Annotated in this window: 53 protein-coding genes (1 of these 53 cut by a window edge); 24 read left to right on the top strand and 29 right to left on the bottom strand. The window is 68.5% G+C overall.

Annotation, left to right across the window (positions count from 1 at the left end):
* Positions 1-1,088, bottom strand: the 5' portion of a protein-coding gene (locus IAE24_RS19890) for a VanZ family protein (protein ID WP_013800244.1). The gene continues 46 nt to the left of window position 1, outside the view; the window shows 1,088 of its 1,134 coding nt (coding positions 1-1,088); its start codon is at positions 1,086-1,088; the stop codon falls past the left edge of the window.
* A gap of 31 nt (positions 1,089-1,119) precedes the next feature.
* Positions 1,120-1,548: a CopD family protein gene (locus tag IAE24_RS19885; protein ID WP_013800243.1), complete on the bottom strand. Its 429-nt coding sequence runs from the start codon at positions 1,546-1,548 to the stop codon at positions 1,120-1,122.
* A 123-nt stretch (positions 1,549-1,671) separates the two neighbouring features.
* Between IAE24_RS19885 and hemB the strand changes: the two genes are divergently transcribed.
* Positions 1,672-2,679, top strand: coding sequence for a porphobilinogen synthase (hemB, locus tag IAE24_RS19880; RefSeq protein ID WP_013800242.1), 1,008 nt, complete (start codon positions 1,672-1,674; stop codon positions 2,677-2,679).
* Between the two features lie 4 nt (positions 2,680-2,683).
* The gene (locus IAE24_RS19875) at positions 2,684-3,886 is read left to right on the top strand and encodes a magnesium transporter CorA family protein (protein WP_013800241.1); all 1,203 of its coding nucleotides are present in this window, start codon (positions 2,684-2,686) and stop codon (positions 3,884-3,886) included.
* Here IAE24_RS19875 and IAE24_RS19870 read toward each other — a convergent pair.
* Together IAE24_RS19870 and IAE24_RS19865 are read right to left on the bottom strand one after the other, a co-directional pair.
* Positions 3,883-5,811: a sensor histidine kinase gene (locus IAE24_RS19870; protein WP_233626301.1), complete on the bottom strand. Its 1,929-nt coding sequence runs from the start codon at positions 5,809-5,811 to the stop codon at positions 3,883-3,885. The genes IAE24_RS19875 and IAE24_RS19870 overlap by 4 nt on opposite strands.
* Before the next feature lie 40 nt (positions 5,812-5,851).
* Positions 5,852-6,589, bottom strand: a complete 738-nt coding sequence (locus IAE24_RS19865; RefSeq protein WP_199961537.1) for a response regulator transcription factor — start codon at positions 6,587-6,589, stop codon at positions 5,852-5,854.
* Between the two features lie 209 nt (positions 6,590-6,798).
* On the opposite strand from IAE24_RS19865, the gene IAE24_RS30610 reads away from it, so the two are divergent.
* From IAE24_RS30610 to IAE24_RS19850, 3 genes are all read left to right on the top strand, one after another.
* On the top strand, positions 6,799-9,420 hold the full coding sequence (locus tag IAE24_RS30610; RefSeq protein WP_199961538.1) for a choice-of-anchor Q domain-containing protein: 2,622 nt from the start codon (positions 6,799-6,801) through the stop codon (positions 9,418-9,420).
* Positions 9,417-10,061 carry a molybdopterin-dependent oxidoreductase gene (locus tag IAE24_RS19855; protein WP_016448527.1) on the top strand — a complete coding sequence of 215 codons (645 nt, stop codon included), beginning with the start codon at positions 9,417-9,419 and terminating at the stop codon, positions 10,059-10,061. The genes IAE24_RS30610 and IAE24_RS19855 overlap by 4 nt, the downstream gene beginning before the upstream one ends.
* A 362-nt stretch (positions 10,062-10,423) precedes the next feature.
* On the top strand, positions 10,424-10,741 hold the full coding sequence (locus tag IAE24_RS19850; protein WP_199961539.1) for a hypothetical protein: 318 nt from the start codon (positions 10,424-10,426) through the stop codon (positions 10,739-10,741).
* Positions 10,742-10,774: 33 nt separating this feature from the next.
* Here IAE24_RS19850 and IAE24_RS19845 read toward each other — a convergent pair whose 3' ends face one another.
* The 3 genes from IAE24_RS19845 to IAE24_RS19835 all read right to left on the bottom strand — a co-directional run bounded on the left by IAE24_RS19845 (position 10,775) and on the right by IAE24_RS19835 (position 12,245).
* A complete protein-coding gene (locus tag IAE24_RS19845) occupies positions 10,775-11,143 on the bottom strand; it encodes a HepT-like ribonuclease domain-containing protein (protein ID WP_199961540.1) in 369 nt (122 codons plus the stop codon).
* The gene (locus tag IAE24_RS19840; RefSeq protein ID WP_013800234.1) at positions 11,140-11,430 is read right to left on the bottom strand and encodes a nucleotidyltransferase family protein; all 291 of its coding nucleotides are present in this window, start codon (positions 11,428-11,430) and stop codon (positions 11,140-11,142) included. The genes IAE24_RS19845 and IAE24_RS19840 overlap by 4 nt, the downstream gene beginning before the upstream one ends.
* Before the next feature lie 122 nt (positions 11,431-11,552).
* The gene (locus IAE24_RS19835; RefSeq protein WP_199961541.1) at positions 11,553-12,245 is read right to left on the bottom strand and encodes a dienelactone hydrolase family protein; all 693 of its coding nucleotides are present in this window, start codon (positions 12,243-12,245) and stop codon (positions 11,553-11,555) included.
* A gap of 189 nt (positions 12,246-12,434) precedes the next feature.
* On the opposite strand from IAE24_RS19835, the gene IAE24_RS19830 reads away from it, so the two are divergent.
* Positions 12,435-13,082 carry a MarC family protein gene (locus tag IAE24_RS19830; protein ID WP_012202311.1) on the top strand — a complete coding sequence of 216 codons (648 nt, stop codon included), beginning with the start codon at positions 12,435-12,437 and terminating at the stop codon, positions 13,080-13,082.
* Positions 13,083-13,135: 53 nt separating this feature from the next.
* Here IAE24_RS19830 and IAE24_RS19825 read toward each other — a convergent pair whose 3' ends face one another.
* The 7 genes from IAE24_RS19825 to IAE24_RS19795 all read right to left on the bottom strand — a co-directional run bounded on the left by IAE24_RS19825 (position 13,136) and on the right by IAE24_RS19795 (position 18,927).
* Positions 13,136-13,636 (bottom strand): hemerythrin domain-containing protein, encoded by a 501-nt coding sequence (locus IAE24_RS19825; RefSeq protein WP_199961542.1) that lies wholly within the window; start codon positions 13,634-13,636, stop codon positions 13,136-13,138.
* Positions 13,637-13,895: 259 nt separating this feature from the next.
* Positions 13,896-14,483, bottom strand: a complete 588-nt coding sequence (locus IAE24_RS19820) for a hypothetical protein (protein WP_013800231.1) — start codon at positions 14,481-14,483, stop codon at positions 13,896-13,898.
* Positions 14,484-14,627: 144 nt separating this feature from the next.
* The gene (locus IAE24_RS19815) at positions 14,628-14,846 is read right to left on the bottom strand and encodes a CsbD family protein (RefSeq protein ID WP_012202308.1); all 219 of its coding nucleotides are present in this window, start codon (positions 14,844-14,846) and stop codon (positions 14,628-14,630) included.
* A 303-nt stretch (positions 14,847-15,149) separates the two neighbouring features.
* Complete coding sequence (locus IAE24_RS19810) at positions 15,150-15,818, bottom strand: ABC-type transport auxiliary lipoprotein family protein (protein ID WP_199961543.1); 669 nt, start codon at positions 15,816-15,818, stop codon at positions 15,150-15,152.
* A gap of 13 nt (positions 15,819-15,831) precedes the next feature.
* Positions 15,832-16,794, bottom strand: coding sequence for an MlaD family protein (locus IAE24_RS19805; RefSeq protein WP_013800229.1), 963 nt, complete (start codon positions 16,792-16,794; stop codon positions 15,832-15,834).
* Positions 16,795-16,993: 199 nt separating this feature from the next.
* A complete protein-coding gene (locus IAE24_RS19800) occupies positions 16,994-17,797 on the bottom strand; it encodes an ABC transporter ATP-binding protein (protein WP_016448536.1) in 804 nt (267 codons plus the stop codon).
* Entirely contained in the window at positions 17,797-18,927 is a 1,131-nt protein-coding gene (locus tag IAE24_RS19795; RefSeq protein ID WP_034397875.1) for an MlaE family ABC transporter permease, read from the bottom strand. The genes IAE24_RS19800 and IAE24_RS19795 overlap by 1 nt, the downstream gene beginning before the upstream one ends.
* Before the next feature lie 321 nt (positions 18,928-19,248).
* Between IAE24_RS19795 and IAE24_RS19790 the strand changes: the two genes are divergently transcribed.
* From IAE24_RS19790 to IAE24_RS19770, 5 genes are all read left to right on the top strand, one after another.
* Complete coding sequence (locus IAE24_RS19790; RefSeq protein ID WP_199961544.1) at positions 19,249-20,988, top strand: GMC family oxidoreductase; 1,740 nt, start codon at positions 19,249-19,251, stop codon at positions 20,986-20,988.
* Between the two features lie 371 nt (positions 20,989-21,359).
* Entirely contained in the window at positions 21,360-22,118 is a 759-nt protein-coding gene (locus IAE24_RS19785; protein ID WP_199961545.1) for a sulfite exporter TauE/SafE family protein, read from the top strand.
* Positions 22,119-22,369: 251 nt separating this feature from the next.
* Positions 22,370-23,140 carry an ABC transporter substrate-binding protein gene (locus tag IAE24_RS19780; RefSeq protein WP_013800225.1) on the top strand — a complete coding sequence of 257 codons (771 nt, stop codon included), beginning with the start codon at positions 22,370-22,372 and terminating at the stop codon, positions 23,138-23,140.
* Between the two features lie 65 nt (positions 23,141-23,205).
* Entirely contained in the window at positions 23,206-23,988 is a 783-nt protein-coding gene (locus tag IAE24_RS19775) for an amino acid ABC transporter permease (RefSeq protein ID WP_012202298.1), read from the top strand.
* The gene (locus IAE24_RS19770; protein WP_012202297.1) at positions 23,985-24,743 is read left to right on the top strand and encodes an amino acid ABC transporter ATP-binding protein; all 759 of its coding nucleotides are present in this window, start codon (positions 23,985-23,987) and stop codon (positions 24,741-24,743) included. Before IAE24_RS19775 ends, IAE24_RS19770 begins: the two co-directional genes overlap by 4 nt.
* A 68-nt stretch (positions 24,744-24,811) precedes the next feature.
* On the opposite strand, the gene mrdA is transcribed toward IAE24_RS19770, so the two are convergent.
* From mrdA to IAE24_RS19750, 4 genes are all read right to left on the bottom strand, one after another.
* Positions 24,812-26,857, bottom strand: coding sequence for a penicillin-binding protein 2 (gene mrdA, locus IAE24_RS19765; RefSeq protein WP_192368703.1), 2,046 nt, complete (start codon positions 26,855-26,857; stop codon positions 24,812-24,814).
* Between the two features lie 13 nt (positions 26,858-26,870).
* Positions 26,871-27,389: a rod shape-determining protein MreD gene (gene mreD, locus IAE24_RS19760; RefSeq protein WP_013800223.1), complete on the bottom strand. Its 519-nt coding sequence runs from the start codon at positions 27,387-27,389 to the stop codon at positions 26,871-26,873.
* On the bottom strand, positions 27,386-28,447 hold the full coding sequence (gene mreC / locus IAE24_RS19755) for a rod shape-determining protein MreC (protein ID WP_199961546.1): 1,062 nt from the start codon (positions 28,445-28,447) through the stop codon (positions 27,386-27,388). Before mreC ends, mreD begins: the two co-directional genes overlap by 4 nt.
* A 184-nt stretch (positions 28,448-28,631) precedes the next feature.
* Positions 28,632-29,675, bottom strand: coding sequence for a rod shape-determining protein (locus IAE24_RS19750; RefSeq protein ID WP_012202293.1), 1,044 nt, complete (start codon positions 29,673-29,675; stop codon positions 28,632-28,634).
* Between the two features lie 212 nt (positions 29,676-29,887).
* On the opposite strand from IAE24_RS19750, the gene gatC reads away from it, so the two are divergent.
* Genes gatC through gatB form a run of 3 tightly spaced genes read left to right on the top strand, consistent with a single transcriptional unit; the run spans position 29,888 to position 33,188 of the window.
* The gene (gatC, locus tag IAE24_RS19745) at positions 29,888-30,187 is read left to right on the top strand and encodes an Asp-tRNA(Asn)/Glu-tRNA(Gln) amidotransferase subunit GatC (RefSeq protein ID WP_012202292.1); all 300 of its coding nucleotides are present in this window, start codon (positions 29,888-29,890) and stop codon (positions 30,185-30,187) included.
* A 52-nt stretch (positions 30,188-30,239) separates the two neighbouring features.
* Entirely contained in the window at positions 30,240-31,736 is a 1,497-nt protein-coding gene (gene gatA / locus IAE24_RS19740) for an Asp-tRNA(Asn)/Glu-tRNA(Gln) amidotransferase subunit GatA (protein ID WP_043821862.1), read from the top strand.
* Between the two features lie 6 nt (positions 31,737-31,742).
* On the top strand, positions 31,743-33,188 hold the full coding sequence (gatB, locus tag IAE24_RS19735; RefSeq protein ID WP_199961547.1) for an Asp-tRNA(Asn)/Glu-tRNA(Gln) amidotransferase subunit GatB: 1,446 nt from the start codon (positions 31,743-31,745) through the stop codon (positions 33,186-33,188).
* Between the two features lie 44 nt (positions 33,189-33,232).
* Here gatB and IAE24_RS19730 read toward each other — a convergent pair whose 3' ends face one another.
* Positions 33,233-34,204: a tripartite tricarboxylate transporter substrate binding protein gene (locus tag IAE24_RS19730; protein ID WP_063327707.1), complete on the bottom strand. Its 972-nt coding sequence runs from the start codon at positions 34,202-34,204 to the stop codon at positions 33,233-33,235.
* A gap of 127 nt (positions 34,205-34,331) precedes the next feature.
* Here IAE24_RS19730 and IAE24_RS19725 point away from each other — a divergent pair, with 127 nt between their 5' ends.
* Both IAE24_RS19725 and IAE24_RS19720 read left to right on the top strand, forming a co-directional pair.
* Positions 34,332-35,555, top strand: coding sequence for a serine hydrolase domain-containing protein (locus IAE24_RS19725; protein ID WP_199961548.1), 1,224 nt, complete (start codon positions 34,332-34,334; stop codon positions 35,553-35,555).
* A 161-nt stretch (positions 35,556-35,716) separates the two neighbouring features.
* The gene (locus tag IAE24_RS19720) at positions 35,717-36,907 is read left to right on the top strand and encodes an HPP family protein (protein WP_325100559.1); all 1,191 of its coding nucleotides are present in this window, start codon (positions 35,717-35,719) and stop codon (positions 36,905-36,907) included.
* 10 nt (positions 36,908-36,917) lie between these two features.
* Here IAE24_RS19720 and serA read toward each other — a convergent pair whose 3' ends face one another.
* A complete protein-coding gene (serA, locus tag IAE24_RS19715; RefSeq protein WP_012202286.1) occupies positions 36,918-38,147 on the bottom strand; it encodes a phosphoglycerate dehydrogenase in 1,230 nt (409 codons plus the stop codon).
* A gap of 358 nt (positions 38,148-38,505) precedes the next feature.
* Here serA and IAE24_RS19710 point away from each other — a divergent pair, with 358 nt between their 5' ends.
* The 4 genes from IAE24_RS19710 (at position 38,506) to IAE24_RS19695 (ending at position 40,885) form a co-directional block, all read left to right on the top strand.
* Positions 38,506-39,483 carry a hypothetical protein gene (locus IAE24_RS19710; protein WP_199961550.1) on the top strand — a complete coding sequence of 326 codons (978 nt, stop codon included), beginning with the start codon at positions 38,506-38,508 and terminating at the stop codon, positions 39,481-39,483.
* Positions 39,484-39,532: 49 nt separating this feature from the next.
* Positions 39,533-40,096: a nitroreductase family protein gene (locus IAE24_RS19705; protein WP_034397858.1), complete on the top strand. Its 564-nt coding sequence runs from the start codon at positions 39,533-39,535 to the stop codon at positions 40,094-40,096.
* A gap of 122 nt (positions 40,097-40,218) precedes the next feature.
* Positions 40,219-40,455 carry a hypothetical protein gene (locus IAE24_RS19700; RefSeq protein WP_013800215.1) on the top strand — a complete coding sequence of 79 codons (237 nt, stop codon included), beginning with the start codon at positions 40,219-40,221 and terminating at the stop codon, positions 40,453-40,455.
* Positions 40,456-40,531: 76 nt separating this feature from the next.
* A complete protein-coding gene (locus IAE24_RS19695; RefSeq protein WP_199961551.1) occupies positions 40,532-40,885 on the top strand; it encodes a hypothetical protein in 354 nt (117 codons plus the stop codon).
* 15 nt (positions 40,886-40,900) lie between these two features.
* On the opposite strand, the gene IAE24_RS19690 is transcribed toward IAE24_RS19695, so the two are convergent.
* The 3 genes from IAE24_RS19690 to pyrE form a co-directional block, all read right to left on the bottom strand.
* Positions 40,901-43,507: a membrane-bound PQQ-dependent dehydrogenase, glucose/quinate/shikimate family gene (locus IAE24_RS19690; RefSeq protein WP_099751983.1), complete on the bottom strand. Its 2,607-nt coding sequence runs from the start codon at positions 43,505-43,507 to the stop codon at positions 40,901-40,903.
* Between the two features lie 211 nt (positions 43,508-43,718).
* Positions 43,719-44,387 carry a DUF4124 domain-containing protein gene (locus IAE24_RS19685; protein WP_199961552.1) on the bottom strand — a complete coding sequence of 223 codons (669 nt, stop codon included), beginning with the start codon at positions 44,385-44,387 and terminating at the stop codon, positions 43,719-43,721.
* A gap of 7 nt (positions 44,388-44,394) precedes the next feature.
* A complete protein-coding gene (gene pyrE, locus IAE24_RS19680) occupies positions 44,395-45,096 on the bottom strand; it encodes an orotate phosphoribosyltransferase (protein WP_013800211.1) in 702 nt (233 codons plus the stop codon).
* Positions 45,097-45,106: 10 nt separating this feature from the next.
* Between pyrE and IAE24_RS19675 the strand changes: the two genes are divergently transcribed.
* Positions 45,107-45,910 (top strand): exodeoxyribonuclease III, encoded by an 804-nt coding sequence (locus tag IAE24_RS19675; protein ID WP_013800210.1) that lies wholly within the window; start codon positions 45,107-45,109, stop codon positions 45,908-45,910.
* A 52-nt stretch (positions 45,911-45,962) separates the two neighbouring features.
* Here the strand turns inward: IAE24_RS19675 and IAE24_RS19670 are convergent, their stop codons facing one another.
* From IAE24_RS19670 to IAE24_RS19660, 3 genes are read right to left on the bottom strand one after another with little or no spacing between them, the layout of a single operon-like run.
* Positions 45,963-47,387 carry an NAD(P)(+) transhydrogenase (Re/Si-specific) subunit beta gene (locus IAE24_RS19670; protein ID WP_012202277.1) on the bottom strand — a complete coding sequence of 475 codons (1,425 nt, stop codon included), beginning with the start codon at positions 47,385-47,387 and terminating at the stop codon, positions 45,963-45,965.
* Positions 47,384-47,728, bottom strand: coding sequence for an NAD(P) transhydrogenase subunit alpha (locus tag IAE24_RS19665; RefSeq protein ID WP_012202276.1), 345 nt, complete (start codon positions 47,726-47,728; stop codon positions 47,384-47,386). The genes IAE24_RS19670 and IAE24_RS19665 overlap by 4 nt, the downstream gene beginning before the upstream one ends.
* Before the next feature lies 1 nt (position 47,729).
* Positions 47,730-48,845: a Re/Si-specific NAD(P)(+) transhydrogenase subunit alpha gene (locus IAE24_RS19660; RefSeq protein WP_199961553.1), complete on the bottom strand. Its 1,116-nt coding sequence runs from the start codon at positions 48,843-48,845 to the stop codon at positions 47,730-47,732.
* Positions 48,846-49,165: 320 nt separating this feature from the next.
* On the opposite strand from IAE24_RS19660, the gene IAE24_RS19655 reads away from it, so the two are divergent.
* The 3 genes from IAE24_RS19655 to IAE24_RS19645 all read left to right on the top strand — a co-directional run bounded on the left by IAE24_RS19655 (position 49,166) and on the right by IAE24_RS19645 (position 51,703).
* On the top strand, positions 49,166-49,405 hold the full coding sequence (locus IAE24_RS19655) for a zinc ribbon domain-containing protein (protein ID WP_088166699.1): 240 nt from the start codon (positions 49,166-49,168) through the stop codon (positions 49,403-49,405).
* Positions 49,406-49,491: 86 nt separating this feature from the next.
* On the top strand, positions 49,492-50,130 hold the full coding sequence (locus IAE24_RS19650; RefSeq protein WP_012202273.1) for an MBL fold metallo-hydrolase: 639 nt from the start codon (positions 49,492-49,494) through the stop codon (positions 50,128-50,130).
* Positions 50,131-50,245: 115 nt separating this feature from the next.
* Positions 50,246-51,703: an aldehyde dehydrogenase family protein gene (locus IAE24_RS19645; RefSeq protein ID WP_180318569.1), complete on the top strand. Its 1,458-nt coding sequence runs from the start codon at positions 50,246-50,248 to the stop codon at positions 51,701-51,703.
* Positions 51,704-51,713: 10 nt separating this feature from the next.
* Here the strand turns inward: IAE24_RS19645 and IAE24_RS19640 are convergent, their stop codons facing one another.
* The 3 genes from IAE24_RS19640 to IAE24_RS19630 form a co-directional block, all read right to left on the bottom strand.
* Complete coding sequence (locus IAE24_RS19640) at positions 51,714-52,616, bottom strand: M48 family metallopeptidase (RefSeq protein WP_016448572.1); 903 nt, start codon at positions 52,614-52,616, stop codon at positions 51,714-51,716.
* 60 nt (positions 52,617-52,676) lie between these two features.
* The gene (locus tag IAE24_RS19635) at positions 52,677-53,648 is read right to left on the bottom strand and encodes a DMT family transporter (RefSeq protein ID WP_199961554.1); all 972 of its coding nucleotides are present in this window, start codon (positions 53,646-53,648) and stop codon (positions 52,677-52,679) included.
* A 71-nt stretch (positions 53,649-53,719) separates the two neighbouring features.
* A complete protein-coding gene (locus tag IAE24_RS19630) occupies positions 53,720-54,448 on the bottom strand; it encodes a helix-turn-helix domain-containing protein (RefSeq protein WP_013800199.1) in 729 nt (242 codons plus the stop codon).
* Between the last annotated feature and the right edge of the window lie 120 nt (positions 54,449-54,568).

Here is a 54,568-nt window from a genome sequence, read left to right as displayed (position 1 = left end):
TCGCGGCGCGCCAGCCTGAGCAGCACATAGACCAGGGTCGCATAGGGCCACAGCCAGCCCAGCCACTGGCCCAGCCCGTAGAAGCGGATGAAGCGGCCCTGCTCCCAGGCCTGCAGCGTTTCCGAGAAATAGGCGCTGGTGGGCGCCTGGTTCAGGATGCTCAATTGCAGCACCAGCACCAGCAGCAAGAGGGCCGCACAGGCCCGGCGCGGCAGCGGCATGGCCACCATGGCCAGGCCCAGGCCACCCCACACGCCCATGCGCACCGGCAGGTCCACCCACTCCCAGGCATGGGCCGGCCCCCAGCTCAACGCGGCCGACAGTGCCGAGACACCGATGCCGATCACCACCGCAGAGCCCGCCAGCATGGCGCGCCGGCCCATGTGGCGCATCACGCAGTAGGCCAGCAGACAGGGCACCCACAGGCCCAGCATCACGCACAGCATCTCGGTCACGGGCGACAGCGGCGTCAGCGCGGACTCGCGCAGAGGCAGCCACATGAGGAAGGGCGTACCTTCGAGCAGATCCAGCAGCCCCTGCTCCAGCCGCTCCAGCACCTGGCCCAGGCCAAAGGGCACGGCGGCGGGAAAGAGCAGCGCCCAGGGCCACAGCGCCAGCAGCACCATGGCGCCGCCGCCGTCCTCGCCCAGCCAGTGGGTGCGAAAGGCGCTCCAGCGCGCCAGCGCGCCCAGCCGCTCCAGCAGCAGCGCCACCAGCGCCCCCAGCAGGGTGCCGCCCGCATTGAGCACCAGGTCCAGGTTGGAAGGAACACGCCGCGGCAGGTAAATCTGCAGGAACTCCATGGACAGCGACAGCAGCGTGCCGGCCAGCGCCGCCAGCGGCACGGCCGCGCGCGGGCTGCCGCTGCGCACCAGGGCCAGCGCCAGGAAAAAGCCCAGCGGCGCGTAGCCGACGATATTGATGTTGATGTCGAACCAGGTCCAGTACGGCGGCGGGATCTTTGCCGTCAGGAAGACCAACGGATCAATGCCCTGGGCACGCCAGCCATCGAAAGGAAACAGGCTGGCGAAAACGATGAGCACCGCATAGACCAGCGCCAGCGGCCAGGCCGAAGTCTTTTGCACCACGCCCTGCCTCCCTCTTCGTTGGATCGGTTTCTCAGAAAGGTTTGACGACCACCAGGATGACGATGGCCACCAGCAGCAGCACCGGCACCTCGTTGAAGAAGCGGAACCAGCGGTGGCTGTGCTGGTCCCGGTTGTCGATCAGCTTGCGCAGCAGGCGCGCGCAGGCGTGGTGGTAGCCGATGACCAGCAGCACGCCGGCCAGCTTGGCATGCATCCAGCCGTTGCCCGGCCCCTTGCCGATGCCGTAGCCCAGGTACAGCCACAGGCCCAGGCCCAGTGCGGGCACGGCCAGCAGCGTGGTGAAGCGCAGCAGCTTGCGTGCCATCAGCAGCAGGCGCTCGCGCTCGGCCACCGAGCCGGGCGTGACCATGGCCACGTTGACGAAGATGCGAGGCAGATAGAACAGGCCCGCGAACCAGCTTGCCACGAAAACGATATGAAAGGCTTTGACCCACAGCATGCGGGCAGTGTACGTGCGTACAGGGGTGCGCCAGGCTGCGCAGGCGCAAAAGCCGAGTCCCGCGTGCCGGCGTCGTCGCAAGGGTTGCGGGGCCTGCGGCGGGAATGGGGCACAATTTTCGGCATGCATCTGTCCAGCCCCACCCCCTTCCCGCACAACCGCCCCCGCCGCCTGCGCCGCGACGCCTTCACGCGCAATCTGGTGCGCGAGAACGTGCTCACGGCCCATGACTTCATCTACCCCGTGTTCGTGCACGAAGGCACGAACCAGCGCGAGGCCGTGCCCTCCATGCCCGGCGTGGACCGCCTGAGCCTGGACCTGCTGCTGCCCGTGGCCGAGCAGTGCGTGCAGCTGGAGATCCCGTTCCTGGCGCTGTTCCCCGCCATCGAGACCTCGCTGAAGACGCCCGACGGCAAGGAAGCGCTCAACCCCGACGGCCTGATCCCGCGCGTGGTGCGTGCGCTCAAGAAGGAATTCCCGCAACTGGGCGTGATGACCGACGTGGCCCTGGACCCCTACACCAGCCACGGCCAGGACGGCATCCTGGATGAGTCCGGCTACATCATCAACGACGAGACCGTGCAGGTCCTGGTGGGCCAGGCCCTGAACCATGCCGAGGCCGGCGTGGACATGGTGGCGCCCAGCGACATGATGGACGGCCGCATCGGTGCCATCCGCGAGGCGCTGGAGGCCCACGGCCACATCCACACCCGCATCATGGCCTACAGCGCCAAGTACGCCAGCGCCTTCTACGGTCCGTTCCGCGACGCCGTGGGCACGCGCGGCGCGCTGGGCAAGGCCGACAAGAACGTCTACCAGATGGACCCCGCCAACACCGACGAAGCCCTGCGCGAAGTCGCCCAGGACCTGGCCGAAGGCGCCGACATGGTCATGGTCAAGCCCGGCATGCCGTACCTGGACGTGGTGCGCCGCGTCAAGGACGAGTTCGGCGTGCCCACCTTCGCCTACCAGGTCAGCGGCGAGTACGCCATGCTCAAGGCCGCCGCCGCCAACGGCTGGCTGGACCATGACCAGGTGATGATGGAATCGCTGCTGGCCTTCAAGCGCGCGGGTGCCGACGGCATCCTGACCTACTTCGCCATCGACGCCGCGCGCAAGCTGCGCGGCTGAGCGCATGCAGCCGGTGACGCCGCCCGCGGGAGCCGCTCCCGCCGCCAGGAACATGCGCATCTTCCACCTGCAGCCGGGCGGCGCCACCGAGCTGGCCGCCCTGCCCGACCAGGCGCCCGCGCAGGGATTCGTCTGGATCTCCTGCACCCGCGCCACCTTGCAGGAGCGGCTGGCCGAGGTGCAGCGCACGCTGCAGCTGCTGTCGGGCCAGCAGCTGGTGGACCTGCATGTCTCGGACCTGCTCAACGCCCAGCTGCCCTCGCGCTACGACTACACCTCGCAGTACGACCTGCTGGTCTTTCGCCGCCTGGCCAGCGGGCAGGCACGTGCCGCCCCACAGGCCGGCACGGCCTCTTCGCCTGCGGCGCAGGCGCTGCCCCCCTCACCTCCCGTGCGCCGCACAGGTCCGCCCGTGCTGCGCAACATCGACACCAGCCCCGTGGGCTTTGCCATGTTCGACCAGGTGCTGCTGTCCGTGCACCCCGACGACTGCACCGTGCGCGACGCCTATGCCGCGCGGCTGCTGGCCGCCGTGCCCAATGACCCCCGCGAGGGACGGCTGAACCCCACCTCCGGCACGCGGCTGCCTGCCAGCCCGCCCGACCTCATGCTGCGCGTGGTCAACCTCATCGTGGACGGCTTCCTGGACCTGCGCCGCGAACTGTCGCGCCAGCTGGACCACTGGCAGACCGAGCTGCTGCGCCCGCGCACGCGCTTTGCCAACTGGAGCGCCCTGCTGGACGCACGCCTGGCCCTGCACGAGCTGGACGAGGTCTGCGAAGACCAGCGCGCCGCCGTGCAGGACTGGACGGACGCGCTGGAGACCTGGGCGCCGCCTGAAGATGCGGCGGCGCTGCGCGAGCTGGACCTGCTCAAGGTGCGCAGCCGCGACGTGCTGGAACACATAGAGCGCGTGGTCCACCACGTGCGGCGGCTGGAGCAAAGCACCGAGACCGTGGTGCAGATGCACTTTTCGGTGCAGAGCAACCGCACCAACGACATCATGCGCACGCTCACCGCGCTGACAGCCGTCTTCCTGCCGCTGAACCTGATTGCCGGCATCTTCGGCATGAATTTCGAATTCATCCCCCTGGTGCACAAGCAGGACGGCTTCTGGTGGGCCATGGGCTCGATGACGACGATTGCCGTGGGCCTGACTGTGTTCTTCTGGCGCAAGCGCTACATGGCGCGCACGGCGCAGGACTAGGGCCCCGCCCGCTCCAGCGGCATCCACAGCGTGAAGCGATTGCCGCCGGCCAGCGGCGCCCAGTCCAGCCGCGCCTGCAGCGCCAGCGCGCGCGTGCGCATGTTCACCAGTCCCTTGCGGCCCTCGGTGGGTGCCTGGGCGCGGTCGAAGGGGTGGCCGTCGTCCTCCACCAGCACCTGCACGCCGGCCCGGCCGTCCAGGGGGGCCTGGGCCGTGCGCACCGTGATCTCGCGCGCGCCGCTGTGCTTGATGATGTTGGTCAGCACCTCCTGCAGGATGCGCAGCACATGCAGGGCGGCCTGCGCGTCCAGCCAGGGCAGCGCGGGCAGGTCGCTCACCTCCCAGTGCAGCCGCAGCCCCGCCCCCTCCAGGCGCGGCCCCAGCCGGTAGCGCAGCCCGGCCAGCAGCGCCAGCAGGTCGCAGTCCAGCGGCTCCAGCGAGTCGATGGACAGCTTCAGGTCATCGATGCACTCCTGCAGCAGCTGCACCAGGTCCACCGTGCCGGCCTGGTTGAACTCCACCACGCGCAGCGCGCTCATCAGCGAGGAGCCCACGCCGTCGTGCATCTCGCGCATCAGGCGCTGGCGTTCCTGCATCAGCGTCTGCTCGCGCTCCACGGCCAGCAGGCGTTCATGGGCCTGGGCCAGCTCGGCCTCCTGGGCCTTGAGCCGTTCTGCCAGATGCAGGTTGGCGTTCTCTGCCACGGCCAGCGCGCCGTTGTAGCGCCGGTAGGCCACCAGCAGGAACAGCGTGAACAGCCCCAGGTACACATAGGGCGTGAGGTAGATGCTCTCTATGCTGATCAGGTAGCTCTGCAGCGCCAGGTCATGGAAGCCGATGGGAAACGACAGCAGCATCCACACCGCCAGCATGGTGCTGCCGCCATCGCGCATGCGCCAGGCGCCCGCCACGGCCATGCACAGCACCAGGATCTCCGGCGGCACCATCAGCAGCCGCAGCAGCGGCAGGATGGTCTCGTGCGCCGGCCCCCACAGCGGCACCGCCACCAGCAGCACCGTGCCCACATAGCCCTGCAGCACCCAGGCCAGCCAGGGCCGGCGCCTGCGCTGCATCAGGCACAGGAAATGGAAGGCCGCCACCGTGGCGCCCATGAGGCCGGCCAGCGTCAGCCAGGAGAACCAGCCGTCCGACAGGGCCAGCCCCTCGCCGTCCACCATGAACTGCAGCGAGCCCAGCAACTGGCACAGCGACATCAGGAAGAACAGCAGGAACACCACATCCCCGCGCCGCCGCTGCAGCGTCCACAGCGCCAGCGCGAACAGGCCCAGCACCAGGTAGGAGCCCGCCGTGTAGACCACCAGATCGGCCTGGAGCAGGCTGCGCAGCCGCCAGGACAGGCGCAGCGACTCGGCCGGCCCCGCCCACAGGCTGGACAGCGCCCCGCCCACGCCCTGCTGGCTGGCCATGCGCACATGCACCTGCAGCGGCCTGCCCGGCTGCGCCAGCCCGCCCAGGTCCAGCCACACCGGCCGGTTGAAACTGTTCCACACCCGGCTGCCGCGCGTCTGCCAGGCCAGCGCCCCGTCCACATACACCGCCACCGTGCCCACCGTCTGCCAACGCGGGATATACAGGCGCGCGCCCTGGGGCGTAGGCACCAGGGCTTCAGGCGGCACCACGGCGCGGAACCAGCGCACCTCGGGCGGCGCCGCTGCCAGGTCGCCGCTGCCCGACACGGCCCTGTCGCCTCCATAGGGCAGGTCCACATCGCTCCACGGCGTCGATGCATCCAGCACCGCGTCGTCGGCCGACGCAAGCGCCACAGGCGGCGCCCAGTGCGGGCTGTCTGACCGCCACAGCTGCGCCTGGCGCAGCTGCACCGCTTCGCCTGCGGCGGGGCCACGCAGCCCGAACGCCCCCGCCAGCAGCATCGCCAGCGCCACCAGCCCCGCCGAAACCAGCAAGACCCTCCCCTGCTGCGTCATCGGCCCACCCTGGCGGCGCTCATTGCCGCCCCTCGGCCAGCCAGCCGCGCTGCAAGGCCACATGCATCATCTGCGTGCGGCTGGACACCTGCAGCTTGCCGTAGATGCGCCGCACGAAGGTGCGCACCGTATGGCGCGACACGCCCAGCTGGCGCGCCACCTCGTCCAGCGTATGGCCGCGCGCCACCAGGCGCAGCACCTCCAGCTCGCGCGCAGACAGCGCCTGCGCGGCGGCCTGCGGCTCGGCAGGCCGTTCCAGCCCGGCCACCGCCCCGGCCCGCTGCTGGCGCAGCAGCAGCTTGCGCGCCACCATGGGATTGATGGGGCTGCCGCCCGCGTGCAGGCTGCGCACTTCCTCCAGCACCGCGTCGGCGGCCAGGTCCTTGAGCAGATAGCCCATGGCGCCGGCCTCGATGGCGGCCAGCACATGCTGCTCGTCGCCAAAGATGGTGCTGACCATCACCGCCGCCCCGGGGTGGCGGGTGCGCACGGCAGCAATCACCTCCAGGCCGCTGCCGTCGGGCAGGCCCAGGTCCACCAGCATCACGTCCATGGCACCGGCCCCATCGGCGCGGCCGAGCTGGTGCAGGGCCTCCATGCGGCTGGCTGCCGCCCAGCACAGGACCATGTCCTTCGCGGCATTGATCACGCCCACCAGGGCGTGGCGGCAGGCGGCATCGTCCTCCACCACGGCCACGCGGATGGGTGTGGCGCCACCCGTCGCGGCGGCAGAGTAAGGGTCTGTGTGCGTGTCCATGGACGTGGAGTGCGTGGCGAGGGCCGCATGTTCACATGGAACAAGACCGCTGTCATGTCGCCCGGATAGGCGACATGGGCGGCATGGCGCCCCGCCCCCTCTCATCGGCCATGTAGCCCGAACGGGGGACATACAGAAAGCCGGACACCCCATAGATTTGCCCTCTTCAGCACATCACCGAGATGCTGTGCCTACCGAGGGGGTTAACCATGTTCGCCATCCATCTGTCTGCTGCAGCCGACGTACCACCCATACCCGCGCCGAGCCCCCGGGTCCGGACATTGCCGGGCCTGGCGGGCGGGTTGGCACTGGCCCTTGCCGGCGCCGCGGCCCAGGCCGCCACACTCACCGTCACCACCGCCGGCGAGATTGCAGACACCGAGCCGCTGTCTCGTGCGCAATGCTCGCCTGCCGCAGGCGACCGCAACTGCGACACCCTGCGCGATGCCATCAACCATGCCGCCGATGGCGACACCATCGTCTTCGGCGCGGCGCTGGACGGGCAGACCATCTCGCTGACCCGCTATACCAACTGCCTGGACACCGGGCAGGCCGCCGGCGCCACCTGCCTACCGCTGGCCAGCTGGCCCGGCTACGTCTCGCAGTTCGGCCCCAGCGCCTTCTTCATCAGCGGCAAGCGCATCACCATCGATGCCACCGCCAATGGCCTGACGCCCCAGGGCGTGAGCGTGCAGCGCCTCGGTACCGCACCCGGCTTCCGGCTGTTCGACATCGATGCGCAGGGTGGCCTGGTCCTGCGCGGCCTGACCCTGGCCGGGGGGCAGGCCACAGGCGGCTCCAGCCGCTTTGGCGGCGGCGCGCTGGGTGCGGGCGGTGCCATCTTCAATCGGGGCCAGCTCACCATCGAACGCAGCACGCTCACGCGCAATCACGCACAAGGGGGGCAAGGAGGCCGGCTTTCCTTGAACTCCTTTGCAGGTGCCGGCGTGGGCGAGGATGCGACTTTTTCCCCGGGGGGAGGGCCGAACGCTGGCGGCCCGGACGATGGCGGCCTGGGCGGTGGCAGTGGCAGCGCCAACGGCAAGAACGGCGGCTTCGGTGGTGGTGGCGGCGGCTCCGGCGGTGGCGGATTTGGCGGTGGTGGTGGCCGTCGTGGCAGCGGTGGCGGCTTCGGCGCCGGCAACGGTGGGGGCGGCGCCTTCGACGCTGGCGGTGGCGCAGGCGGCATGGGAGGGGCTGTTTTCAACAACGCAGGCACCTTGACGCTGAACCAGGTCACCCTGGCTGGCAACGGTGCACACGGCGGGCTGGGCAACAGCAGCGGCGGCGGCGCCGGTCTGGGTGGCGCCGTTTTCAACTACAACGGCGTGCTCACCATCCGTTTCTCCACCCTGGCCGGCAATACCGTGCAGGCCAATGGCGACGACAACCCTGCCGCGCAAGGCGGCGCCATCTACAGCCTGGGCGATTCCCAGGCCGCCTGCAGTGCGGGTGGCAACACCAGTTGCACCCGCAGCGGTGCCTCGCTGGAGATGCAGGCCAGCATTGCCCAGGGCAGCGTGTTCGAACCGGCCACCAAACAGCCCGCTGGCAGGGACGTGGTGCTGGACCTGCGCAATGGCGGCACCAGCGATGCCAGCGGCAGCGACAACCTGCTGGGCCTGGCGCAGGCCCTGAACAATGCCGACATCAGCGCCCTGGCCTTCACCACAGGCAACCCGCAGCTCGGCCCCCTGGCCAACCACGGCGGCCCCACCCAGACCATGTTGAACAGCACCGGCAGCCCGGCACTGGACGGGGTGGCCTGCACGGCCGCACCCGGCACGGACCAGCGCGGCGTGGTCAGGCCCCAGGGTGCGCGGTGCGACATCGGTGCCGTGGAGGCGAACGTCTTCCAGGCGGCATTGACCGTGCTGACCAGCGGCGCGGGCGGCGTATCGGCGCAGCCCTCTCCGCCTGCAGCCACGGGCGCCATACAGGACTGCGGCCGCCCAGGCGGCCTGTGCCAGGCCGGCTATGGCTACTTCGAAGGCGCGCCCACTCTGGTGACCCTGGCCGCCACGCCCGACCCTGGCCATGCCTTTGCCACCTGGGGTGATGCCTGCAGCGGCAGCACGTCCACCTGCAGCGTCACCATCGATGCAGCCAGGAGCGTGCAGGCCAGCTTCACGGCCTTCAGCGTCACGGCAAGCCTGCCCTCCGGCACCTACGGCACGGCCTACAGCCAGCCGCTGGCGCCCGTGCCCGGCGGCGGCGTGGGGCCGTTCAGCTACAGCGTGAGCGGTTTGCCCGCAGGCTTCAGCCAGGCCGCCGGCACCCTCTCGGCTCCAGCCACGCAGGCGGCAGGCAGCTACAGCTTCACGCTGACCGCTACCGATGCCAACGGCGCCACCACCGAACCCGCAGCCGTGACCGTGGTGATCGGCCCGGCAGCCACCAGCGCCCACCTGTCGGCCTCCCCCGCTGCGCCAGGCCCTGGCCAGAGCGTGACTTTCAGCGCCCAGGTCACGCTGCCTGCCGGCGCCAGCGGCACCGTGGATTTCTTGAACGGAACGCAGGTGCTGTGCGCCAGCGTTGCGGTGACCGGCGGGCAGGCCAGCTGCAGCGTGCCCCGGCTGCCACCGGGCACGGCCACGGTGCAGGCGCGCTATGTGCCCGGTGATGGAAACACCACCGGCTCGGACAGCAATACCGTGACCGTCACGGCGGCCCCCGCGCCATCTGCGGTGCCCGTTCCCGGGCTGGGCGCCGGGGGGCTGGCGCTGCTGGGCCTGCTGACCGCAGCGGGCGCGGCGTTGTCGCGCAGGATGGGCACTTCACGGAAAATCGGCGCTGGCACATCGCCACGCACCCCCAGGAGTTCCCCATGACCGCATCCGCAAGCCGGAGCCCGCTTTCACGCCGCAGCCTGCTGGCCGCCAGCGCAGCCACCGGCCTGGCCCTGTGCGAAAGCGCCCTGGCCGCCCCCGCCGCCCCCGGGAAAAGCACCGAAGCCGCCGTGCTCACGATCAGCGGCCCCGGCGTGCGCGGCAACCGGGGGCCGCTGGACCCGGTGGCCGACCTGCTGCTGAAAAACCATGGCCTGGCCTTCGACTCGGCCTGGACCACAGGGGCTGGTGCGCTGGAGCGCCTGCCCACGGTGGAGATCACGCCCCATATCGAATACGACGGCCAGCCCCACCGGCTGCGCGGCCCCCTGCTGGCCACCGTGCTGCAGGCGGCCGGAGTGGACAGCGCCGCCGCAGCGGCCAAGGGCCAGTGGATCACCCTGCAGGCCATCGACGGCTACCGCGCCCAGCTGCCGCTGGCCCAGGCCCTGCAATGGCGCATGCTGCTGGCCACGCACATGGACGGCCGGCGCCTGGGCCTGGGCGGCCTGGGCCCGCAATGGGCCATGTATGACGCCGACCGCATTGCCGATCTGGCAGGCAAGCCCCTGAAGGAACGCTTTGCGCAGGCGCCCTGGGGGCTGTACCACATGGGGCTGCACGCGCAGCAGCCCCAGGGCTGACCCCAAGGCTGCGCATGGTTCCGTTTCGGCGGGGCTGTGCAGGACCTCCGCAAGGGGGTGCCGGCTCCTTTGCCCGGCCCGCCAACCTGCACAGCCCTGCCACCCGTTGGCGGCGGCAAGCTCAGCATAGCGTTGACCACATTGCAACCCGGCCTGCGGCGCGCATTTGAAGTACCATTTCGCGATCCCCTCGGGGGATACGGGCTTGGCGGCCCGGAACAACGTAGGCGCAGCAGCCGCACGCCTTTTGATGAGGCAGCGGCTTTTCATCTTCCCGGTGCTGCGCCGGGCACGGTTCCGTTTTTGGCGGGGCTGTGCGGGACCTCCGCAAGGGGGTGCCAGTTCATGCCAAAGGAGCCGCCATGTCTGACCTCGATGCACTCAGCGGAGCACACGCCTCCCCGCCTTTCTTCTCTTCCTCGCAAGTGCCGAGGGAAGAGACCAGCCTGTACTACCCCATTTCCGAATACGAGGTCTATCGCCTCAAGGACTGCATGCACCAGATGGGCCTGGTGATCGACCTGTGCTGCATGGCCGGCCCAGACCAACAACTGAGCGACCTGGGCGGGCTGATGAGCTTCCTGACCGCGCAGCAGCGCGCGCTGCGGGTCACGCTGCAGACCGTGCAGGCGCGCAAGGCGACGCCGGGGCCGACATGTGATCCGGACCCCGGGGACTGATCAGGCCAGTTGCGGACACTCGCGCAGCACCGGTCAGCCCGGCCTGGCGCCGTCCGCATCCCGGCGAATGGATGGCCATTGCCTGAGCAATTCAGGCAAGGCCGTCTGCACGGTGTCCCACACCAGATCGAGGTTGATGTCGAAATAGCCATGGGCGATGCGGTTGCGCATGCCGCGCATGTTGCGCCATGGCACTTGCCCGTGTGTCTGGGCAAACTCGGCATAGCCATCCATGACCTTCGTGACAGCCTCGCCGATGATGACGAGGCTCATGATGACGGCCTGCTGGGTGCGCTTGTCCTCCAGGAAATCCTCCTTGGCCAAGCCCTCCACGAAGCCACAGGCATCCGTTGCGGCCTGCTGTATGTGATCGAGGTAATCGGGAAGGCGATGCCCGTTCATATCGGCTGCGCCTCCGCAAGCACCTGGGCACGGAACTTCAGCGGCAGGTCTCCGGGCGTCAGCAGATCAACGCGAAGGCCAAGCAGCGATTCCAGCTCGTCCTGCAGGCCGCCCAGGTCGAACAGCGTCGCGCCCGGCAATGCATCGACCAGCAGGTCGAGGTCGCTGCCGTCCCGGTCGGTGCCATGCAGCACGGAGCCGAAGACGCGCGGGTTCGCAGTGCGGAAACGGCTGGCCATTTCACGCACTGCGCTGCGATTCATGTCGAGCACCACGGACGGTCGCATGGACATCCTTTCCTGTTGAGACTTCTGGAAAGCCTATTGCATCAGGCACCGGGTTTCAAGCAGCACTCCCGGAAATCCCGATGCCTGGATTTTCCATGCCGGGCCACGCCCGGCACGGCAGATCAGGCCAGGTGCTGGTCGAAGAAGGCCAGCGTGCGGTCGCGCGCCTGCAGGGCGCTGGCCTCGTCGTAGGCGCTGCGCTGGTCGCAGTTGAAGCCGTGGTCGGCGTCGTACAGGTGCACCTGCACATGCTTTTGCGCCTGGGCGAAGGCCTGCACGGCGTCCACGGGAATGTGCGTATCGCGCCGGCCGAAGTGGGCGATGACGGGACACAGCGGCTCGCGGCCCATCTCCAGCGGCGTGGTCATGCCGCCGCCGTAGTAGCAGGCCGCAGCCGACAGGCTGGGCAGGTTGCAGGCAGCGCGCCAGGCCCACAGGCCGCCCCAGCAAAAGCCCACGATGCCCACCTTGCCGCCGGGCACCAGCGTAGCGGCATGGTCGATGGCGGCCTCGATCTCGGGCAGCACGCCGGGCTGGGGCAGCGCCTCGGCGGCGGATTTCAGCGCCATGCCCTTGGCACGGTCGGCGTCGCCATAGCCCAGGTCCACACCCGGCTCCACACGCGTGAATAGTGACGGCGCCACGGCCACATAGCCGCGGGCTGCCAGGCGGTCGGCCACGGCGCGGATATGGGCGTTGACGCCGAAGATCTCCTGCAGCACCACGACGGCGCCGCGCGCGGGCACATCGGGCCGCGCCACCCAGGCCGGCGAAGCCGTGCCATCCAACGAAGTCAACTGCACAAAACTGCCCATGTCCGCGTTCCTTTCTGTCTGAGAACCTGTTGTGATTTCCCGGTGGGCGGACGCGCCCCGCAATGCTGTAATGGCGGCGGGCCGGCCCGTGCGGCAATTCTTTCACAGGAGACATTCGATGGAACGAAAAGTCGTGCGTACCGGCAAGCGCCGGGCACAGGTGGGCGGCGGCAACCTACAGGGAATGCGATGGACCTCAAACCGCTGATCACGCTGGTGGCCATCATCAACCCGCTGGCCATCGTCCCCTTCTTCATCCACTACACCGAGGGATTCAGCGCCCAGCAGCGCCAGCAGACCATTCGCACGGCGGCGCTGGCCTCGTTCTGCGTGATCGCGGCCTGCGCCATCATCGGGCTGCAGGTGCTGGACTTCTTCAACATCTCGCTGCAGAGCTTTCAGGTGGGCGGTGGCCTGCTGCTGCTGATCAGCGCCATGAACATGCTCAACGCCCGCCCGGCCGAGGAACGGCCCAACGCGCCCACGCTGGTCGCTGGCGCGGAAAAGGCTGCCATGGGCAACAGCATTGCCGTGGTGCCGCTGACGATTCCGCTGCTGACGGGGCCGGCCTCCATGTCCACCGTGGTGATCTACGCCGACCAGGCACGCACCATCTGGCAGCACCTGGCCCTGGTGGGCTATGGCGTGGTGGTGGCGCTGGTGGTGATGGTCTGCTTTTCGCTGGCCGACCCGATCGCCCGCGTGCTGGGCAAGACCGGCATCAACGTGATGACGCGGCTCATGGGCCTGATCCTCGCGGCCCTGGCCGTGGAGGTGATGGCAGGCGGGCTGGTGAAGATCTTCCCCATCCTGGCCTCGCCCGCGATCGTGCCCTGAGCGGGCTGGCTGACTGGTGGCCTTACTGCCGGTTCAGATCGGTTCAGGCCGGATCAGGCCGGCACGGTCCGCGCGCGGTCGGCGCTGCCGTCGCAGGCACCGCCGCAGCCCGTGATGGGCTGCTCGGGCAAGGCCTCAGGGTGCGCCAGGGAGCCCGTGGCGGGATCGAAGCCCGCACTGCGCAGATGCAGGGCCAGCGCCGCATCCATGGTCTGCGCATGGTGCACGAACCAGGCCGCCAGCTCGCCCGCCATGCTGCGGATCACGGCCAGATCACCGGCCGCCGCCTTGGCCGCCCCCTCGCGCATCACCTGCAGCACCACCTTGTGCTGCAGGCTGTGGCAGTTGGTGCTGGTGAAGCGCGTGGACTGCATCCAGCGGTCTTCCTGGTCGAAATGCACCTGCGTATGCGCGATCAGCTCATCCCAGCGCGCGCACAGCTGCGCATCATCGGCCGCCTCCACCTCAGCCAGCAGCAGGACGAACTCCTGATGCACCTCGTCCATGGCCGGCAACTCCAATGCCAGCGCTCCGCTCCATTCCAGCACGGCCATATGCTTCTCCTGCCTTCATCGTGAAAGCCTGCAGCTTAGGAACAGCACCGCCTAACCCGTTTGACCCACATCAGCCAACCCGAAAACAGCAAAGCCCCGCGAACGGGGCTTGGTCAAGGCGGATAAAACTGGCGCGCCCCAACATCAGGGACGCCAAGCAAGAGCCGCCTCGCGGCGAGGGCGTCGTCCCCCTCCCTCGCGTAGCGAGTAGAGAGGCGCCGTGCAACGGGGGAAGCGGCGTCAGCCGCTCAGGGGGAGCTTACTGTCCAAACTTCCGCTTGGCATCAGCCACGCAGGTGTCCTTGGCAGCGCCGCTCATGGTGTCGCAACGGGCCTTGGCAGCCTTGTAGTCGGCTTCGCGGGTTTCCTCGGCAGCGTCCTTGCGGGTTTCGGCCACGTTGGCAGCCTTGGCTGCGGAGTTGGAAGCGGGCTCGGCCTGGGCCTTGTTCACCTTGGCGGCTTCCACGGCGTGCACGTGGGCGGCCTTGGCATCCTTCACGCAGACATCCTTGGCGTCGCCCTTGAGGTCGTCACACTTTTCCTTGGCGATGTCGTAGTCCGCATCAGCCTTGGCCTTGAGTGCCTTTTCGCTGTTCTTGGGCGAAGGATTGCGGCGCGATTCCAGTTCGGCCTTGGCCACGTTTTCCTGGCCCTTGGCCTGCTTCTCGCAGACGTCCTTGGCGTTGTCCTTGAGCGGCTTGCACTGTTCCTTGGCAGCCTTGTAATCGGCCTCGATCTGGTTCTTGGCGGCCGTGTGCTCCGCATTGGTCATGGCCATGGCGCCGGAGGCCATCAGGCCCAGGGCGACAGCGGAAAGCATGTGGCGAAAGCGTTGCGGTGTTTGCATGATGGAACTCCTTGTATTTGTACTGAACCGGCCCTTGGTGCCTGCGGCGGCGGGCCATTGGTGCGTGCCCTCAGGCACGCTGGCTGTCGAGGAGCGGATGGCGGCGCCGGCCAGGGCGTCCAGCCCATCCGCAGTCCACCCTCGTCAGTCTTCGAAGCGGAAGTCGGGGTTGCGCTTTTGCCAGTCGGTCAGCTGCTTTTCGGCAGCGTCGCGGGCCAGGCCCTGGCGCTCCTGCAGCTTGCCCAGGAATTGCTCGCGCTTGCCGGCGATCACATCCAGATCGTCATCGGTGAGCTTGCCCCATTGCTCACGGATCTTGCCGGTGAATTGCTTCCAGTTGCCCTTGATGCGGTCTTCATTCATGGCTTGGTCCTTTCAGTGATGTTGAAGTAGCGCTGTGCAATCAGGCCTTGTTTTTTCAAAGCCGCGATCTGCATCAGCGACGGTTCCACTGTAAAAAACCTGGGGGCTGCGCGTCGTAGTCTGGACCTAGTGTTGACGGTCGTCCCAGGGGCAGCCGAGACGGTGGGATCGGGACTACAGCCCCTGACGGACGCGCGGGAAGCGCTGGGTCAGGCAAAGACAAAAACAGCCGGAAGGTGCAGTGCACCAACCGGCTGTTTTTGAACGGAAAAAAGAGAAGAGGCGTGGGTGGCCCGAAGCCGCTCAGTGCCCCTGCTGCCCCAGCCACGCATCGATCTGCGCAATGGCCGTATCAGTGGCCTTGGCCAGGGCCTGGGCGCCGCCTGCGGCATCGCCCGAAGCGGCAGGACTGCGCACCTCGAACAGCTTCTGACCCAGCAGGCGGTCCACGGCACCGCTTTGCTCGACCAGGGTGGCGCGCAGGCGCACCACGCCGGCACTGGAGCCGGGCGCGTCGAAGACCTGGCTGAACTCTTCGATGTCCACGCGCAGCAGCGTGGGCACGGCGCCCTGCAGGCGCGGCTGGGCCACGCTTTCGCTGCTGGCAAGCACGGGGCGCTGCACGCCCAGCTGGCTGCGCAGGCGCTGCTGCAGCAGCAGTGCAGGAGGCTGGCTCCAGCGTGCCAGCTGGTAGGGGCGCAGTTCCTGACCATTGGCATAGGCCAGGCGGTAGAACATGGCCGTGCTGCCGTCGGACAGGGCGGGCGCCTCCACATCGGCCAGCGCCAGCGGCGTGCGTGCCTGCGGGGCGGCGGATGTGGCGGACTGCGCAGGCGCGGACAGCGGCGCCAGGCCGAAGTCATAGCGCGCGGGCTGGGCGGGGGGCTGCGGCAGGGCCGAGCAGCCGGCCAGCAGGATCAGGGCGGCGGCCAGTCCAGCGCTGGCCACGGCGGTCTTGCGAGATAGGGGCATGCGGGTTCCTCGGTCAGGGCTGGGTGGCTGCAGACGGGGCGACGAAGCCGGGCTCGCCCGGCCCCGGGCGGGCCTGGCCCGGCCCGTAGATCACGGCCTGCGGGTTGTCGCTGAAGCGGCTGGCCGCCGTGCCCATCTGGCGCGCGGCGCGCGAGACATCATCGGCCGCGCGGTTGGCGTGCGGCACCGTGCTGCGGCCCAGCGAATCGGCCATGCGGGTCAGTGCGCGCGTGCTCTGGGCGATCTGCTCCAGCGGTCCGTCCTGCGCGTTCACGCGGCGCACGGTTTGCTGCAGTTCGGAGGCCACGGCAGAGGCGCCGTTGCTGGCCTTCTCCAGCGACTGCAGGGTGTTGTGGGCGTCGGCGGCGAGCTGCGGCACCTGAGTGGACAGCGTGCGATCCAGGTTCTGCGTGAGCTGCTGTACGCCTGCGGCAGCGGCCGCAATGTTCTCCAGCGCCTGGCTCACGCGCTTTTGGTTGTCGGTGTCCAGCATGTCGCTGAGGCGGCGCGAGATCTCATCGGCGCGCTCCAGTAGCACCTGCCCCTGGTCGGCCAGCATGCTCAGCGGCGACGAGCGCAGCGGCAGGCGCGGCAGCCCGCTGGGGCCCGGGGGCAGTTGGGGCTGAGGCTGGTCCGCATCATCGAGCTGCACATGGGCCAGGCCCGTGACGCCCTGGTAGCCCAGCACGGCGAACGTGGTGGGCGTGATGGGCGTGTTCACGCCGATGGCAATGCGGATCAGCACATTGCCATTGGTCTGCGGATCGAACCCGATCCGCGTGACCTTGCCCACCGCCACGCCCTTGTAGCGCACGGCAGCCTGGGCCTGCAGCCCGCTGATGCCGTCCTTGGTGGACAGCTCGTACTCGTTGTACTGCCGCGTATCACGCGTCAGCCAGATCGCCAGCCCCGCCAGCAGGGCCGCCACGACCAGCACGAAAATGCCGGCCGCCATGGCATGTGATTTGTTTTCCATATCAATGGTCCATAACGTTAGCCCAGCAAACAAGGCATGGGGCCGCGGCCCCCAGTCAATCCACAACTCAGGGCGAGGCCTTCAAAACCGGCGTGTCCGAAGGCAAGGGACACCGAGCAAGGGCCGCCCCGCAGTGAGGGTGTCATCCCCCCCCGCAAAGCGAGAGGGGGGAAGGCGCGAAGCGACTCAGGGGGGCTTCTCATACCGTGCTCATCGCGCGCCTGCCGCGCTCCCCCTGGAAGAAATGCTCGATGAACGGATGCTTGAACTCGGCCACCTCGCGCGGCGGGCCGCTGACCAGCACCTTCTTCTCGGCCAGCACGGCCACGCGCGAGGACAGGGCGAACAGCGTGTCCAGGTCGTGCGTGACCATGATGACAGTCAGGCCCAGCTCGGCACGCAGCTCGCGCAGCAGTTCGCAGAATTCGTCGGAGCTGGTGGGGTCCAGGCCGGCCGTGGGCTCGTCCAGCAGCAGCAGGGGCGGGTCCATGATCAGCGCCCGCGCCAGCGCCACGCGCTTGATCATGCCGCCCGAAAGATCGGCCGGCATGCGCGAGGCATGCTCGGGCTTGAGGCCCACCATCTGCAGCTTGACCAGGGCCGCGTCGCGCACCAGTTCGTCGGGCAGCGTGCCCTGCTCGCGCAGCGCGAAGGCCACGTTGTCCAGCACGCTGAAGGCCGAGTACAGCGCCCCGTGCTGGAACAGCATGCCCACGCGGCTGGCGGCGCCCTCGCGGCCCATTTCGCTGGCCGGGCGGCCCAGCACTTCGACACGCCCCTTGGTGGGCTCCAGCAGCCCCAGCATCTGGCGCAGCAGCACGGTCTTGCCCGTGCCCGAGCCGCCGACGATGGACAGCATCTCGCCGCGCTGCACATCCAGGTCCAGGTCCTGGTGCACGGCAAAGGCGTTCTCGCCTTCGCCGAACACGCTCCACAGCCCGGCGATGCGCACGATGGGCTCGTCGGCTGCGGGCGTGGAGGAGGTTTCGGTGTCCATGGCCATCAGATTCCGACATCTTTGAAAAGGATTGCGAAGATCGCATCCACCACGATCACCATGGTGATGGCCGTCACCACCGAGGCCGTCGTGCCCTTGCCCAGGCTCTGCGTATTGGGCTCCACGCGCAGGCCCCAGTGGCAGCCAATGAGGGCGATGAGGGCGCCGAAGACCACGGATTTGCCCATGGCGATCCAGAGGTTGCCGATCTTCACGGCGGCAGGCAGCGCCTCGGCAAAGTAGGCGCCCGTGACGCCCATGGTGAGGTCGGCCGCGAGCATGCCGCCGGCCAGCGCGGCCAGCGTGGTCCATAGCGAGACCAGGGGCATGGCGATGGCCAGCGCCAGCGCGCGCGGCAGCACCAGGCGAAAGCCGTGCGGTATGCCCATGACCTGCATGGCATCCAATTCCTCGGTGACGCGCATCACGCCGATCTGGGCGGTGATGGCCGAGCCCGTGCGGCCGGCCACCAAAATGGCCGCCAGCAGCGGACCCAGCTCGCGGATCAGCGAGATGCCCAGGATGTTGACGATGAAGGATTCAGCCCCGAACTGGCGCAGCTGCAGCGCCATCAGGTAGGCCAGCACCACGCCGATCAGAAAGCCCACCAGGGCCGTGATGGGCAGGGCCGTGGCGCCCATGGAGTAAAGATGGCCTGAGATGTCGCGCCAGGGGCCCCGGTGCGGGGCACGCGCAAAGCGCAACAGGTCGATCAGCAACTGGCCGATGAGCCGCGTCATCTGCGCGAAATGGCCGCAGGCGTTGATCACCAGGCAGCCCAGGCTGTCGATGCGCTCCAGCAGGTTCGGGCGCGGGGGCGGCGGCGCAGGCTCCTTGGAGAAACGGCCCACGCGTTCGAGCATGGCACGCTGCGCATCGCTGGCCGCAAGACGCGCGGGCAGGCGACGGCCCCAGTGGTTCCACAGCAGCTGCGCGCCCACGTGGTCCAGCCAGTCCAGCCCTTCCAGGTTCCATCCCAGGTCATCGCCCTTGGCATCGGCCAACTGCGCACGCAGCCTGCGCCATTGCGCCCGCCGGCCCAGCTCGGCCGCGCCCCAGGAGCCGGTCAGCAACGCCCACTGGCCGTCGTTGTCGCGGCGCAGGCTGCATTGGGGGGGATTGTTGAGGGCAGACAAGTGCGGAAAGTCCTTGGGGGTTGCGAAGGCGGGGCGCGCAGGCAGGGCCGGGCGGCATTGCAGCCAAGACCGCAGGATAACCGAGCGGCACGGGCCGCAGATTGCCTGGCGGCGCCGTGCGCACGACAGCTTTGCCCTACGCGTGCAATTTTTATCAAAAAAACAGCGCGACAGCCATGGCTGCTGCATGCGATGCTGCAAAAAAAGGAGTCCAGCGCGCTTTCCCTCTCGACAGTGCGCATGCCGTCCGCACAATGGGCCGAAGCACCAACCCCGGCTCCCAAGGACGTTCCGGCCCGCAGCGGACGCCCGCCCATCTCCATGAGCAACACCACCTTCGACTACATCGTCATCGGCGCCGGTACGGCGGGCGCCCTCCTGGCCAACAGGCTTTCGCGCGATGGCCGCAGCCGCGTGCTGCTGATCGAGGCGGGCGCCAAGGACGACTACCACTGGATCCACATCCCCGTGGGCTACCTGTACTGCATCGGCAATCCGCGCACCGACTGGCTCTACCAGACCGAGCCCGACGCAGGGCTCAACGGCCGCAGCCTGCGCTATCCGCGCGGCAAGACGCTGGGCGGCTGCTCCAGCATCAACGGCATGATCTACATGCGTGGCCAGGCCCGCGACTACGACGGCTGGGCCGAGCTGACCGGGGACGACGCCTGGCGCTGGGACCAAGTGCTGCCGGCCTTCCGCCAGCATGAAAGCCATTGGCGGCTTGATGCCGGCGGCAACGCCGATGCAGGCTTTCGTGCCCTGCACGGCGGCACGGGCACAGGCGGCAGCGCCGAATGGCGCGTGGAGCGGCAGCGCCTGCGCTGGGACATCCTGGACGCCTTTGCCGAAGCCGCCCAGCAGGCCGGCATTCCGGCCACCGAGGACTTCAACGGCGGCAGCAACGAAGGGGTGGGCTACTTCGAGGTCAACCAAAAGGGCGGCCTGCGCTGGAACACCGCCAAGGCCTTCCTGCGGCCCACCTGCTATGGCCGCCCCAATTTCGAGCTGTGGACCCATGCCCAGGTCAGCCAGCTGCTGTTTGAACAGCTGCCCGCCGGCGGCCTGCGCTGCAGCGGCGCCCAGGTCTGGACCGGCTCGGAAATGGTCAACGTGCAGGCAAGCCAGGAGGTGCTGCTGTGCGCGGGCGCCGTCAACTCCCCGCAGATCCTGCAGCTGTCGGGCATCGGTCCGGGCGCGCTGCTGCAGAACCACGGCATTGCCGTGCGCCACGACCTGCCCGGCGTGGGCGAGAACCTGCAGGACCATCTGCAGATACGCTCGGTCTACAAGATCAAGGGCGCGCGCACGCTGAACACCATGGCCAATTCGCTGTGGGGCAAGGCCGGCATCGGCCTGGAATACCTGCTGCGCCGCAGCGGGCCGATGAGCATGGCGCCCTCCCAGCTGGGGGCCTTCACGCGCAGCAGCCCGCAGCAGGCGCACCCCAATATCCAGTACCACGTGCAGCCGCTGTCGCTGGACGCCTTCGGTGAGCCGCTGCACGGTTTTCCGGCCTTCACGGCCAGCGTCTGCAACCTCAATCCCACGAGCCGGGGCACGGTGCGCATCCACAGCGGGGACTTCCGCCAGGCGCCGGCCATTGCGCCGCACTACCTGTCCACACCCGAGGACCGGCAGGTGGCCGCCGACAGCCTGCGCGTGACACGCCGCATCGTCGGCCAGAGCGCACTGGCGCGCTTCGCCCCCGAGGAATGGAAGCCCGGCGTGCAGTACCAGAGCGACGAGGATCTGGCGCGCCTGGCCGGCGACATCGCCACCACCATCTTCCACCCCGTGGGAACCACGAAGATGGGCCGCGCCGACGACCCCATGGCCGTGCTGGACAGCCGCCTGCGCGTGCGCGGCGTACAGGGCCTGCGCGTGATTGATGCAGGCGCCATGCCGCGCATCACCAGCGGCAACACCAACAGCCCGACGCTGATGATGGCGGAGAAGGCCGCCGGCTGGATTCTTGCGGACCGGCAGGGACAGGCAGGGGCAGGGGCAGGGACAGCGACAGCGGCACCAGCCGACGCAGCGGTGGCGATGGCCGCCTGAGGGGCGGCAAGCCCGGGCGGACCAGGGTTGTTGTGGGCAGAAACGGATCGATGGGGAACGAATGGTCGCCCTGGCGTCAAAGCCGCGGCGCCCGGTGTTCAGGGCCCTTTGCTGGTGCAATCCCGCACTTTTGCGGTAACTGCGGGAAATCCCCGATGCACCACCCAGGTGCGACCATTAAAGTCCACCCACTCTCGCGGCACCACAGTGCTGCACAAGAGGGGCCGAGGAGACAACTCGTACACAACCAGATCAACATTCATAAATAGCATCTCAAGATGCATTTCCCAGAGCGCCGGCAAGTCCGGCGCTTTTTTTATGCCTGCGGCCAGCCTGCTGCGGCACCTGGGCGGTGCGACAATCGCCGCCCTATGGAATGGATCATCGTCTCGCTGGCCTCGATGCTGGCCGGCTTCGTGGACGCCATCGTGGGCGGCGGGGGCCTCATCTTGCTGCCCGCGCTGTTCGCCACCTTCCCCACCGCACCGCCCGCCACGCTGCTGGGCACCAACAAGAGCGCCTCGGTCTGGGGCACGGCCATGTCCACCTGGCAGTACGGCCGCAAGGTGCAGTTGCCCTGGCGCGCGATGATGCCGGCGGCCTGCGTGGGCATGGCGGGCTCCTTTGCGGGCGCCTGGGCCGTCACGCAGATCTCCCCCGATTTCCTGCGCCGGCTGCTGCCGCTGGTGCTGCTGGGCGTGCTGGTCTACACGCTGGCGCGCAAGGATATGGGCCGCCACCACACGCCGCACTATTCGGGCCGCGCCGAGACGCTGATCGCCTGCGCCATTGGCCTGGTGATTGGTTTCTACGACGGTTTCTTCGGCCCCGGCACGGGCAGCTTCTTCGTGTTCCTGTTCGTGCGGCTGATGGGCTATGACTTCCTGAATGCGTCGGCCTCGGCCAAGCTGCTGAACATGTCCACCAACCTGGCTGCGCTGGCGCTGTTCGCGCTCAAGGGCCATATCTGGTGGCACCTGGCCGTGCCCATGGCGGTGGCCAATGTGCTGGGCGCCATGCTGGGCACGCACATGGCCCTGCGCCATGGAACGGGCTTTGTGCGCGGCATTTTCATCGGCGTGGTGAGCCTGCTGATCCTCAAGACCGGCTACGACGCCTTCATCGCCTGAGCACCGGCCAGCGGCGTTCGCAACACCTGCCATCGGCGTTGGCGACGGCAACCTTCTATAATTGCCGACTTTTCGCCTTGAGCTGCGGCGGCTGGTGCATGTCGCACCCCTGCCAGCGGCCGTACCCGACCAGCCGACCAGCCGCAAAAAACCGGCCCCGCCGTCCATGGCCCATGCACTGATGCGTGCCTTGGCGCTTTCTTCATGCTGCGGCGCCGGGGTCAGGTCTTGAGCGACAGCCCAGGAGTTCCATGAAACGCTTTACCGTCATCGCCGCCGCCGCGCTGGCCCTGTGGACCGCCGCCGGCGTTCAGGCCCGCCCCTTCGACGCCATCCAGAAGGAAGGCACGCTTCGCCTGGCCACCGAGGGCTACTACGCGCCCTTCGCCCATTTCGAGGGCAAGCAGCTGACCGGCTTCGAAGTCGAGCTGGCCCAGATGATGGCCGCCAAGATGGGCGTGAAGTACGAGTGGAAGACCATCAGCTTCGACGCCCTGCTCACCGGCCTGCAGCAGGACCGCTGGGATCTGGTGATTTCCTCGCACGGCATCACGCCCGAGCGCGAGAAGGCCGTGACCTTCACCCAGCCCCACTACTGCTCTGGCGCCATCGTGATGTCGCTGGACCCGGCCATCCGCTCGGCCAAGGACCTGGCGGGCAAGACGGTGTCGGTGCAGACCGGCACCACCTATATGCAGTACATGGAGAAGAACCTGCCCGGCATCAAGCGCCTGGTCAACTTCCCCACCAACGAGGCCGCCCGCAATGCGCTGCTGTCCAAGCGGGTGGACGCCTGGGTGACTGAACGCTTCATCGCCAAGGAACTGCAGCAAAAGAACCCCAATGCCCAGCTCAAGCAGGGCGAGTTGCTGCTGGTCGAGCGCATTGCCGCCGCCGTGGCCAAGGACAACAAGTCGCTGGCCGATGCCTGGAACAAGGCCTTCAAGGAAGCCCTGGCCGACGGCAGCTACGCCAAGCTGTCGCAGAAATATTTCCACGAAGACATCCGCTGCCCTGACTGAGGCCCCGGGCAGATCTGCCCGACCGGCGCCCACTTGCAGGGCGCCTTTTTGTTTCTAGCCCACCTATGCTTACCGTCCTCTGGCCCGCCCACTGGAGCCGCTCGCAGCGCAGCAACGCCACCCTGGTCACGGCCTTGCTGCTGATGGTGCTCGTGGTTTCGCTGCTGGGGCAACTGCTGTCCCTGCTGCCCGAGCCCATAGGCTCCAATGCCGACACCTTCGCCGAAGGCGCGCGCACCACGCTGTACCTGACGCTGGTCAGCGGCGCCGCCGGCCTGGTGCTGGGCATCGCCGCCGCGCTGGCGCGCACCTCGCGCACGGCCGCCCTGCGCTGGGCCGCGGGCTTTTATGTCTGGGCGATCCGCGGCACGCCGCTGCTGGTGCAGATCCTGTTCATCTACTTCGCGCTGCCGGTGCTGATCCCGGGCCTGAACCTGCCCGACTTCGCAGCCGCCTGCATTGCACTGGCGCTGAACGTGGGCGCCTACAACGCCGAAGCCGTGCGCGCCGGCCTGCAGGCCGTGCCGCGCGGCCAGGCCGAGGCCGCACGCGCCCTGGGCCTGCCGCGCATCTGCGTCTTCATGGACGTGGTGTTCCCGCAGGCCTTCAAGATCTCGCTGCCGCCGCTGGTGAGCAACTTCGTGGCCCTGCTCAAGGATTCGTCGCTGGCGTACGCCATCGGCGTGGTGGAGCTGACCAATGTGGGCAACCGCATCCAGTCGGCCACCTTCCAGCCCGTGGAGACCCTGGTCACCGTGGGCGTGACCTACCTGGTGCTGACCACGCTGGTGACCCAGGTCACGGCTGCCGTGGAGTACCGCTTCGACGTGGAGGGCCGCCACAAATGAGCGCCGACAAGCTGGCACGGGGCATGCCCTACATCGTGGCCGAGAAGGTCACCAAGTCCTTCGGCAGCCACCAGGTGCTCAAGGGCGTTTCCACGCAGTTCTGCACGGGCGAGGTGACGGTGATCATCGGCGCCTCGGGCTCGGGCAAGTCCACGCTGCTGCGCGCCATCAACCGGCTGGAGCCGCACGACGGCGGGCGCATCACCATCGACGGCGTCGAAGTCACCGACAACGAAGCCACGCTGCAAAAGCAGCGCTGCGAAGTGGGCATGGTGTTCCAGCAGTTCAACCTGTTCGGCCACATGACGGTGCTGGACAACGTGACCCTGGCGCCGCGCCGCATCCACAAAACGCCGCGCGCCCAGGCCAATGCCAAGGCCATGGCCCTGCTGGAGCGCGTGGGCATGCAGGCCCACGCCCACAAGTATCCGTGGCAGCTGTCGGGCGGCCAGCAGCAGCGCGTGGCCATTGCCCGCGCCCTGGCCATGGAGCCGCAGGTGATGCTGTTCGACGAGCCCACCAGCGCGCTGGACCCGGAGATGGTGCAGGAGGTGCTGGACGTGATGCGCGAGCTGGCACGCGGCGGCATGACCATGATCGTGGTCACCCACGAAATGGGCTTCGCCCGCGAGGTCGCCGACCGCGTGATGTTCTTCGACCAGGGCTGCATTGCCCACGAGGCACCGCCCGCCGAGTTCTTCGGCAACCCGGCCAGCGAGCGGATCGCTGCGTTCATCGGGCGCATGGGGCATTGAGGCCTGGGCCTGCGCACGCAGGCTGCTCAAGAAAACAAAGAGCCGGCAATGCCGGCTCTTTTGCTTTCTCAATCCTCCAGCTCGCCAGCAGACGGCGGCGGCAGCGCGGCAGCGCGGTTGGATGCCACGGGCACCGATGCCTCGGGCGGCTCGTAGCGCGGCAGGCCGGGCAGGTTCACGGTTTCTGCGTCCAGCGTGATTTCGGAGACGCGGCGCGGGGCGCCTATGGGCACGCCGGCCTGGCCCTTGCGCATGGCGGCCATGTCCTCCAGGCTGGGGTAGCGGCCCAGCAGCCAGTAGTCGAACACGCGGCGTGCCAGCGGCGCGGCAGCGGCGGCGCCGAAGCCGGCGTTCTCCACGATGACGGCGACGGCGATGGTGGGGTTGTCGGCCGGCGCGTAGGCGATGTACAGCGAGTGGTCGCGCTGGAACTCGGACAGGCGCGAGGCGTTGTACTTCTCGTTCTGGCGCACGCCCACGGCCTGGGCCGTGCCGGTCTTGCCGGTGGAGGTGTAGGGCGCGTTGCCGAAGATGCCGCGCGAGGTGCCCTCCACCGTCACGGCGGCCACGGCGGCGCGCACGGCTTCCACGTTCTCGGGCTTGTAGCCCATGCTGGTGCCGGGGTCCTTGTTGATGGCCGAGAACTGCTGCGTCACGGCATCGACACGTCCCACGGCCAGGTGGGGCCGGTGCTTGACGCCCTTGGCCGCCAGCGTGGACATGGCGTTGGCCAGCTGCAGGATGGTGAAGTTGTTGTAGCCCTGGCCGATGCCCAGCGAGATGGTCTCGCCCGCGTACCACTTCTTCTGCTCGGGCCGCTTGTAGGTGTTGCGCTTCCACTCGGTGCTGGGCAGCACGCCGCGCGCCTCGCCGCGCACGTCGATGCCGGTGATCTGGCCGAAGCCCAGCGGCTTCATGTAGTCGTGGATCATGTCCACGCCCATGTCGTTGGCCAGCATGTAGTAGTACACGTTGGACGACTTGATGATGGAGCGGCGCAGGTTGGTCGGCCCGTTGGGGTGGCCCGAGCGGAAGGTGTGGCCGCCGAAGGTCCAGCTGCCGTTGTCCATGATGGTGGTGTCGGGGCGGCGCTTGCCCGACTCCAGCGCGGCAATCGCCATGAAGGGCTTGTAGGTGGAGCCCGGCGGATAGGTGCCCCGCAGCGCGCGGTTGAGCAGCGGGCGGTTGATGGATTCGTTGAGCGCGGCCCAGCTTTCCTGGTCGATGCCATCGACGAAGAGATTCAGGTCGAAGGTCGGGCGGCTGACCATGGCCAGCAGCTCGCCGCTGCGCGGATCGATGGCCACCAGGGCGCCACGGCGGTCGCCGTACAGCTCCTCCACCATGCGCTGCAGCTTGATGTCCAGCGACAGCACCAGGCTGTCGCCGGGCGTGGCGGGGCGGCTGCCGAGCTTGCGCACGGCATGGCCGCCGGCCGAGGTTTCCATCTCTTCCCAGCCGGTCTGGCCGTGCAGGTCGGTTTCGTAGCTCTGCTCCACGCCCAGCTTGCCGATGACGTCGGTGCCCCGGTAGTTGGCGGCGTCGTCGGAGTCTTCCAGCGCCTCTTTCTCGCGCTGGTTGATGCGGCCGATGTAGCCGATGACGTGGCTGGCCGTTTCCTGCATGGGGTAGGTGCGAAACAGCCGCGCCTTGATGTCCACGCCCGGGAAGCGATAGCGCTGTGCGGCGAAGCGCGCGACCTCGTCATCGGTCAGGCGCGTGCGGATGGGCAGGGAGTCGAAGCTGCGGGAATCATCCACCAGGCGCTTGAACTTGCGGCGGTCGCGCGGCGTGATCTCGACGATCTCGGCCAGGCCGTCGATGGTCTCTTCCAGGTTGCCCGCGCGCGAGGGCATGATCTCCAGCGTATAGGCCGAGTAGTTGGTGGCCAGCACCACGCCGTTGCGGTCCAGGATCTGGCCCCGGTTGGGCACGATGGGCACCACGGCCGTGCGATTGCTTTCGGCGCGCTCGGCCAGCTCCTCATGGCGCTGCACCTGCAGCACCAGCAAGCGAGCCACCACCAGCCCGAAGGCCAGCAGCACCACCACGCTCATCACCCATGCGCGCAACCTGAATCGCTGCAGCTCGGCTTCTGTATTGCGGATTTCCATCACGCGTCAAGCCTCACAGGGGACGGTTCTCGTCACTGTCCGGCGGACGGCGCTGCGGCGCCAGCAGCAGGCCGCTGACCAGGGGCCACAGCAGGGCCTCGATCAAGGGAGCCACCACCACCAGCGGGCCGGGCACGATGCCGCCGGCCACCATGCGCAGCAGCACCTGCAGGCCGTGCACGACGGCGAACAGGGGCAGCAGGTGCAGCGCCTGCACGGGCGTGGAGAACCAGGACAGGCGCCGGCCCATGGCGCCGGCCGCGAACACCAGCAGCGCATAGGCCAGAGCATGCTGGCCCAGCAGGGAGGAGCGGTCCACATCCATGCACAGGCCCAGCAAAAAGGCCACGCCCATGCCCACGCGCTGGGGCTGGTTCAGCGCCCAGAAGGCCAGCAGCACCATCAGCAGGTCGGGCTGCCAGGCCTGGCGGCCCAGCGGCAGCATGTTGAGTGCCAGCGCCGCCAGCAGGCTGACGACGATGAACAGGGGGTTGACCGGCAGCAGCAGCTGCTGGCCGCGCGGCATGATCATGCGGGCTCCTTCCTGGCGGAGGCGGGTGCGGCGGGAGCAGCGGGTGCGGCAGGCGTGGCCGGTGCATCTGTCTTGCCGGCCTTGGAGGCTTCCTTGCCCTTGCCGTCCTTGGCCTTGTCTTTTTCCTTGCCCTTGTCTTTTTCCTTGCCCTTGCCGGCGCGCAGGGGTTCTGCGGCGCCTTCGGCCTCGGGGTGGGTGGCGCGGTCCAGCGGCTTGAGCACCACCACGTGGCGCACGCCCTGCACGCGGCCCACGGGCTCGCAGTAGATGCGCGAGAAGGCCGAGTCGGCGCGGCGCTCCACCGAGACCACCTTGGCCACGGGCAGGCCCGGCGGGTACAGGCCATCGACGCCGCTGGTGGTCAGCAGGTCGCCTTCCTGGACATCGGCATTGCTGGGCATGAAGCGCAGCTCGATACCGCCGGTGCGCAGCGGCGACGGATCGCCATAGGCCACGCTGCGCGCGCCGGTGCGCGGGTTGAAGACGGGAATGGCCTGGTCGCGGTCGATGAGCAGTGTGACCTCGGCACGCAGCGGATACACGCGCGTGACCTGGCCGACCACGCCCTTTTCATCGAGCACGGGAGAGCCCTGGTCGATGCCATCCACCTGGCCGCGGTCGATGACCACGCGGCGCGTATAGAGGTCGGGGCTGTCGTAGACCACCTCGGCAGCGGTGCCGGGCGTGGTGAGGCGATCGCGCAGCTGCAGCAGCTCGCGCAGGTGGTCGTTTTCCTGGATCAGCTCGTCGGCCAGCGATGCACGCTGGGCCATGGCCACCAGTTCCTTGCGCGCGGCCTGTTCGCGGGCCTGGGCATCGTCCAGCGAGCCCAGGTAGCGGCTGGCGTCGTGCACGGCCTGCACCGGCTTGAGCATCACCCATTGCACGGGGTACAGCACGGTGGCCACGGCCACGCGCACGGGATCGGTGATCCTGAAACGCGCATCGGCCACCATCAGAAACAGCGCCAGGGCGCTGTACAGGGCCAGTTGCGAGACCCGCGAGGGCCGCCGCTTGAACAGCGAGGGCGCCGAGTGGTCCAGGGTATTGGGATTCATGCGGCCCTCCCGCGTGGCAGGGCCTGCCCTGCCGCACTTGCTGCAGCCTGGAAAGCACGGGCCGGTCCCGGTGCGAAGGAAGGCAGGGCAAGCATGCAGGTCACCACGGAAGGGGGAGAAAAGTCGTTGCAGTCAGACGGCTGCGGCCCCGGGCCCGCGACAACGGGCCCCGGCCTGCGCCGCATCAGTCGCTGGTGAAGATGCTGCCCTGGCGGTCCATGGTCTCCAGCGCCATGCCGCAGCCGCGCACCACGCAGGTCAGCGGCTCTTCCGCCACCAGCACGGGCAGGCCGGTTTCTTCGGCCAGCAGGCGGTCCAGGTCACGCAGCAGCGCGCCGCCGCCGGTGAGCATCATGCCGCGCTCGGCAATGTCGGCGCCCAGCTCGGGCGGTGTCTGCTCCAGCGCGTTCTTGACGGCGCTGACGATCTGGTTGAGCGGATCGGTCAGGGCTTCCAGCACCTCGTTGGACGAGATGGTGAAGCTGCGCGGCACGCCTTCGGAGAGGTTGCGGCCCTTGACTTCCATCTCCTTGACTTCGGAGCCGGGGAAGGCCGAGCCGATGTTCTTCTTGATGGACTCGGCCGTGGGCTCGCCGATCAGCATGCCGTAGTTGCGGCGGATGTAGCTGATGATGGCTTCGTCGAACTTGTCGCCGCCCACGCGCACGGAACCCTTGTAGACCATGCCGCCCAGCGAGATCACGCCGACTTCGGTGGTGCCGCCACCGATGTCCACCACCATGGAGCCCGAAGCCTCGGACACCGGCAGGCCGGCGCCGATGCCGGCGGCCATGGGTTCCTCGATCAGGTAGACGGAGGTGGCGCCTGCCGCCTCGGCCGCGTCCTTGATGGCGCGGCGCTCGACCTGGGTGGATCCGCAGGGCACGCAGATGATGATGCGCGGGCTGGGCGTGAGCACCGAGCGCGGATGCACCATCTTGATGAACTGCTTGATCATCTGCTCCGTGATGACGAAGTCGGCAATCACGCCGTCCTTCATCGGGCGGATGGCCTCGATGTTGCCGGGCACCTTGCCCAGCATGGCCTTGGCCTCGCGGCCCACCGCCTGGATCACCTTCTTGCCGTGCGGCCCGCCTTCGTGGCGGATGGCGACAACGGAGGGTTCGTCCAGAACAATGCCCTTGTCGCGGGCGAAAATCAGGGTGTTGGCTGTGCCAAGATCAATGGCAAGGTCGGTGGAGAAATACCGACGGAAAGCTCCGAACATTACGAGAGTCCTCTCAGGCACGGCATGCTCGTCGGCCTGCCATCGCCGGGATGAAAGTTAGGGAGTCTGGATGGGGTTGGCTTTTCGCACAATGACCGGCTCGGAGAGGGTATTGCGGCAAAGCCGAGATAATACCGTATCCCCTGTGAATAACTTCTACTGCCGGGGCTTGAAATACGGGTTTACATCCCGTTGCCCCCTTCAAAAATCCTATGGCACTGAACGCACAAGACATCGCACGCATCGCGAACCTGGCACGACTTGAGCTCTCCTCCACCGAGAGTGAGCGCATGCTAGGCCAGCTCAATGATTTTTTCGGCATCGTGGAGAAGATGCAGGCTGTGGATACTTCAGGCGTCAGCCCGCTGTCACATCCGGTCGCCGCCATCCAGGACATTGCCCTGCGTCTTCGCGAGGACATTGCCAGCGAGCCCGACCAGCGCGACGCCAACCAGCGCAGCGCACCGGCCGTCGAGCGCGGCCTGTTCCTGGTCCCCAAGGTGATCGAGTAAGCGCCGCGCGCCCTCGTCACTGGCATCCGTCCCCGTTTTCCGCACCCCATACATGACCCAGCAAACCACTGATCTGCACACGCTCGGCGTGTCGGCCCTGTCGGCCCTGCTGCGCGAGCGCAAGCTCGGCGCCGTCGAAGCCGCCCAGCACTTCCTGGCCCGCGCCCAGGCGCACCAGAACCTGGGCGCCTTCGTCAGCATCGACGAAGAGGCCACCCTGGCCCAGGCCCGCGCTGCCGACGCCCTGATTGCCCAGGGCAAGGGCGGCCGCCTGGCTGGCGTGCCCATTGCGCACAAGGACATCTTCGTCACGCGCGACTTCCCGACCACGGCCTCCAGCAAGATGCTGGCCGGCTACCGCTCGCCCTTCGACGCCACCGTGGTGACGCGCCTGGCCGAGGCCGGCGCCGTGACGCTGGGCAAGCTCAACTGCGATGAATTCGCCATGGGCTCGGCCAACGAGAACTCGGCCATCGCGCCCGTGGGCTTCGATGCCCCCGCGCCCGTGCGCAACCCCTGGAACACGGACCGCGTGCCCGGCGGCTCCTCGGGCGGCTCGGCCGTGGCCGTGGCCGCCGGCCTGGCGCCCGCCGTCACCGGCACCGACACGGGCGGCTCCATCCGCCAGCCCGCATCGTTTTGCGGCATCACCGGCATCAAGCCCACCTATGGCCGCGCCAGCCGCTACGGCATGATCGCCTTCGCCTCCAGCCTGGACCAGGCAGGTCCCATGGGCAAGAGCGCCGAGGACTGCGCCCTGCTGCTGTCCGAGATGTGCGGCCCCGACCTGGACCGCGACTCCACCAGCCTGGACGTGCCCGCCGAGGACTTCACGGCCCGCCTGAACGACGGCATCGAAGGCCTGCGCATCGGCATCCCTGCCGAGTTCTTCGGCGAAGGCCTGTCGGCCGACGTGCGCGCCGCCGTGGATGGCGCGCTCAAGGAATACGAGAAGCTGGGCGCCCGCCTGGTGCCGATCTCGCTGCCGCGCACCGAGCTGTCGATTCCCGTGTACTACATCCTGGCCCCGGCCGAGGCGTCGTCCAACCTGTCGCGCTTCGATGGCGTGAAGTTCGGCCACCGCGCCAAGGACTACACGGACCTGGTGGACATGTACAAGAAGACCCGCGCCCAGGGCTTTGGCGACGAGGTCAAGCGCCGCATCATGATCGGCGCCTATGTGCTGTCCGAGGGCTACTACGACGCCTACTACCTGCAGGCGCAGAAGATCCGCCGCATGATCGCCGACGACTTCCAGGCCGCCTTCCAGCAGTGCGACGTGATCGCCGGCCCCGCCGCGCCCACCGTGGCCTGGCAGCTGGGCGGAAAGAGCGACCCGCTGGCCAACTACCTGGCCGACATCTTCACGCTGCCTGCGTCGCTGGCCGGCCTGCCCGGCATGAGCGTGCCCGCAGGCTTTGGCGAGGCCGGCATGCCCGTGGGCCTGCAGCTGATCGGCAACTACTTCAAGGAAGGCCAGTTGCTCAACGCCGCCCACCGCTTCCAGCAGGCCACCGACTTCCACCTTCAAGCTCCGAAGGGCATCTGATACCCCATGACCGCGAAACTCATCCAGGGCTATGAAGTCGTCATCGGCTTCGAGACCCACGCCCAGCTGGCCACCCAGTCCAAGATCTTCAGCCGCGCCAGCACCGCCTTCGGCGCCGAGCCCAACACCCAGGCCTGCGCCGTGGACATGGCGCTGCCCGGCACGCTGCCGGTGATGAACAAAAAGGCCGTCGAGTGCGCCATCCGGCTCGGCCTGGCGCTGGGCTCGCACATTGCGCCGCGCAGCATCTTCGCGCGCAAGAACTACTTCTACCCCGACCTGCCCAAGGGCTACCAGATCTCGCAGTTCGAGATTCCCGTGGTCCAGGGCGGCGAGGTGTCCTTCTTCCTCGGCGACGAGAAGAAGACCATCCGCCTGGTGCGCGCCCACCTGGAGGAAGATGCCGGCAAGTCGCTGCACGAGGACTTCATCGGCCAGTCGGGCATCGATCTGAACCGCGCCGGCACGCCGCTGCTGGAGATCGTGACCGAGCCCGACATCCGCAGCACGGAAGAAGCCGTGGCCTACGCCAAGACGCTGCACCAGATCGTGACCTGGATCGGCATCTGCGACGGCAACATGCAGGAAGGGAGCTTTCGCTGCGACGCCAACGTCTCCGTGCGCAAGCCCGGCCAGCCGCTGGGCACGCGCCGCGAGATCAAGAACCTCAACAGCTTCAAGAACATGCAGCTGGCCATCGACTACGAGATCCGCTGGCAGATCGAGGAAATCGAGGACGGCCACCGCATCCAGCAGGCCACCGTGCTGTTCGACCCCGACACGGGCGAGACGCGCTCCATGCGCACCAAGGAAGACGCGGCCGACTACCGCTACTTCCCCGACCCGGACCTGCCGCCGCTGGTGGTCGCGCCCGAGTGGGTGGAACAGGTCAGGGCCGACATGCCCGAGCTGCCGCGCGCCATGGCCGCGCGCTTTGTCGAGCAGTACGCCCTGCCCGAGTACGACGCCACCACGCTGACGCAAAGCCAGGCCATGGCCGCCTACTTCGAGGACACGGCCCGGGCCTGCAATGCGCCCAAGCTGGCCAGCAACTGGATCATGGGCGAGATCTCGCGCCGCCTGAACACCGAGGAAATCGGCATGGAGGCCGCCAAGGTCTCCAGCGCCCAGCTGGCCGCGCTGATCCAGCGCATCGGCGACGGCACCATCTCCAACAACGCCGCCAAGCAGGTCTTCGAGGCGCTGTGGAGCGGTGAAGGCAGCGATGTCGATGCCATCATCGAGGCCAAGGGCCTCAAGCAGATGAACGACACGGGCGCCATGGAGAAGATCATCGACGAGGTGATCGCCGCCAACCCGGCCAACGTGGAGCAGTACCGCGCAGGCAAGGACAAGGCCTTCAACGCCCTGGTCGGCCAGGTCATGAAGGCCTCCAAGGGCAAGGCCAACCCGGCGCAGGTCAACGAGCTGCTCAAGGCCAAGCTGGCCTGACCGGCCGCAGCGGGCGCCCCCACGCGCTCCGGGGGGCGCCTGCCTCAATCCACCGAGGCGCCCGACTGGCGCACGGCCTGGCCCCACTGCGTGATCTCGGAGGCCACGAAGGCATCCATCTCGCGGGGCGTGGTGGGTGCGGCTTCCGAGCCCCGGTCGCTGATGAACTTGCGCATTTCGGGGCTGCGCAGGATGGCCACGGCCTCGCGGTTGAGCCGGTCTATCACTTCCTGCGGCGTGCCCTTGGGGGCCATCAGGCCCAGCCAGCCCACGGCCTCGAAGCCCCGGAACTCGGGCAGGCCCGATTCGGCAATGGCCGGCACCTCGGGCAGCTGGCTGGAGCGGGCGCTGGAGGTCACACCCAGCGGCACCGCCTTGCCCGCCTGGATATTGGGCAGGGCGGCCGTCACCGAATCCACCATCAGCGGCACCTGGCCGCCCACGAAGTCCGCCTGCGCGGGGCCGCTGCCCTTGTAGGGGATGTGCTCTATCTGTATCTTGGCGCGCGCCTTGACCATCTCGGCGCTCAGGTGCTGGGTGCCGCCGATGCCGGCGCTGGCGTAGTTCCAGCGGCCCGGCTCGGCACGCGCCTTGTCCACCAGATCTTTCATGGATTGGATGCCAGCACCCGGGTGCGCCAGGAACACCAGCGGAACCTTGGCGATCAGCGTGATGCCCACCAGGTCGGTGCGCGGGTCGAAATTCACCTTCTTGTACAGCGTCTGGTTCACGGCCATGGCACTGCCGGCCACGAGCAGCGTGTAGCCGTCGGCCGGGCTGCGCACCACCTGCTCGCTGCCGATGTTGCTGCCGGCCCCGGCCTTGTTCTCCACCACCAGCGGCTGGCCCAGCTTCTGGGCGAGCTTTTCAGCCAGCGCGCGCGCAAAGATGTCCGTGGCCTGCCCGGGCGGGAAGGGCACGACCAGGCGGATGGGCTTGTCGGGATAGGCGGCGCTGGCCGGCATGGCCAAGGCGGCGGCCGCGCAGGCTGCGGCGGCCAGAATGATCTGCTTCATGGTGTCGTTGTCTCCTGCGGGCCAGTTTAGCGGCGGCATGCCCGCTGCACCCGCACGCCGCTGTCCCGCAGCCAACAGCGCGCCAGGCCATCTGCCGGAACAATCGGCGCACACCACAGGAGACTCCATGACCGCCAGCACCGACCGCCTGCACATCCCCGGCCTGCCCTGGGCCGACTCCCCTGAAACCGTGGGCCTGGGCAGCGCACGCCTGGCGCGCCTGTCGGCCCGGCTGCAGCGCGGCGTGGACACCGGCGAGATACCGGGCGCCGTGGCCCTGGTGGCACGGCGCGGCAAGCTGGCCTACCTGGAGAGCTTCGGCCTGCTGGACCCCGAGGCCGGCACGGCCATGCGGCCCGATGCCATCTTCCGCATCGCCTCCATGAGCAAGCCCATCACCTCGCTGGCCATCATGATGCTGGCCGAGCAGGGTCGGCTGTCCATCATCGAGCCCGTGGAGCAGTACCTGCCCGAGCTGGCCGCGCTGCGCGTGGGCCTGGAGCGCGCGCCGCTGGCGCGCTCCATCACGCTGCAGGACCTGCTGCGCCACACCTCCGGCATTCCCTATGGATTCGCTGGCACCGAGCACCCCATCAAGAAGATGTACCTGGATGCGGGCCTGTTCAGCGGCAAGTTCACCAATGCGCAGCTCATCACCAGGCTCGCGCAGCTGCCGCTGGTGGCCCAGCCCGGCGAGACCTGGGAATACGGCATGTCCACCGACGTGCTGGGCCGCGTGGTCGAGGTGGTCAGCGGCCAGACGCTGGCCGCCTTCGTGCGCGAGCACATCACGGGGCCGCTGGGCATGGCCGACACGGGCTTTCATGCGCCCGACACCGAGATCGCACGCGCCGCGCGGCCCCAGCCCGAAGGGCCGCAGAAACAGATGCCGCCCATCCCCCCGGTCACGCGCGCCATGATGTTCGAGTCGGGCGGCGGCGGCATGGTCTCGACCATGGCCGACTATGCGCGGCTGTGCCTGTTCTGGTGCAACGGCGGCACGCTGGACGGCGTGCGCCTGGTCTCTCGCAAGACCGTGGAGCTGATGACCACCAACCACCTGCCCGCCAGCGTGCGCATGGGGCCGGACATGGCGTATTTCGGCGCCCAGCTGCCCTCGCCCGAGGTGGGCCAGGGCTTCGGTCTGGGCTTTGCGGTGCGCACGGCGCCCGGCCTCAACCCGCTGCCGGGCAGCGTGGGCGACTTTTCATGGAGCGGCATCTACGGCACCTTCTTCTGGGTGGATCCGAAGGAGGATTTGTTCGCCATTCTCATGATGCAGTCCATGGCCCAGCGCATTCCCTACCGCTGGGTGATGCGCGAGGGCGTGTACCAGTCCGTGGTGGACTGAATCTTCCAGGTTTGCACCAAGGCAGTGCAAAGCCCATGCTGCCAGCAAGAGCGGCGTCCCTTCCTAAAATGACGCGCTTTTGCAGCCCTCCCCCGGGGCCGCGCAGGCAAAGACAAAAAGACAACAAGGCCATGGGCTGGAACAGAAAAGCATGGGGGCCGGTGGTGCCACGCCCCGCGCCTGCGGACATGTGGCGCGTGGCCATGGGCTCCATCGTGGGCATGGGGCTGGCCACGGCCCTGGTCTGGCTGGCGCATGCGGGCACCTGGGATCTTCCCCTGCGCCTGTTCGCGCCGCTGGGCGCCACGGCCGTGCTGCTGTTCGCCGTGCCCACCAGCCCGCTGGCCCAGCCCTGGTCCTGCGTGGTGGGCAATACGGTGTCGGCGCTCTGGGCCCTGTTCGTGCTGCAGTGGTGCCCGCCCCAGCTGGCCCCTGCGCTGGCCGTGGGTGGCGCCATAGGCTGCATGCTGCTGACGCGCTCGCTGCACCCGCCAGGTGGCGCCATGGCCCTGCTGACGGTGCTCAACGCCAAGGCCTCGCTGGCCGCCGGCTGGATGCTGCCCTTCCTGCCCGTGGGCGCACTGACACTGGGGCTGGTCCTGGCGGCCACGGCGCTCCACCGCGCCACGGGCCGGCGCTATCCCCACCATGCCGACACGGCGCCCAAGGCCGCGCCCGCCGATGCGGCCCACCGCCATGCCTCGCGCCTGGGCCTGTCCCATGCCGATCTGGAGGCGCTGCTGCTGCGCTTCGGCCAGGAAAACAACCTGGAAGCCGATGACCTGGCCGAGCTGCTGGCCGCCGCCGAGGAAACCGCCATCGAGCACCGGCTGGGCGGCGTGCGCTGCGCCCAGCTGATGACGCGCGATCCCGTGAGCTGCTCCATGGACGACGACGTGCACGCCGTGGCCGCACGCTTTCGCGCGCACCCGGCCAAGAGCCTGCCGGTGCTGGACGCCGATGGCGGCCTGGCCGGCACGGTCTCCCGTGCCGAGCTGTACGAGTGGCTGTGGATGAGCCCCGTGCGCCCGGCCGAATCTGCGGCAAAACCTTCTTTGTTGAACTGGCTGGGCCAGCGCCTGCCCGGCAAGACCCGGGCCGCGCCCCGCCTGTCGGAGCTGCCCCAGCTGGTTCATGCGCCTGAACTCAGCGTGGACGAAGACACGCCCGTGGGCCAGTTGCTGGACGCCCTGGCCCGGCACAGCGTGCCCTGCATTCCCGTGATGCGCGAAGGCCGGCTGACCGGCCTGATCACGCGCACGGATCTGATGCGGCTGCTGCTGCAGCCGGGCAGACAGGGCGACCCGGCAACGCGCCAGTTTCAGGAAGTGCGCCCAAGCGCAGCATCCTGAAACCTGGCCATCAGAACAGCACGCGGCAGCGGATGGTGCCGGGAACCTGGGTCAGTTTCTCGACCGCCAGACCCGAGGACTGGGCCGCCAGGTCGATCACCACATAGCCCACCTTCTCGTCGGTGCGCAGGTACTGGCCGGCGATGTTGATGCCGTTCTCGGCAAACACCTGGTTGATGGCCGACAGCACGCCGGGCTGGTTGTGGTGCACGTGCAGGATGCGGTTCTGGCCGGGGTGGGCGGGCAGGGCCACTTCGGGGAAGTTCACCGCCGAGGTGGTGGTGCCGTTGTCGCTGTACTTGACCAGCTTCTCGGCCACTTCCAGGCCGATGTTGGCCTGGGCCTCCATGGTGGAGCCGCCCACGTGCGGGGTCAGGATGACGTTGTCCAGGCCGCGCAGGGGCGAGACGAATTCATCCTTGTTGCTGCGCGGCTCGGTGGGGAACACATCGATGGCGGCGCCCAGCAGCTTGCCGGCCTTCAGGGCCTCGGCCAGCGGCTCGATTTCCACCACGGTGCCGCGCGAGGCATTGATCAGGATGGCGCCGGGCTTCATGGCCGCGATTTCCTTGGCGCCGATCATCCATTGGGTGGAGGGCAGCTCGGGCACGTGCAGGGTGACGATGTCGCTGCCGGCCAGCAGATCGGCCAGCGATGCGGCCTGGCGCGCATTGCCCAAGGGCAGCTTGGTGGACACGTCATGGAAGAGCACCTGCATGCCCACGGACTCGGCCATCACCGACAGTTGGGTGCCGATGGAGCCGTAGCCCACGATGCCCAGCGTCTTGCCGCGGATTTCGTAGGAGTTTTCGGCGCTCTTGAGCCAGCCGCCGCGGTGGGCGGAGGCGTTCTTGGCAGGCACGCCGCGCAGCAGCAAGATGGCTTCGGCCAGTACCAGCTCGGCCACCGAGCGCGTGTTGGAGTAAGGCGCGTTGAAGACCACCACGCCACGCTCGCGCGCCGCGTCCAGGTCCACCTGGTTGGTGCCGATGCAAAAGCAGCCCACGGCCACGAGCTTTTGCGCGGCGGCGAACACGTCGGCCGTCAGCTGCGTGCGCGAACGGATGCCGACGAAATGCACGTCGGCGATCTTGCGCTTGAGCTCCTCGCCTTCCAGCGCGCCCGTCACGGTCTCCACATTGGTGTAGCCCGCGTTGCGCAGCACTTCGAGTGCGGAAGGATGGATGCCTTCGAGCAGCAGGAACTTGATCTTCGATTTATCCAGCGACGTTTTGGTCATGGGCGAGCCCTCTCTAGTCAGTCAGAAATCAGAGCGAGCATTACAGCGGATTCGGGAAGCCGCTACAGCCGGTAGGCCCAAAGCCTGCGCGCCCGCAAGCGGGAGAACCATGCGCCCTGCGGCCATGAACGCCCGGCCATCCGGCAGACGCTCATTGCAGGACGGCGCATGCCACGGGAGCACATGCACACTTCGAGATTGGCGCGAAATGTAAAACATTGAGAACCGGTGCGCCCGTGCACGGCAGCCTTCCTAGAATTCGCGCGTCTGTGTCCGGCGCTTTCAAATCAATAGCAACAGAACAGGCCTGCAGGCGGGCCGGACGCGCCCTTGTTTTACGAACCAACCGAGGAATCCGATGATTACAAACATGCTGCGCAGGATCGAGGACCTGCTGGTGCAGGTGGTGCGCGTGGTGCTGCTGGTGTTCTCCCTGCTCGTGCTGGTGGGCATGGCACTGTGGACCTGGGAGAGCTTCAGGCCCGGCAAGGCCGAGGCGCCCCAGGCCGTGGCCCAGGAATTGAACTGGAAGGACGCCAGGCCCGACCTGCAGTTCGTCGTGGACGAAACCAGCCGCGACCTGGGCGCGGGCGGCGGCGAACCCGCCATGGAAAAGCGCTTGGCCGATCCGGCGCTGCGCCCCGCCTTCCAGAAGACCGACGCCCTGGTGCGCGCCTTCGTGAACAAGGATCCCGCGCGGCGCGAGCGCACCGAGCGGGACAACCAGGCCCGGGGCCTGGCACCGCTGCACCCGCTGCTGCAAGGCGACGCCCTGCCGTCCGAGGCCGATGTGCAGCGCCGCATCCAGGAGCGCGGGCAGCGCGAAGGCGATGCCGGGGCCGTGGATGCGGCGGCCGACGTAGCGGCTGCCGACGCAGCGGCTGCCGCAGCCGCCTCCACCGACGAGGAAGACGGCTGGATGGTCGAGCCCGTGGATACCGCCGCCGCCATCCACGAGCGCGCCCAGGCCGCCGAGCTGGAACACGGCAAGGGCGCCTATGCGGCCTATGTGCAGGGCCTGCCCGCCGCGCTGGAGCAGGTCTTCGGCAATGCCGCCCTGGAGCCGCGGCTGCAGGCGCAGACGGCCCAGCAGATCCTGTCCACGGTGCTGCTGAACTACACGCTGTCCCTGGACAATGCGGCGCGCGCGCTGCGCGGCGAGGACAGCCAAGGCAGCAGCTCATGGAAGGAGCGCTTCGGCGCCGTGGAGACGGCCTTCTGGAGCATGCTGATGTCATTCCTCGTGCTTGTGGTGATGGTGCTGGTCTTCATCCGCATGGAGCGCCACCTGCGCGTGATCAGCCAGCAGCATGGCCAGGCACCGCGCCAGCCCTGAGGCCTTGCGCTATCGTTGCCGCTTTCCTTTCTGCTTGCCGCCTATCCGCATGACACGCAACACCACCACCCCCATCCATCCCCAGTTCCTGGGCCGCATGTCGCCGCGCGCCTTCAAGCCGGAGGCACTGAGCCAGGCCCAGATCGAGCAACTGGCCGACGCCGCGCGCTGGGCGCCTTCGGCCAGCAACAAGCAGCCCTGGCACTTTGCCTATGCGCTGCGCGGCGATGCGAACTGGCAGGCCTTCAGCACCATTCCCAACGAATTCAACCGCCGCTGGTGCCTGGAGGCGGGCGCGCTGATCGTGCTGATGTCCGACCGCCAGGCCTCGCCCGGCAAGCACAGCTTCGACGCGGGCTGCGCCTGGGGCTACCTGGCGCTGGAAGCCCATGCCATGGGCCTGGCCACGCACGCCATGGGCGGCTTCTCGGCCGACGCCGCCCGCGAGGTGCTGCGCCTGCCCGAGCACCTGGAGCCCGAGGTGGTGATCGCCGTGGGCTGGCGTGGCGATGCGGCCACCCTGCCCGACGATCTGCGCGAGCGCGAGGTGCCCTCGCCCCGCAAGCCGCTGGCCGAAGTGCTGAGCGCCGGCCCCGTGGCCACGGGCGGCTGACGGCGGGTTCCAAGTCCTACGCCGCTTTGCGGGGATGCCCCGGATGGCCGCTCCAGGCCCCGGGGCTACACTGGTCCACAGGCCTGCGGCGCAGCAGGCGTCCATGACCCCAAGGAGTTGCCATGACCCCATCCACCAGCCCCAATCTCGACAAGCTGCGCAACATCGTCCAGAAGTTCGGCGCAAGCTCCTTCACCACGGACCAGGTGGCCAGCGAATACGACGACGCCCCGGCCACGGCGGAAAGCACCGAGCAATTCGACGCCCTGCTGCAGCGCCACGCGGCCGTGCTGGGCATCCATGCCGTGCCCGGAAGCGGCGGCCAGGGCCACGGCGCCACCGTCTGGCAGCCGGCCTGAGCGCGCAGGCGGCGCAAAGCACGGCGCCGCTACACTCGCTGCGGCCGGCACGGTGCCGGCGTGCAGTTTCCTTTTGATGTCCTCACTCTCTCCCCATACCTGGCTGCAGCTGTCCGTGGCAGCCAGTGCCTTGCTGGTGCTCGCCTCCATCGGCTGGGTCTGGCACGGCACGCGCGCCCTGCCCGCGGATTCGCGCGATGGCCGCAGCGCCCGGCGCATGGCGGCCCTGTTCGCCCTGGGAACGCTGGCCTGGCTGGCCTACGGCCTGTACACGGGCTATGCCGTGCTGTGGAAGGCAGACGCGCTGATGCTGTTCGCCCAGCAAGGCGCGCTGCTGCGCCTGCCGTTTCTGATCGGCGGACTGGCCTGGGTGGCCGCGCTGCTGGTCACCCGCGTGCTGCGCATGCTGGGCCGGGCCGGATCGGCATGACCCGGCGCTGAGCGCTCAGGGCGCCGCCACCTCCTTGGGCAGCACATAGGCGCGCACGCTGTCCCCGGCCTTGGTTCCCGTCGAACCATGTCCACCCGCCACCACCACCAGGTACTGGCGCTGGTCCGTGCCCAGGTAGGTCATGGGCGTGGCCTGGCCGCCTGCGGGCAGGCGGTCCTGCCAGAGCTGGCGGCCGCTGTCCACGTCATAGGCGCGCACATAGTTGTCCAATGCCCCCGAGTAGAAGGCCACGCCGCCAGCGGTCATCACCGGCCCGCCAATGCCGGGCACGCCCATGCGAAAGCCCAGCGGCAGCGGGCTCAGGTCACGCGGCGTGCCGTTGCGGCGCTGCCAGACGATCTGGCCCGTGCGCAGGTCGGCACCCGCCACAAAGCCCCAGGGCGGCGCCTGGCAGGGAATGCCCAGCGGCGAGACAAAGGGCTTGAGCCGCACGGCAAACGGTGCGCCGAAGTTTTCGTTGAGCGCGGGCAGGCCGTCCTTGGGCGGGCCGCCATCCTGCACCAGCAGCGAGGTATCGTCCGCACGCGGCACCAGGGTGGAGACGAAGGCCAGCCGCGTGGGCGTGGCAAACACCACCTGCCGGCGCGGGTCCACGGCAACGCCGCCCCAGTTGAAGACGCCGAAGTTGCCCGGATAGATCAGCGAGCCCTGCTCCGAGGGCGGCGTGAAGCGTCCCTCGTAGCGCAGGCGGCGAAAGGCCAGCCGGCACCACAGTTGCTCGAAGGGGCTGGCGCCCCACATGTCGCGCTCGGTCAGGGCCGGGGGGTTGAAGCTCAGTTGCGAATGCGGCTGCGTGGGCGCCGTGCGGTCGCCGCGTGCCGCGCCCTGCGGCGCAGCCACCTCGGTGACGGGCAGCAGCGGCTGGCCCGTGCGCCGGTCCAGCACGAACAGCTCGCCCTGCTTGGTGGGCTGCACCAGGGCGGGCACGCTGTGGCCGCCGATCTCCAGGTCGATCAGGCTGGGTTGCGAGGGCACGTCGTAGTCCCAGAGATCGTGGTGCACGGTCTGGAACACCCAGCGCACGGCGCCCGTGGCAATGTCCAGCGCCACCACCGAGGACGAATACTGCTCGGCCTCGGCGCTGCGCCGCCCGCCCCATTGGTCGGGCGGCGCATTGCCCATGGGCACGAAGACCAGGCCCAGCGTCTCATCCACGCTGGAGATGGACCAGCTGTTGGGCGAGCTGGGCACATAGGTCTGCCCCGGGGGCAGCGGCGTGCTGTTGCCTGGCCGCCCCGGGTCCCAGGCCCACAGCAGCGCACCCGAGCGGATGTCGAACGCACGGATCACGCCCGAAGGCTCGCGCGTGGAATGGTTGTCCAGCACCGTGCCGCCCACGATGATGCGGTCGCGCGCCACCACCACCGGCGAGGTCGAGTAGTACGAGCCCGGCTTGCGCTCGGGCATGCCCTGCCAGAGGTCGATCTGGCCCTGGCCGCCCGCCACATTGCTGCAGGTCTGGCCATCTGCGGGATTGAGTGCGACCACCTTGCCGTCGGCCGTGGCCATGAACAGCTTGGCGGTGCAGCGGCCGTCATCGCCAGGGGCTGCAGAAGCCGAAGCCGTGGATGCGGCGGTGGGTGCAGGCATGGCCTGCGCGCCGGGCTTCCTTGCAGCCGGCGCCACCGCCGAATGCGTCTGCCCTGCCGCCGCGTCGAACTGCGCGGCCGCCTGCGCCGACTGGTAGGACAGGCCCCGGCAGGTCAGATGCTGCAGCGCCAGCCCCTTGGGCATGGGCAGGTCGCGCCGCCACAGCTGCTTGCCCGTGGTGGCATCGAGCGCAATCACCGATTGATGGGGCGTGCACAGGAACAGGCGCTCGCCGATCTTCAGCGGCGTGACCTCGAACGTGGTTTCTTCGGGATCGCCGGGTTTGCCGCGCACATCGCCCGTGCGGAACTCCCAGGCCAATTGCAGCAGCCGCACGTTGTGCGGGCCGATCTGGCGCAGCGGCGAATAGCGCTGGCCCGCTCCGGTGCGGCCATAGGCGTGCCACTCGCCATCGGGCACGGCATCGGTGGCATCGCCCTGCAGCACCGGCGGGCTGCGCAGGCCACCGGCATCGGAGGCCACCATGGACATGTTCTGCACGGCCGTGACCTGGCCGTCGGCCGGCAGGTCCGACGCGGCGGCGGCCGCGCCCGCAAACTGGCCCTGGGTTTCATGGGCATCGCGCTGGCGCCCGAATGACAGGCCCGCAAGAATGGCCGTGCCCAGCACCACCAGCGCCAGCGCCGCATGGGCCGGTGCCAGGCCCCGGTTCTGGCCCATGTCGGGCTCATGGCGCAGCGCACGCACCGACCAGGGCAGCACCAGCAGCAGCCCCATCAACCAGGGCACCCCCAGGCGTCCCGCCAGCGGCCACCAGTCCAGCCCTATCTCCCAGACCGCCCACAGCGCGGTGCCCAGCAGCCACAGCGCAAACAGCCACAGCGCCATGGCCGAACGGCGCGCCACGCCCAGGCCCACGGCCAACAGCAGCACACCTGCCACCACGTAGTAGCCGCTGCCCCCGGCCCACAGCAGCTGCGCGCCTCCCCAGGCCAGCCAGGCACCGGCGGCCCACAGCCACAGCACCGTCAACCATCGCCATGCCGTCATGCATGCTCCCTTCTCGCGGCGGCCCGGCACCTGTGGCTGCAGCGCACACCAGCAGCCAGGCCCTGAGGGCCCGGGAAAATCCGTGGCCGGGAATGTAGTGACAGCCTAGACCGCCGCAATGGCAGCGCTTGCAGGACGAATCCGATTCACGCGCACCGGGCGGGCGGCAGGCCGTTCGCGCCAGACGGGAAAGACAGGGGGCAAGGGCCGCTCAGCGGCCCGTGGGAGCCGCAGCGGCGGCGGCCGCGCTCCACAGCGCACGCAGCGGCACGAGCTCGGCATCGAAGCGCTGGTTGATGCGGCTTTTTTCCTGCTCCTGCTGCTGGATGAAGCGCTGCTGCTCTTCCTGGCTGCTGCGGTTTTCATCGAGCTGGCGGCGCAGGGAGGCGGGGGCCTTGGACGGGTCCTTGCGGTAGAACTCCATCTCGCCATCGATCTTGACGCGCTGGGCCTGCAGCTCCTGTATGCGCTGGCGCGCCAGGTTGGCGACCTGGTCGGTCTGCGACAGGGCCTCGGCGCGTTCGGCGTCGTGCGTGGCCTGGTTGGGATAGCGCGCAATCAGGGCGCGCTCGCGCGAGCGCTCCTCGCGCACACGGCGCTGTTCGGCCTGCTCGCGGCGGCGCTGGGCATCGAGCTCGGCGCGCTCGTTGTCGGTCAGCGTGGGGCCGACGCGGCGCAGCTCCACACCGGAGCTGCCCAGCACACGCTGGTCGCGGTCCACGCATTCGGCAATGGGGCGGTCTGCCGTCAGGCGCCGGCCCTTGGCGTCGGTGCATGCATAGATGCCGGCCGGCACGCCGGCATCCAGGGCGCAGGCAGGGCCAACCGTGGCACCAGCCAGGGCGCACCACAGCAACCGTGCATGCAACGCCTTGTTCATCAAACCCTTATTCCTTGTCGTTGACTCCGTAACGCTGGCGGTAGGCCAGCACGCGCTCATGGTGGCCGCTGCCTTCGCTGCCACCTTGAATCTCAAGATAAAGCAATAAATCTGCCAACTTTGCAATGGTGCAGACCTGCATGCCCAGCTGATTGCGCACGTACTGCACGGCGCTGTGGGGCACGTCCTGGCCATTCTCGGTGGCCATTTCCTGGCGGTCCAGCGCGATCGCCACGGCATGCGGCGTGGCGCCTGCGGCGCGGATGATGGCGATGGACTCGCGCGCTGCCGTGCCGGCGCTCATCACGTCGTCCACGATCAGCACGCGGCCCTTGAGGGGCGCGCCCACCAGGGTGCCGCCCTCGCCGTGGTCCTTGGCTTCCTTGCGGTTGTACGCAAAGGGCTTGTTCAGGCCCATGCGGGCCAGCTCCACGGCCACGGTGGCGGCCAGCGGGATGCCCTTGTAGGCGGGGCCGAAGATCATGTCGAACTCGATGCCGCTGGCCGCGATGGCTTTTGCATAGAATTCGGCGAGACGGCCCATCTTGCCGCCGTCATCGAACAGGCCGGCATTGAAGAAGTACGGGCTCATGCGCCCGGCCTTGGTCTTGAACTCGCCGAAACGCAGCACCCCTGCGTCAACGGCGAATTGCACAAATTCCTGCGCCAGACGGCCTGTGTCATCGGCCTGCAGATTACTCACCACCATGGATTCATCCTTGTTCAAATTGACCAGCCTCAACCTCAACGGCATCCGCTCGGCCTCGACCAAGGGCGTCGAAGCCTGGATCGAGGCCACTGCGCCGGATTGTATTTGCGTGCAGGAAATCAAGGCCCAGGCCGCCGACATGACCGGACGCTTCGAGCTGCTGGCCGGCCTGCGCGGCCACTTCCACTACGCCGAGAAGAAGGGCTACTCGGGCGTGGGCGTCTACAGCCGCCACGAGCCCAGCGATGTCGTGGTCGGCTTCGGCTCGCACGAATTCGACGCCGAGGGCCGCTACGTGGAGGCGCGCTTCGACACGCCCGCGCGCAAGCTGTCCATCATCAGCGCCTACTTTCCCAGCGGCAGCTCGGGCGAACTGCGCCAGACGGCCAAGTTCCGCTTCCTGGCCGAAATGCACGATCACCTGATGCGCATGAAGGGCGAGCGCGAGTTCATCCTGTGCGGCGACATCAACATCGCCCACCAGCAGATCGACCTCAAGAACTGGCGCAGCAATCAGAAAAACAGTGGTTTCACGCCCGAAGAGCGCGAGTGGATGACAAAGTTGTTACACAAAACTGATCCCACGGGCGGTCTTGTGGACGTTTATCGCCTGCTCCAGCCCGACACCACGGACGCCTGCTACACATGGTGGAGCAACCGCGGCCAGGCCTATGCCAACAACGTGGGATGGCGCCTGGACTACCACCTGGCCACCCCGGCCACCGCCGCACTGGCACGCACCGAGCACATCTACAAGGATGTGAAGTTCTCGGACCATGCGCCGGTGACCATCGGCTATGACATGAAGGTGTGAGCGCAAGGAGCGGCTCGCGCCGCCCCTTGTCCCTTGTGCCCCACGCAGCACCTCACTCCAGCGCCTTGCCCATGTCCTCCACCACCTTCTTGGCGTCGCCGAAGACCATCATGGTCTTGTCCATGTAGAACAGCTCGTTGTCCAGGCCCGCATAGCCGGCCGCCATGGAGCGCTTGTTGACGATCACCGTCTTGGCCTTGTAGGCCTCCAGGATGGGCATGCCGTAGATGGGGCTGCCCTTGACGTGTGCGGCGGGGTTCACCACGTCGTTGGCGCCCAGGATGATGGCCACGTCGGCCTGGCCGAACTCGCTGTTGATGTCCTCCATCTCGAAGACCTGGTCGTAGGGCACCTCGGCCTCGGCCAGCAGCACGTTCATGTGGCCGGGCATGCGGCCCGCCACCGGGTGGATGGCGTACTTCACGGTCACGCCGCGTTCGGTGAGCTTGTCGGCCAGCTCCTTGACCGCGTGCTGGGCACGCGCCACGGCCAGGCCGTAGCCGGGCACGATGACCACGGTTTCGGCATTGCCCAGGACGAAGGCGGCATCGTCGGCGCTGCCGCTTTTGACGTTGCGCTGCTGCTGGGAGCCTGCCGCCGCGCTGGTGGCCTCGCCGCCGAAGCCGCCCAGGATCACGCTGAAGAACGAGCGGTTCATGGCCTTGCACATGATGTAGCTCAGGATGGCGCCCGAGCTGCCCACCAGCGAACCCGCAATGATCAGCATGCTGTTGTTCAGCGAGAAGCCGATGCCCGCCGCCGCCCAGCCCGAGTAGCTGTTGAGCATGGACACGACCACCGGCATGTCCGCGCCGCCAATCGGAATGATCAGCAGCACGCCCAACAGCAGTCCCAGGGCTATGACCAGCACGATGTCCATCCAGCTTTGGCTGTGCCAGAAGCCGAAGACGAAGAAGGCTGCTGCCAGCCCCAGCACGGCGTTGAGCGCATGCTGGCCCTTGAACTGCACGGGCGCGCCCTGGAACAGGCGGAACTTGTACTTGCCGCTGAGCTTGCCGAAGGCGATCACCGAGCCCGTGAAGGTCACGGCGCCGATGAAGGCGCCCAGCGCCAGCTCCACGCGGTTGCCGCCCGGGATGGCGCCGCCCTTGGCCGTGATGGCAAAGGCCCAGGGCTCGGCCACGGCGGCCACGGCGATGAACACCGCTGCCAGGCCGATCATGCTGTGCATGAAGGCGACCAGCTCGGGCATCTTGGTCATCTCCACGCGCTGGGCCATGACGGCACCGGCCGTGCCGCCGACCAGCAAGCCCAGCAGCACCCAGCCCAGGCCCAATGCATTGCCGCCGGCCAGCTGCACGATGAGCGCCGCCGTGGTCAGCACGGCGATCACCATGCCGGCCATGCCGAACAGGTTGCCGCGTATGGAGGTGGTGGGATGCGACAGCCCCTTGAGCGCCTGGATGAAGCAGACGCTGGCCACCAGGTAGAGCAATGTGACGAGGTTCATGCTCATGACTGGCCCTCCGCCTTGGCGTCCTTGCCGTCCTTGGCCGGAGCGCTCTTGCGCTCTTTCTTGCGGAACATCTCCAGCATGCGCCGCGTGACCAGGAAGCCACCGAACACATTGACCGCGGCCAGCGCCACGGCCAGCACGCCCATGGTCTTGCCCAGGCCCGTTTCCGTGAGCGCCGCCGCCAGCATGGCGCCGACGATGACGATGGCCGAGATGGCATTGGTCACCGCCATCAGCGGCGTGTGCAGCGCGGGCGTGACGGTCCAGACCACGTGGTAGCCCACGTAGATGGCCAACACGAAGATGATGAGATGGATGATGGTGGGGGATACGGCTTCCATGTCATTTCCTCCGCAGCTGGCCTTCATGGGCCATCAGGCACGCGGCCACGATGTCGTCCTCTATGTCCACATGCAGGGCGCCATCCTTGTTGATGATGAGCTTGAGAAAATCGAGCACATTGCGTGCATACAGGGCCGAGGCATCGGCCGCCACCATGGCGGGCAGGTTGGTCAGTCCCACGATGGTCACGCCATGCGTGACCACGGTCATGCCGGCCTGGGTCAGCGGGCAGTTGCCGCCGCGCTCTGCCGCCAGGTCCACGATGACGGCGCCGGGCTTCATGGCCTGCACCATCTCGGCCGTGACGAGCACGGGAGCGGGCCGGCCCGGGATCAGCGCCGTGGTGATGACCACGTCGGCCTGGGCCACGCGCTTGGCCACCTCGGCCTTCTGGCGGTCCAGCCAGCTTTGCGGCATGGGGCGCGCGTAGCCGCCCACGCCTTCGGCGGCCTCCTTTTCCTCGGCGGTCTCGTAGGGCACGTCGATGAACTTGCCGCCCAGGGATTCGACCTGCTCACGCACGCTGGGCCGCACATCGCTGGCCTCGATCACGGCGCCCAGGCGCTTGGCCGTGGCAATGGCCTGCAGGCCGGCCACACCCACGCCCAGCACCACGACGCGCGCGGCCTTCACCGTGCCGGCCGCCGTCATCAGCATGGGAAAGAAGCGCTGGTACTGGTTGGCCGCGATCATCACGGCCTTGTAGCCGGCGATATTGGCCTGGCTGGACAGTACGTCCATGCTCTGCGCACGCGTGGTGCGCGGAGCCGCCTCCAGCGCATAGGCCGTGATGCCCGCATCGGCCAGGCGCTGCAGGCCTGCGGGCTGGAACGGGTCCAGCATGCCGACCAGCGTTGCACCCTTGCGGATGCCGGGCAACTCGTCCTCCGAAGGGATACGGACCTTGAGCACCAGGTCGGCGCCCAGGGCGCCTGCCACATCGACGATCTCCGCGCCCGCTGCCTCGTACAAGGCATCGGGCACGCTGGCCGCCACTCCCGCCCCCGCCTGCACGCGCAGCACATGGCCTTGCGCACGCAGCTTCTTGACGGTCTCGGGGGTCGCAGCCACCCGGGTTTCTCCTGCCATGGTCTCGGCAGGCACGCCAATCAACATACCGGTTCTCCCTCGCGTGATGCCGGTACCCGCCCTGCATTGCGCAAGTGGCGGCCCGACCCATCCTCGAAAAAATCCTTGCGTGCCTGCATCGGGGGCAGGCTGGCTTGGCGGCACGGCTAGCTTGTAACACGGCGGCGTTGCCGCAGCCACGGGGTCTGCCCGCGAGGCTGTCTCCTGTCCGTCACAGGACCTGGATTGCCACGAGATGACAGCCACATTAAATGATCGCCATCCACGGCCCGGCGCACCGCTGCCGTGTCCCAATGCGCCTTTGAACGACTGCAGCGGCGCATCCGCGCAGTGCGAAGGAATGCACCATGGGACTCTTGCAAAGACTGTTCGGAAATCATTCGCGCGGCGGCCACCACGGCGGCGGCGCATACCGTGCCGCAGCCGTGGCGGCGGTCTGCCCCGGCTGCCATGCATCCATTGCCGCCAGCTCGCGCTTTTGCCCGCAGTGTGGCGGCGCGGTGCTGCCGCAGGCCTGCAGGAACTGCAACGCCAGCCATCCGGCCGGCGCGCGGTTCTGCGGGCAATGCGGCCAGCCGACCACCTGACGGTGCAAGCGGGGGCGGCCCCGCGCTGCCATCAGGGGAAGGAGCGGGAATAATGGGCGCTTTCGCCAGAAGCACCCACGCCGCCCATGCTCCAGTACCACACCATCCCCGTCACCGCCTTCCAGCAGAACTGCTCGCTGGTCTGGTGCGACCAGACCATGGAAGCCGCCGTCATCGACCCGGGCGGCGACCTGGAGCAGATCGGCTGGGAGATAGAGCGCCTGGGCCTGGCGCTCAAGGCCATCTGGCTCACGCACGCCCACATAGACCACGCAGGCGGCACGCGCGAGCTGGCCGATGCACAGCAGTTGCCCATCATCGGCCCCCATCCCGGCGACCAGTTCTGGATCGATGCCCTGCCCCAGCAGGGAGCCATGTTCGGCTTCCCGCATTCGGACCCCTTCACGCCCACGCGCTGGCTGCACGATGGCGACACGGTGAGCATCGGCCAGGAAACGCTGCAGGTGCGCCACTGCCCCGGCCATACGCCCGGCCACGTGGTGTTCCATGCGCCGCAGATCGACCGCGCCTTCGTGGGCGACGTGCTGTTCGCGGGCAGCATCGGCCGCACCGACTTTCCCCAGGGCAACCACCAGCAGCTGATCGACAGCATCGTCCAGCGCCTGTGGCCCATGGGCGACCAGACCGTGTTCATCCCGGGCCACGGCCCCGAAAGCAGCTTCGGCCGCGAGCGCAAGAGCAACCCCTACGTGGGCGGGACCTGAGCCGTACGGGAGTCCCCTACAGGACTCCGCGCGCCTGCGCCCATCGGGCATCATGCCCGGCACAGCCGGCGGCGCCCCCGGACCGCCTCCCATTCCAACTAACGGAGACAGCTTCATGAGCACGCAAGAGCACCTGCAGTTCTATATCGACGGCCAATGGGTTCCCCCGGCCGTGCCGCGCACGCTGGATGTGATCAATCCGTCCACCGAGGAGGTGGCGGCCCGCATCAGCATGGGCTCGGCCGCCGATGTCGATGCAGCCGTGGCCGCCGCACGCCGCGCGTTCGACGGCTTCTCGCAGACCACGCGCGACGAGCGGCTGGCCCTGCTGGACAAGGTGCTGGCGGTCTACATGCGCCGCATCGACGAGGTGGCGCAGACCATCTCGCTGGAGATGGGCGCGCCGCTGTGGCTGTCGCGCGCGGCCCAGGCCACGGTGGGCGCGGGGCACCTGAAGCAGACCCTGCAGGTGCTCAAGGAATTCGAGTTCGAGAGCGTGCGCGGCACCACCGGCATCGTGCATGAGCCCGTGGGCGTGGTGGGCATGATCACGCCCTGGAACTGGCCCATCAACCAGATCATGTGCAAGGTGGCACCGGCCCTGGCGGCGGGCTGCACCATGGTGCTCAAGCCCTCGGAGATCGCGCCGCTCAATGCCATCCTGGTGGCCGAGATCCTGCACGAAGCGGGCGTGCCGGCCGGCGTGTTCAACCTGGTCAACGGCGACGGCCCCTCGGTGGGCGAGGCCATGTCCGTGCACCCCGGCATCGACATGATGACCTTCACCGGCTCTACCCGCGCGGGCATTGCCGTGGCCAAGGCTTCGGCCGATACCGTCAAGCGCGTGACGCAGGAGCTGGGCGGCAAGTCGGCCAACATCGTGCTGGACGACGCCGACATCGAAAAGGCCGTGGCCCAGGGTGTGAACGCCTGCTTCACCAACTCCGGCCAGAGCTGCAACGCACCCACGCGCATGTTCGTGCCGCGCGCCCTGCATGCGCGCGCCGTGGCAGCCGCCAAGGCCGCTGCCGAAGGCATGAAGGTAGGCGATGCACTGGCCGACACCGGCGCCATGCACATGGGCCCCGTGGTCAGCGAGGCGCAGTTCCGCAAGATCCAGGGCCTGATCGAGGCCGGCATCGCCGAAGGCGCCACCCTGGTGGCCGGTGGCACGGGCCGCCCCGAGGGCCTTGCGCGCGGCTACTTCGTGCGGCCCACGGTGTTTGCCGATGTGCGCAACGACATGACCATTGCGCGCGAGGAGATCTTCGGCCCCGTGCTGGTCATCCTGCCCTACGACACGGAGGAGGAGGCCATCGCCCAGGCCAACGACACGCCCTACGGCCTGTCGGGCTATGTGCAGTCAGGCAGCCTGGAGCGCGCACGCCGTGTGGCCTCGCGCCTGCGCACCGGCATGGTCCACCTCAACGGCGCGGGGCCGGACTTCGGCGCGCCGTTCGGCGGCTACAAGCAGTCGGGCACGGGCCGGGAATGGGGCGAGCATGGCTTCAAGGAGTACCTTGAAGTGAAAGCCGTGATGGGCTACCAACCAAAGCAAAAAGCCGCCGCCTGAAGGCGGCTGCCTACCCGCGCCGTGCGGCCTCGTAGAGGCCTTCCACGCGCGGGATGTTGCGCTCCAGCTCGCGGATGCGCTCGGGGCCTGCGGGGTGGGTGGACAGGAATTCCAGGCCGCCACGGTCACCCGTGGCCTGGCCCATCTTGCGCCACAGCGAGACCGAGGCCTGGGGGTTGTAGCCGGCACGCGCGGCCAGCTCCAGGCCCACGAGGTCGGCCTCGCTCTCGTCGCCCCGGCTGAATTTCAGCGACAGCAGCTGGCCGCCCAGGCGGGCCGCCGCATTGCCCAGGTCGCCCAGGCCCAGCAATTGGGCGCCCAGCGAGATGCCGATGCTGGTGGCCTGGTTCTTGGCCAGCTGCTCGCGCGAGTGTTCGCGCAGCGCATGGGCCATTTCATGGCCCATGATCATGGCGATCTCGTCGTCGGTGAGCTGCAACTGGTCGATGATGCCGGTGTAGAAGGCGATCTTGCCGCCTGGCATGCAAAAGGCATTGATCTCCTTGCTGCCGATCAGATTCACCTCCCAGCGCCAGGCATTGGCACGCGGGTTCCATTGGGCGGTGTACGGAATCAGCCGCCGGGCAATGGCGCGCAGCCGCTGCAGCTGCGGGTTGCTGTCGCCAGCCAGCGCGCCCTGGGCGCGGGCCTTGGCCAGCAGTTGCTGGTACTGGTCGGTGGCGGCGCCTTCCAGCGTCTCGGCCGGCACCAGCTTGCGCAGGCCCGAGGCACCGCCCACCTGCACCTGTGCCGCCACCGGCGCCGTGGCCAGGCCCATGGCCGCCGCGCTGCCGGCCAGCAAGAAACCGCGACGCGCGCGCCAGGGCGCGCAGGCACAGCCCCAGGCGGACGGGGCACAGGGCTCGGAGGAGAGATGGGATGGCTGCTGCATGCCGCCAAGTCTAGCGGCCATGCATGCCTGAAACATGCGGAGAACAGCGCATCGTGAAGAGCGGCGCCGGCCTACAAAGAGTTACGCCATCTGCGCGGCCATCACGGCCCGCTGCGCCCGCATCTCGGCGCCGATCACCAGCATCAGCCCCGCCAGCACGGCCAGCAGCCCCAGCCACGATTGCAGCGGCTGCCGCTCGCCCACGACCCACACCGCCAGCACGAAGGCCGCCACGGGCTCGATCAGGCTCAGCGTCACGCCCGTGGGGCCGGAGATGCTGCGCAGTCCGATGGAAAACAGCATGTGCGCCAGGCCCGACACCACCACGCCCAGGTAGACCACCACCAGCACGGCCGCCAGGCTCCACTGCGGCAGGCCGCTTTGCACCAGCGCAATCGGCACCGCCATGCAGGCCGCCCCGGTGAAGACATAGAAATTCACCACGCGCGGCGACATGTGGGTGACCAGGCGCTTGTTGATCAGCGCATAGCCCGCGTACGACAGCCCCGCCAGCAGGCACAGGGCCAGGCCGCTCCAGGACAGCGTGGCGCCGCCCCGTGCCATCACCATGGCCGCACCTCCCGCCACGCTCACCAGCGTGCCGGCCCACCACAGCGCAGACAGGGGCGCGCGCAGCACCAGCGCCTGCATCAGCCCGGCCCAGATGGGGCCGCTGCCAATGGCCACGGCCGTGCCCACGGCCACGCCCGTGAGCGTCACGCCCTCGTAGAAGAAGATGCTGTAGCCGCCGATTCCCATGGAAGCCAGCACGAACCAGGCCGGGCGCATGCCCAGGTGCACGGGGTTGGGCAGCAGCGGCTGGACGGGTGCCACGCCCTGCCCGGCCCGCCCGCGCAGCCTCCAATGGGAGACCGCCAGCAGCACGCCCAGAAACAGGCTGGAAACCGCCAGCTGCGCGGCGCCCACCCAGAACGGCGACAGCCCGCCTGCGCCCAGGCTTTGCGCCGTGCCCGTCGTGCCCCAGAGCACGGCAGCCACGGAGACGAAGGCGATGCCGACGGCTGAGGAAGAAGCGGAAGAGTTGCGAACCATGGCGCCATGTTGCGACTGGCGCGGCCGGGCATTTGTCGAGAAACGCTCGTAGTCCGGAGACTGTGAACGGGCTAGCCGCGCAGCTGCCGTGCCGTCACGCCCCGGTCGCGCCGCAGCGCATAGGCCAGCGCGCTGGCCGAGGCATATCCGCAGCGCAGCGCCGTGGCCTCCAGGGGCAGGCCCCGCGCCAGCCCGCGCTCGGCCGCATCCAGGCGCAGGCCGCGCAGCCAGGCCTGGGGCGGCTGGCCCGCCAGCTCCACAAAGCGCGCGTGAAAGCGCTGGGCGCTCATGTGGCACAGGGCGGCCAGCCGGGCCGTGGGCCAGTCCTCGTGCAGTGCGGCCTGCACCTGCGCGGCCAGCCCTTGCAGGTCCAGCCCCCGGCGCGCCAGCAGGCCGGGCGCCTGCAGCACCTGGGCCAGCTGCTCGGCGGCCGGGCCTTCCGACTCCCGGCCGCGCAGGGCCGGCGGCACGGAAAAGCGCCGCATCCGGTCCAGCCCCGGGCCGCTGGGCGCATCGATGACGAACACGCGCGAGCGCGGCGCCGCCAGGTAGCCGTGGTCCACGCCGGCGGGGATGAGCATGCCGCTGACGGCGTCCACAAAGGCGCTGCGCCCGCCCACCTCCAGCTCCATGCGGCCCTGCAGCGCATAGAGGATCTGCGCATGGCCGTGGGCGTGGGCCTGGTGCTCGCCGCTGTAGCTGCGCACCGAGCTGTGCGGCGCGAAGGCGGTATCGGTGGCATCGGCCGCGCCGTCTTGCGCGGCGGCATCGCTGTGGAGGGAAGAGAGGGTGTAGGCCATGGCGGCATCCTGTGCTCGCGATGGTAGCGCGCGCCAGTCCGCACCACCATGGGCCCGATAATGGCCGCAGCCTGCCGCAGCACAACATGACCGAGCCGTCCACCACCACCCCCTCCGCCC

Origin of the sequence: Delftia sp. S65, from assembly GCF_016516495.1 — a bacterium.
GTDB lineage: Bacteria > Pseudomonadota > Gammaproteobacteria > Burkholderiales > Burkholderiaceae_C > Comamonas > Comamonas acidovorans.
Note: the sequence above shows the minus strand (reverse complement) of the source record. Positions and strands in the feature narration are given on the sequence as shown.

Excerpts from the sequence above, each read along its gene's own strand:
- IAE24_RS19885 (WP_013800243.1), bottom strand. The coding sequence starts at position 1,548 with ATGCTGTGGGTCAAAGCCTTTCATATCGTTTTCGTGGCAAGCTGGTTC.
- hemB (WP_013800242.1), top strand. The coding sequence starts at position 1,672 with ATGCATCTGTCCAGCCCCACCCCCTTCCCGCACAACCGCCCCCGCCGC.
- IAE24_RS19875 (WP_013800241.1), top strand. The coding sequence starts at position 2,684 with ATGCAGCCGGTGACGCCGCCCGCGGGAGCCGCTCCCGCCGCCAGGAAC.
- IAE24_RS19865 (WP_199961537.1), bottom strand. The coding sequence starts at position 6,589 with ATGGACACGCACACAGACCCTTACTCTGCCGCCGCGACGGGTGGCGCC.
- IAE24_RS30610 (WP_199961538.1), top strand. The coding sequence starts at position 6,799 with ATGTTCGCCATCCATCTGTCTGCTGCAGCCGACGTACCACCCATACCC.
- IAE24_RS19855 (WP_016448527.1), top strand. The coding sequence starts at position 9,417 with ATGACCGCATCCGCAAGCCGGAGCCCGCTTTCACGCCGCAGCCTGCTG.
- IAE24_RS19850 (WP_199961539.1), top strand. The coding sequence starts at position 10,424 with ATGTCTGACCTCGATGCACTCAGCGGAGCACACGCCTCCCCGCCTTTC.
- IAE24_RS19845 (WP_199961540.1), bottom strand. The coding sequence starts at position 11,143 with ATGAACGGGCATCGCCTTCCCGATTACCTCGATCACATACAGCAGGCC.
- IAE24_RS19840 (WP_013800234.1), bottom strand. The coding sequence starts at position 11,430 with ATGCGACCGTCCGTGGTGCTCGACATGAATCGCAGCGCAGTGCGTGAA.
- IAE24_RS19835 (WP_199961541.1), bottom strand. The coding sequence starts at position 12,245 with ATGGGCAGTTTTGTGCAGTTGACTTCGTTGGATGGCACGGCTTCGCCG.
- IAE24_RS19830 (WP_012202311.1), top strand. The coding sequence starts at position 12,435 with ATGGACCTCAAACCGCTGATCACGCTGGTGGCCATCATCAACCCGCTG.
- IAE24_RS19825 (WP_199961542.1), bottom strand. The coding sequence starts at position 13,636 with ATGGCCGTGCTGGAATGGAGCGGAGCGCTGGCATTGGAGTTGCCGGCC.
- IAE24_RS19820 (WP_013800231.1), bottom strand. The coding sequence starts at position 14,483 with ATGCAAACACCGCAACGCTTTCGCCACATGCTTTCCGCTGTCGCCCTG.
- IAE24_RS19815 (WP_012202308.1), bottom strand. The coding sequence starts at position 14,846 with ATGAATGAAGACCGCATCAAGGGCAACTGGAAGCAATTCACCGGCAAG.
- IAE24_RS19810 (WP_199961543.1), bottom strand. The coding sequence starts at position 15,818 with ATGCCCCTATCTCGCAAGACCGCCGTGGCCAGCGCTGGACTGGCCGCC.
- IAE24_RS19805 (WP_013800229.1), bottom strand. The coding sequence starts at position 16,794 with ATGGAAAACAAATCACATGCCATGGCGGCCGGCATTTTCGTGCTGGTC.
- IAE24_RS19800 (WP_016448536.1), bottom strand. The coding sequence starts at position 17,797 with ATGGCCATGGACACCGAAACCTCCTCCACGCCCGCAGCCGACGAGCCC.
- IAE24_RS19790 (WP_199961544.1), top strand. The coding sequence starts at position 19,249 with ATGAGCAACACCACCTTCGACTACATCGTCATCGGCGCCGGTACGGCG.
- IAE24_RS19785 (WP_199961545.1), top strand. The coding sequence starts at position 21,360 with ATGGAATGGATCATCGTCTCGCTGGCCTCGATGCTGGCCGGCTTCGTG.
- IAE24_RS19780 (WP_013800225.1), top strand. The coding sequence starts at position 22,370 with ATGAAACGCTTTACCGTCATCGCCGCCGCCGCGCTGGCCCTGTGGACC.
- IAE24_RS19775 (WP_012202298.1), top strand. The coding sequence starts at position 23,206 with ATGCTTACCGTCCTCTGGCCCGCCCACTGGAGCCGCTCGCAGCGCAGC.
- IAE24_RS19770 (WP_012202297.1), top strand. The coding sequence starts at position 23,985 with ATGAGCGCCGACAAGCTGGCACGGGGCATGCCCTACATCGTGGCCGAG.
- mrdA (WP_192368703.1), bottom strand. The coding sequence starts at position 26,857 with ATGGAAATCCGCAATACAGAAGCCGAGCTGCAGCGATTCAGGTTGCGC.
- mreD (WP_013800223.1), bottom strand. The coding sequence starts at position 27,389 with ATGATCATGCCGCGCGGCCAGCAGCTGCTGCTGCCGGTCAACCCCCTG.
- mreC (WP_199961546.1), bottom strand. The coding sequence starts at position 28,447 with ATGAATCCCAATACCCTGGACCACTCGGCGCCCTCGCTGTTCAAGCGG.
- IAE24_RS19750 (WP_012202293.1), bottom strand. The coding sequence starts at position 29,675 with ATGTTCGGAGCTTTCCGTCGGTATTTCTCCACCGACCTTGCCATTGAT.
- gatC (WP_012202292.1), top strand. The coding sequence starts at position 29,888 with ATGGCACTGAACGCACAAGACATCGCACGCATCGCGAACCTGGCACGA.
- gatA (WP_043821862.1), top strand. The coding sequence starts at position 30,240 with ATGACCCAGCAAACCACTGATCTGCACACGCTCGGCGTGTCGGCCCTG.
- gatB (WP_199961547.1), top strand. The coding sequence starts at position 31,743 with ATGACCGCGAAACTCATCCAGGGCTATGAAGTCGTCATCGGCTTCGAG.
- IAE24_RS19730 (WP_063327707.1), bottom strand. The coding sequence starts at position 34,204 with ATGAAGCAGATCATTCTGGCCGCCGCAGCCTGCGCGGCCGCCGCCTTG.
- IAE24_RS19725 (WP_199961548.1), top strand. The coding sequence starts at position 34,332 with ATGACCGCCAGCACCGACCGCCTGCACATCCCCGGCCTGCCCTGGGCC.
- serA (WP_012202286.1), bottom strand. The coding sequence starts at position 38,147 with ATGACCAAAACGTCGCTGGATAAATCGAAGATCAAGTTCCTGCTGCTC.
- IAE24_RS19710 (WP_199961550.1), top strand. The coding sequence starts at position 38,506 with ATGATTACAAACATGCTGCGCAGGATCGAGGACCTGCTGGTGCAGGTG.
- IAE24_RS19705 (WP_034397858.1), top strand. The coding sequence starts at position 39,533 with ATGACACGCAACACCACCACCCCCATCCATCCCCAGTTCCTGGGCCGC.
- IAE24_RS19700 (WP_013800215.1), top strand. The coding sequence starts at position 40,219 with ATGACCCCATCCACCAGCCCCAATCTCGACAAGCTGCGCAACATCGTC.
- IAE24_RS19695 (WP_199961551.1), top strand. The coding sequence starts at position 40,532 with ATGTCCTCACTCTCTCCCCATACCTGGCTGCAGCTGTCCGTGGCAGCC.
- IAE24_RS19690 (WP_099751983.1), bottom strand. The coding sequence starts at position 43,507 with ATGACGGCATGGCGATGGTTGACGGTGCTGTGGCTGTGGGCCGCCGGT.
- IAE24_RS19685 (WP_199961552.1), bottom strand. The coding sequence starts at position 44,387 with ATGAACAAGGCGTTGCATGCACGGTTGCTGTGGTGCGCCCTGGCTGGT.
- pyrE (WP_013800211.1), bottom strand. The coding sequence starts at position 45,096 with ATGGTGGTGAGTAATCTGCAGGCCGATGACACAGGCCGTCTGGCGCAG.
- IAE24_RS19670 (WP_012202277.1), bottom strand. The coding sequence starts at position 47,387 with ATGAGCATGAACCTCGTCACATTGCTCTACCTGGTGGCCAGCGTCTGC.
- IAE24_RS19665 (WP_012202276.1), bottom strand. The coding sequence starts at position 47,728 with ATGGAAGCCGTATCCCCCACCATCATCCATCTCATCATCTTCGTGTTG.
- IAE24_RS19660 (WP_199961553.1), bottom strand. The coding sequence starts at position 48,845 with ATGTTGATTGGCGTGCCTGCCGAGACCATGGCAGGAGAAACCCGGGTG.
- IAE24_RS19655 (WP_088166699.1), top strand. The coding sequence starts at position 49,166 with ATGGGACTCTTGCAAAGACTGTTCGGAAATCATTCGCGCGGCGGCCAC.
- IAE24_RS19650 (WP_012202273.1), top strand. The coding sequence starts at position 49,492 with ATGCTCCAGTACCACACCATCCCCGTCACCGCCTTCCAGCAGAACTGC.
- IAE24_RS19645 (WP_180318569.1), top strand. The coding sequence starts at position 50,246 with ATGAGCACGCAAGAGCACCTGCAGTTCTATATCGACGGCCAATGGGTT.
- IAE24_RS19640 (WP_016448572.1), bottom strand. The coding sequence starts at position 52,616 with ATGGCCGCTAGACTTGGCGGCATGCAGCAGCCATCCCATCTCTCCTCC.
- IAE24_RS19635 (WP_199961554.1), bottom strand. The coding sequence starts at position 53,648 with ATGGTTCGCAACTCTTCCGCTTCTTCCTCAGCCGTCGGCATCGCCTTC.
- IAE24_RS19630 (WP_013800199.1), bottom strand. The coding sequence starts at position 54,448 with ATGGCCTACACCCTCTCTTCCCTCCACAGCGATGCCGCCGCGCAAGAC.